Annotated in this window: 57 protein-coding genes and 7 pseudogenes (1 of these 64 running past the window's edge); 36 read left to right on the plus strand and 28 right to left on the minus strand. The window is 49.6% G+C overall.

Features of this window, described 5'->3' with window-relative positions; translation table 11 throughout:
- The 3 genes from GC087_RS23775 to GC087_RS23785 all read left to right on the plus strand — a co-directional run bounded on the left by GC087_RS23775 (position 1) and on the right by GC087_RS23785 (position 2223).
- Entirely contained in the window at positions 1–705 is a 705-nt protein-coding gene (locus GC087_RS23775; protein ID WP_210523066.1) for an IS6 family transposase, read from the plus strand.
- Between the two features lie 524 nt (positions 706–1229).
- Entirely contained in the window at positions 1230–1613 is a 384-nt protein-coding gene (locus GC087_RS23780; protein ID WP_324030769.1) for a resolvase, read from the plus strand.
- A gap of 391 nt (positions 1614–2004) precedes the next feature.
- Positions 2005–2223 (plus strand): hypothetical protein, encoded by a 219-nt coding sequence (locus tag GC087_RS23785; RefSeq protein ID WP_205954714.1) that lies wholly within the window; start codon positions 2005–2007, stop codon positions 2221–2223.
- A gap of 649 nt (positions 2224–2872) precedes the next feature.
- Here the strand turns inward: GC087_RS23785 and GC087_RS23790 are convergent.
- The 6 genes and pseudogenes from GC087_RS23790 to GC087_RS23815 form a co-directional block, all read right to left on the minus strand.
- Positions 2873–4428 (minus strand): annotated as a pseudogene (locus tag GC087_RS23790) (ATP-dependent nuclease).
- 581 nt (positions 4429–5009) lie between these two features.
- Positions 5010–5999, minus strand: coding sequence for a ParB family protein (locus tag GC087_RS23795; protein WP_205954712.1), 990 nt, complete (start codon positions 5997–5999; stop codon positions 5010–5012).
- The gene (locus tag GC087_RS23800) at positions 5996–7204 is read right to left on the minus strand and encodes an AAA family ATPase (RefSeq protein WP_205954711.1); all 1209 of its coding nucleotides are present in this window, start codon (positions 7202–7204) and stop codon (positions 5996–5998) included. Before GC087_RS23800 ends, GC087_RS23795 begins: the two co-directional genes overlap by 4 nt.
- A 1249-nt stretch (positions 7205–8453) precedes the next feature.
- Positions 8454–9320: a RepB family plasmid replication initiator protein gene (locus tag GC087_RS23805; protein WP_205957591.1), complete on the minus strand. Its 867-nt coding sequence runs from the start codon at positions 9318–9320 to the stop codon at positions 8454–8456.
- Positions 9321–9697: 377 nt separating this feature from the next.
- On the minus strand, positions 9698–9901 hold the full coding sequence (locus tag GC087_RS23810; protein WP_058708755.1) for an Hha/YmoA family nucleoid-associated regulatory protein: 204 nt from the start codon (positions 9899–9901) through the stop codon (positions 9698–9700).
- A 51-nt stretch (positions 9902–9952) separates the two neighbouring features.
- A pseudogene (locus GC087_RS23815) lies at positions 9953–10545 on the minus strand (SOS response-associated peptidase family protein).
- A 60-nt stretch (positions 10546–10605) separates the two neighbouring features.
- Between GC087_RS23815 and GC087_RS23820 the strand changes: the two are divergent.
- Positions 10606–10847, plus strand: a pseudogene (locus GC087_RS23820) (DNA polymerase III subunit theta).
- Positions 10848–10903: 56 nt separating this feature from the next.
- Entirely contained in the window at positions 10904–11719 is an 816-nt protein-coding gene (locus GC087_RS23825; protein WP_324030770.1) for a DUF4225 domain-containing protein, read from the plus strand.
- Here GC087_RS23825 and GC087_RS23830 read toward each other — a convergent pair.
- A complete protein-coding gene (locus GC087_RS23830; protein ID WP_205954709.1) occupies positions 11716–12030 on the minus strand; it encodes a hypothetical protein in 315 nt (104 codons plus the stop codon). The genes GC087_RS23825 and GC087_RS23830 overlap by 4 nt on opposite strands.
- A gap of 96 nt (positions 12031–12126) precedes the next feature.
- On the minus strand, positions 12127–12747 hold the full coding sequence (locus GC087_RS23835; protein WP_205954708.1) for a hypothetical protein: 621 nt from the start codon (positions 12745–12747) through the stop codon (positions 12127–12129).
- Positions 12748–12908: 161 nt separating this feature from the next.
- Between GC087_RS23835 and GC087_RS23840 the strand changes: the two genes are divergently transcribed.
- Both GC087_RS23840 and GC087_RS23845 read left to right on the plus strand, forming a co-directional pair.
- Positions 12909–13433, plus strand: a complete 525-nt coding sequence (locus tag GC087_RS23840) for a phospholipase D family nuclease (RefSeq protein ID WP_324030771.1) — start codon at positions 12909–12911, stop codon at positions 13431–13433.
- A 54-nt stretch (positions 13434–13487) separates the two neighbouring features.
- On the plus strand, positions 13488–14786 hold the full coding sequence (locus tag GC087_RS23845) for a DUF1173 family protein (protein ID WP_205954706.1): 1299 nt from the start codon (positions 13488–13490) through the stop codon (positions 14784–14786).
- Positions 14787–14907: 121 nt separating this feature from the next.
- Here the strand turns inward: GC087_RS23845 and GC087_RS23850 are convergent, their stop codons facing one another.
- From GC087_RS23850 to GC087_RS23870, 5 genes and pseudogenes are all read right to left on the minus strand, one after another.
- Complete coding sequence (locus tag GC087_RS23850; protein ID WP_205954705.1) at positions 14908–15393, minus strand: hypothetical protein; 486 nt, start codon at positions 15391–15393, stop codon at positions 14908–14910.
- Between the two features lie 35 nt (positions 15394–15428).
- A complete protein-coding gene (locus tag GC087_RS23855; RefSeq protein WP_205954704.1) occupies positions 15429–15977 on the minus strand; it encodes a hypothetical protein in 549 nt (182 codons plus the stop codon).
- Positions 15978–16017: 40 nt separating this feature from the next.
- Positions 16018–16633: pseudogene (locus GC087_RS23860) on the minus strand (recombinase family protein).
- Between the two features lie 21 nt (positions 16634–16654).
- Positions 16655–17002 carry a hypothetical protein gene (locus GC087_RS23865; protein WP_205954702.1) on the minus strand — a complete coding sequence of 116 codons (348 nt, stop codon included), beginning with the start codon at positions 17000–17002 and terminating at the stop codon, positions 16655–16657.
- Between the two features lie 39 nt (positions 17003–17041).
- Positions 17042–17299: a hypothetical protein gene (locus GC087_RS23870; RefSeq protein WP_205954701.1), complete on the minus strand. Its 258-nt coding sequence runs from the start codon at positions 17297–17299 to the stop codon at positions 17042–17044.
- A 509-nt stretch (positions 17300–17808) separates the two neighbouring features.
- On the opposite strand from GC087_RS23870, the gene GC087_RS23875 reads away from it, so the two are divergent.
- From GC087_RS23875 to GC087_RS23885, 3 genes are read left to right on the plus strand one after another with little or no spacing between them, the layout of a single operon-like run.
- Positions 17809–18942 carry an NAD(P)/FAD-dependent oxidoreductase gene (locus tag GC087_RS23875; protein ID WP_205954700.1) on the plus strand — a complete coding sequence of 378 codons (1134 nt, stop codon included), beginning with the start codon at positions 17809–17811 and terminating at the stop codon, positions 18940–18942.
- Positions 18942–19559: a hypothetical protein gene (locus tag GC087_RS23880; protein WP_226374881.1), complete on the plus strand. Its 618-nt coding sequence runs from the start codon at positions 18942–18944 to the stop codon at positions 19557–19559. The genes GC087_RS23875 and GC087_RS23880 overlap by 1 nt, the downstream gene beginning before the upstream one ends.
- A gap of 22 nt (positions 19560–19581) precedes the next feature.
- Entirely contained in the window at positions 19582–20469 is an 888-nt protein-coding gene (locus tag GC087_RS23885) for an EamA family transporter (RefSeq protein ID WP_205954698.1), read from the plus strand.
- 160 nt (positions 20470–20629) lie between these two features.
- Here GC087_RS23885 and GC087_RS23890 read toward each other — a convergent pair whose 3' ends face one another.
- Positions 20630–20803, minus strand: a complete 174-nt coding sequence (locus GC087_RS23890; RefSeq protein WP_155683843.1) for a hypothetical protein — start codon at positions 20801–20803, stop codon at positions 20630–20632.
- A gap of 413 nt (positions 20804–21216) precedes the next feature.
- Here GC087_RS23890 and GC087_RS23895 point away from each other — a divergent pair, with 413 nt between their 5' ends.
- The 6 genes from GC087_RS23895 (at position 21217) to GC087_RS23920 (ending at position 28627) form a co-directional block, all read left to right on the plus strand.
- Positions 21217–22326 carry an arginase family protein gene (locus tag GC087_RS23895; protein WP_324030772.1) on the plus strand — a complete coding sequence of 370 codons (1110 nt, stop codon included), beginning with the start codon at positions 21217–21219 and terminating at the stop codon, positions 22324–22326.
- A 17-nt stretch (positions 22327–22343) separates the two neighbouring features.
- A complete protein-coding gene (locus GC087_RS23900) occupies positions 22344–23513 on the plus strand; it encodes a JmjC domain-containing protein (protein ID WP_205954696.1) in 1170 nt (389 codons plus the stop codon).
- Complete coding sequence (locus tag GC087_RS23905) at positions 23510–24439, plus strand: JmjC domain-containing protein (RefSeq protein WP_205954695.1); 930 nt, start codon at positions 23510–23512, stop codon at positions 24437–24439. The genes GC087_RS23900 and GC087_RS23905 overlap by 4 nt, the downstream gene beginning before the upstream one ends.
- Entirely contained in the window at positions 24439–25341 is a 903-nt protein-coding gene (locus GC087_RS23910) for a GNAT family N-acetyltransferase (protein WP_205954694.1), read from the plus strand. The genes GC087_RS23905 and GC087_RS23910 overlap by 1 nt, the downstream gene beginning before the upstream one ends.
- Complete coding sequence (locus tag GC087_RS23915; protein ID WP_205954693.1) at positions 25334–26578, plus strand: MFS transporter; 1245 nt, start codon at positions 25334–25336, stop codon at positions 26576–26578. The genes GC087_RS23910 and GC087_RS23915 overlap by 8 nt, the downstream gene beginning before the upstream one ends.
- A 477-nt stretch (positions 26579–27055) precedes the next feature.
- A complete protein-coding gene (locus tag GC087_RS23920; protein WP_205954692.1) occupies positions 27056–28627 on the plus strand; it encodes an AAA family ATPase in 1572 nt (523 codons plus the stop codon).
- Positions 28628–28737: 110 nt separating this feature from the next.
- On the opposite strand, the gene GC087_RS23925 is transcribed toward GC087_RS23920, so the two are convergent.
- Both GC087_RS23925 and vapB read right to left on the minus strand, forming a co-directional pair.
- Positions 28738–29154, minus strand: a complete 417-nt coding sequence (locus tag GC087_RS23925; protein ID WP_205954691.1) for a type II toxin-antitoxin system VapC family toxin — start codon at positions 29152–29154, stop codon at positions 28738–28740.
- The gene (gene vapB / locus GC087_RS23930) at positions 29151–29381 is read right to left on the minus strand and encodes a type II toxin-antitoxin system VapB family antitoxin (RefSeq protein ID WP_172912747.1); all 231 of its coding nucleotides are present in this window, start codon (positions 29379–29381) and stop codon (positions 29151–29153) included. Before vapB ends, GC087_RS23925 begins: the two co-directional genes overlap by 4 nt.
- 812 nt (positions 29382–30193) lie before the next feature.
- Here vapB and GC087_RS25890 point away from each other — a divergent pair.
- The 3 genes and pseudogenes from GC087_RS25890 to GC087_RS23945 form a co-directional block, all read left to right on the plus strand.
- Positions 30194–30304 (plus strand): annotated as a pseudogene (locus tag GC087_RS25890) (hypothetical protein); the annotation flags it as partial.
- 285 nt (positions 30305–30589) lie between these two features.
- Positions 30590–31045, plus strand: coding sequence for a hypothetical protein (locus tag GC087_RS23940; protein WP_324030773.1), 456 nt, complete (start codon positions 30590–30592; stop codon positions 31043–31045).
- A 23-nt stretch (positions 31046–31068) separates the two neighbouring features.
- Positions 31069–31836 (plus strand): site-specific integrase, encoded by a 768-nt coding sequence (locus GC087_RS23945; protein ID WP_205954689.1) that lies wholly within the window; start codon positions 31069–31071, stop codon positions 31834–31836.
- Between the two features lie 324 nt (positions 31837–32160).
- Here the strand turns inward: GC087_RS23945 and GC087_RS23950 are convergent, their stop codons facing one another.
- Positions 32161–32706 (minus strand): P-loop NTPase family protein, encoded by a 546-nt coding sequence (locus tag GC087_RS23950; RefSeq protein ID WP_205949911.1) that lies wholly within the window; start codon positions 32704–32706, stop codon positions 32161–32163.
- Between the two features lie 730 nt (positions 32707–33436).
- On the opposite strand from GC087_RS23950, the gene GC087_RS23955 reads away from it, so the two are divergent.
- The 5 genes from GC087_RS23955 to GC087_RS23975 all read left to right on the plus strand — a co-directional run bounded on the left by GC087_RS23955 (position 33437) and on the right by GC087_RS23975 (position 36673).
- Positions 33437–34123 (plus strand): NYN domain-containing protein, encoded by a 687-nt coding sequence (locus GC087_RS23955; RefSeq protein WP_109707139.1) that lies wholly within the window; start codon positions 33437–33439, stop codon positions 34121–34123.
- Between the two features lie 255 nt (positions 34124–34378).
- Positions 34379–35035: an AAA family ATPase gene (locus GC087_RS23960; protein ID WP_028722244.1), complete on the plus strand. Its 657-nt coding sequence runs from the start codon at positions 34379–34381 to the stop codon at positions 35033–35035.
- Between the two features lie 43 nt (positions 35036–35078).
- Positions 35079–35348, plus strand: a complete 270-nt coding sequence (locus tag GC087_RS23965) for a ribbon-helix-helix domain-containing protein (RefSeq protein ID WP_205954688.1) — start codon at positions 35079–35081, stop codon at positions 35346–35348.
- Positions 35349–35624: 276 nt separating this feature from the next.
- A complete protein-coding gene (locus GC087_RS23970; protein ID WP_205954687.1) occupies positions 35625–35867 on the plus strand; it encodes a hypothetical protein in 243 nt (80 codons plus the stop codon).
- 77 nt (positions 35868–35944) lie between these two features.
- A complete protein-coding gene (locus GC087_RS23975) occupies positions 35945–36673 on the plus strand; it encodes a hypothetical protein (RefSeq protein WP_205954686.1) in 729 nt (242 codons plus the stop codon).
- A 32-nt stretch (positions 36674–36705) separates the two neighbouring features.
- On the opposite strand, the gene umuC is transcribed toward GC087_RS23975, so the two are convergent.
- Together umuC and umuD are read right to left on the minus strand one after the other, a co-directional pair.
- On the minus strand, positions 36706–37980 hold the full coding sequence (gene umuC / locus GC087_RS23980; protein ID WP_205957594.1) for a translesion error-prone DNA polymerase V subunit UmuC: 1275 nt from the start codon (positions 37978–37980) through the stop codon (positions 36706–36708).
- An 8-nt stretch (positions 37981–37988) separates the two neighbouring features.
- Positions 37989–38438: a translesion error-prone DNA polymerase V autoproteolytic subunit gene (gene umuD, locus GC087_RS23985; RefSeq protein ID WP_205954685.1), complete on the minus strand. Its 450-nt coding sequence runs from the start codon at positions 38436–38438 to the stop codon at positions 37989–37991.
- Between the two features lie 424 nt (positions 38439–38862).
- On the opposite strand from umuD, the gene GC087_RS23990 reads away from it, so the two are divergent.
- Entirely contained in the window at positions 38863–39105 is a 243-nt protein-coding gene (locus GC087_RS23990; RefSeq protein ID WP_205954684.1) for an XRE family transcriptional regulator, read from the plus strand.
- Positions 39106–39443: 338 nt separating this feature from the next.
- On the opposite strand, the gene GC087_RS23995 is transcribed toward GC087_RS23990, so the two are convergent.
- Positions 39444–39626 (minus strand): hypothetical protein, encoded by a 183-nt coding sequence (locus GC087_RS23995; protein WP_226374879.1) that lies wholly within the window; start codon positions 39624–39626, stop codon positions 39444–39446.
- Positions 39627–40314: 688 nt separating this feature from the next.
- On the opposite strand from GC087_RS23995, the gene GC087_RS24000 reads away from it, so the two are divergent.
- Both GC087_RS24000 and GC087_RS24005 read left to right on the plus strand, forming a co-directional pair.
- Positions 40315–40521, plus strand: coding sequence for a hypothetical protein (locus GC087_RS24000; RefSeq protein ID WP_205954727.1), 207 nt, complete (start codon positions 40315–40317; stop codon positions 40519–40521).
- Positions 40518–40856, plus strand: a complete 339-nt coding sequence (locus tag GC087_RS24005) for a hypothetical protein (RefSeq protein WP_205954683.1) — start codon at positions 40518–40520, stop codon at positions 40854–40856. The genes GC087_RS24000 and GC087_RS24005 overlap by 4 nt, the downstream gene beginning before the upstream one ends.
- Here the strand turns inward: GC087_RS24005 and GC087_RS24010 are convergent.
- Positions 40844–41014 (minus strand): hypothetical protein, encoded by a 171-nt coding sequence (locus tag GC087_RS24010; RefSeq protein ID WP_205954682.1) that lies wholly within the window; start codon positions 41012–41014, stop codon positions 40844–40846. The two genes, GC087_RS24005 and GC087_RS24010, sit on opposite strands and share 13 nt — an antisense overlap.
- A 168-nt stretch (positions 41015–41182) precedes the next feature.
- Here GC087_RS24010 and GC087_RS24015 point away from each other — a divergent pair, with 168 nt between their 5' ends.
- Both GC087_RS24015 and GC087_RS24020 read left to right on the plus strand, forming a co-directional pair.
- Positions 41183–41827 carry a DNA methyltransferase gene (locus tag GC087_RS24015; RefSeq protein WP_088900889.1) on the plus strand — a complete coding sequence of 215 codons (645 nt, stop codon included), beginning with the start codon at positions 41183–41185 and terminating at the stop codon, positions 41825–41827.
- A gap of 34 nt (positions 41828–41861) precedes the next feature.
- Entirely contained in the window at positions 41862–42092 is a 231-nt protein-coding gene (locus tag GC087_RS24020) for a YubE family protein (RefSeq protein ID WP_205954681.1), read from the plus strand.
- A gap of 286 nt (positions 42093–42378) precedes the next feature.
- Here GC087_RS24020 and GC087_RS24025 read toward each other — a convergent pair whose 3' ends face one another.
- Together GC087_RS24025 and GC087_RS24030 are read right to left on the minus strand one after the other, a co-directional pair.
- A complete protein-coding gene (locus GC087_RS24025; RefSeq protein WP_110268035.1) occupies positions 42379–42819 on the minus strand; it encodes a bifunctional diaminohydroxyphosphoribosylaminopyrimidine deaminase/5-amino-6-(5-phosphoribosylamino)uracil reductase RibD in 441 nt (146 codons plus the stop codon).
- A 388-nt stretch (positions 42820–43207) separates the two neighbouring features.
- Positions 43208–44328, minus strand: a protein-coding gene (locus GC087_RS24030; protein ID WP_205957588.1) for an IS3 family transposase whose coding sequence is annotated in 2 segments (ribosomal slippage) — positions 43208–44070 and positions 44070–44328 — 1122 coding nt in all. Because the reading frame shifts where the segments join, the coding sequence is not laid out codon by codon here.
- A 371-nt stretch (positions 44329–44699) separates the two neighbouring features.
- Here GC087_RS24030 and GC087_RS24035 point away from each other — a divergent pair.
- Together GC087_RS24035 and GC087_RS24040 are read left to right on the plus strand one after the other, a co-directional pair.
- Entirely contained in the window at positions 44700–45908 is a 1209-nt protein-coding gene (locus GC087_RS24035; RefSeq protein ID WP_064352199.1) for an AAA family ATPase, read from the plus strand.
- Positions 45905–46894 carry a ParB family protein gene (locus GC087_RS24040; protein ID WP_324030774.1) on the plus strand — a complete coding sequence of 330 codons (990 nt, stop codon included), beginning with the start codon at positions 45905–45907 and terminating at the stop codon, positions 46892–46894. Before GC087_RS24035 ends, GC087_RS24040 begins: the two co-directional genes overlap by 4 nt.
- A 1201-nt stretch (positions 46895–48095) precedes the next feature.
- Here GC087_RS24040 and GC087_RS24045 read toward each other — a convergent pair.
- Positions 48096–48452 (minus strand): hypothetical protein, encoded by a 357-nt coding sequence (locus GC087_RS24045; RefSeq protein WP_166504050.1) that lies wholly within the window; start codon positions 48450–48452, stop codon positions 48096–48098.
- An 886-nt stretch (positions 48453–49338) separates the two neighbouring features.
- Between GC087_RS24045 and GC087_RS24050 the strand changes: the two genes are divergently transcribed.
- The gene (locus GC087_RS24050) at positions 49339–50475 is read left to right on the plus strand and encodes an MFS transporter (protein WP_205957586.1); all 1137 of its coding nucleotides are present in this window, start codon (positions 49339–49341) and stop codon (positions 50473–50475) included.
- A gap of 50 nt (positions 50476–50525) precedes the next feature.
- Here GC087_RS24050 and GC087_RS24055 read toward each other — a convergent pair whose 3' ends face one another.
- Entirely contained in the window at positions 50526–51818 is a 1293-nt protein-coding gene (locus tag GC087_RS24055; RefSeq protein ID WP_324030775.1) for an MFS transporter, read from the minus strand.
- 29 nt (positions 51819–51847) lie between these two features.
- Entirely contained in the window at positions 51848–53071 is a 1224-nt protein-coding gene (locus GC087_RS24060) for an MASE1 domain-containing protein (RefSeq protein ID WP_324030776.1), read from the minus strand.
- 672 nt (positions 53072–53743) lie between these two features.
- Between GC087_RS24060 and GC087_RS24065 the strand changes: the two genes are divergently transcribed.
- Both GC087_RS24065 and GC087_RS24070 read left to right on the plus strand, forming a co-directional pair.
- Positions 53744–53998: a hypothetical protein gene (locus GC087_RS24065; protein ID WP_205957579.1), complete on the plus strand. Its 255-nt coding sequence runs from the start codon at positions 53744–53746 to the stop codon at positions 53996–53998.
- A 391-nt stretch (positions 53999–54389) separates the two neighbouring features.
- Positions 54390–54743, plus strand: a complete 354-nt coding sequence (locus GC087_RS24070) for a hypothetical protein (protein ID WP_166504051.1) — start codon at positions 54390–54392, stop codon at positions 54741–54743.
- A 378-nt stretch (positions 54744–55121) separates the two neighbouring features.
- Here GC087_RS24070 and GC087_RS24075 read toward each other — a convergent pair whose 3' ends face one another.
- Entirely contained in the window at positions 55122–56030 is a 909-nt protein-coding gene (locus GC087_RS24075; protein WP_064352205.1) for a DMT family transporter, read from the minus strand.
- 245 nt (positions 56031–56275) lie between these two features.
- On the opposite strand from GC087_RS24075, the pseudogene GC087_RS24080 reads away from it, so the two are divergent.
- Positions 56276–56638, plus strand: a pseudogene (locus tag GC087_RS24080) (baseplate J/gp47 family protein).
- Here GC087_RS24080 and GC087_RS24085 read toward each other — a convergent pair.
- Positions 56592–56857, minus strand: a pseudogene (locus tag GC087_RS24085) (IS3 family transposase); the annotation flags it as partial. The pseudogenes GC087_RS24080 and GC087_RS24085 overlap by 47 nt on opposite strands.
- A 309-nt stretch (positions 56858–57166) precedes the next feature.
- On the opposite strand from GC087_RS24085, the gene GC087_RS24090 reads away from it, so the two are divergent.
- Positions 57167–57671, plus strand: partial view of an ISNCY family transposase gene (locus GC087_RS24090; protein WP_324030623.1) — the 5' portion only. The gene runs 842 nt beyond the window's last position; only the first 505 of its 1347 coding nucleotides appear in the window; the start codon lies at positions 57167–57169; the stop codon falls past the right edge of the window.

Raw genomic sequence — 57671 nt, forward strand, 5'->3', positions numbered from 1 at the left:
ATGTCCCCATTCAAAGGCCGGCATTTTCAGCGTTACATCATCCTGTGGGCGGTTCGCTGGTACTGCAAATACGGCATCAGCTACCGTGAACTGCAGGAGATGCTGGCTGAACGCGGTGTCAGTGTTGACCACACCACGATTTACCGATGGGTACAACGTTTCGCGCCTGAAATGGAAAAGCGGCTGCGGTGGTACTGGCGCAACCCTTCCGATCTCTGCCCGTGGCACATTGATGAAACGTATGTGAAGGTCAATGGTCGTTGGGCGTATCTGTACAGGGCCGTCGACAGCAGGAGCAGAACGATTGATTTTTACCTCTCGCCACGCCGTAACAGTAAAGCCGCATACCGGTTTCTGGGAAAGATATTAAACAACGTGAAGAAGTGGCAGGTCCCGCGGATTATCAACACTGACAAGGCCCCGACATACGGACGGGCGCTGACCCAGTTAAAGCGTGAAGGAAAATGTCCGCCATATGTTGAGCATCGTCAGATAAAGCACCACAACAACGTTATTGAATGTGACCACGGCAAGCTGAAAAGGATAATCAGCGCCACGCTGGGGTTCAAATCAATGAAGACGGCTTACGCCACGATAAAGGGAATCGAAGTCATGCGTGCGCTGCGCAAAGGTCAGGCAGAATCATTTTATTTCGGCCATCCCCTGGGCGAGATGCGTCTGGTGAGCAGAGTCTTTGAAATGTAAGGGCCTTTCAGTAACACCAAAGGCTACCTTATCGCGAATTTTGCAACAGTGCCCTCTTTCCTAGACACAGCCCCCTTAATGATGATGCACTACTCTACTCCCTTAATTCTTTACACAGTTAAAATCAGTAATGGCATGAATGCTGCCTAATATCTTTCGCCCTCTACACAATCTTCCCACTTCCATGGAAGCTAATAAAAGCCGGACATATAAATATTGTTTCTCACCAGGCATTCAACCAAGAGTGCCTGGACGCCCCCGCCCTGCCCGCCTTTTTCACTTTCCCCTTTAGCGACAGAGGGTTAACCTCGCTGACGGTGCGCGAAACGGCGCGGAGGACCGGCTTTTTATTTGCTGCCCACCAGGTTATTCTCCGTATAGAGGAGAAAAGCCGGAAAACCGATCCGGCGAGGATCCTGTTTGGATCGATTTATTCTCATCGAAAACCCTTTACAGATAAGCGAAAATACGTTCCACACCCGCAGACAACGGAGATTAAAAGTTTGGGCACTTTACCCCGCTAAATGACACAGATTTTACACAGCGACGCCAGTGGTCATAATGTGAACAGCTCAGGCGCTGCACGCTATTTTGACTATGAAAGTGCGGTCGCACTGCGAAACCTTGCGGCCGCCTACGGCACCGGTATGCCGCGTTATCTGCTCGCCCCTGAGGTGACCGTGCTGCTGTCAAAGGTGACCGATCTCCGCAAACGCCTGTTTATCGATACGCAGTGGAACACCGGCGGCCGGCTCAATGAAATATTGCCGCTGACCCAGGGGGATTTTGTATTGGACGATCCGCTGAGCGCGGCTCCGCTCGTCTCGCCGTTTGTGGTGCTACGCACGCTCAAGCAGCGCAAGCTGGAGGAATCTGTCAGCAGCCTGTCCCGTCGCCGCGGGCCGTGACGCTCACCGATCCGGCCTTCTTTCAGCGGCTCAGGGAATAGTTTGCGACCGTTCAACCTAACGCGGCGCAAGGTTCTGGGATATCCGGGCAGAAGGTCATTCAGACCCTGATGGGCCATAAGGATACGAAGTCGACCGAATGGTATATGCGGGTCTTTGCGCTGGACGTGACGCGGCAGCTCGATGTGCGGTTCACCATGGATGCCTATGAGGCCGGTCGGCTGTTAATACGGTTATGATCGGTGGCAGGCAAATCTTACTCTCTGAATGACCGGAAAAGCTTTTACGGTACAAATCAGATATTGCCACGAGCGCGCGAGCAGGTGATATACAGTTTGTTTCGCGTTGACGGCGGCAGGTCACTCAGACAGTTGCGGGTGAGAAACGGCCAGTGCGTGCGGCCCAGCACAATACAGACATCATTAAAATTGTTGAGGGCTTTACCGGCCCCCCAGTTTATTGGAAAACAGCCGTAGCGGTGATGCTCACGGTAAAACAGTTTGATGATGCCATTATCGGCGAAAAGCGCAGCATCCTACTCATGATCAATCACGGTATCAATCCGGGTCTGACGGGATACGTGTGCTTCGACAGGTATATGCAGCTCTAATGAGATAAACTCACATACCGTTAGTGAGCAGCGCAACGTTTTGCTGAAGGTTTCCCTGTCTGGCAAAATAACTGCCTCTTTGAAACGGCTTTCGTAACGGGTGATGTTATCATGTAATGTGGCGTTAATATTCCCGTCCCGGCTGGTGTCAAATATGTGCTGATAGTAATCTCCGGCCAGCGGTACGGAAATACCGGCGCTGCATAATTCAAGAAAAAGTTAAAATCGTGACCGGCGAAGTCCTGTACTTCATCGATTAACAGCAGGTCAAAGTACCGTTTCAGCCGTGCCCGGATGTCTGCCATCATTATCCTGTGCATCAGTAGCAGGGACAGACGTCGGTGGCAGACTCGTCCGGCAGCATCCTGAAAATGTAGCCGGTGCGAACGCAATACCCTGAGTAAAAGAGTAGCAAAGCTGAGACCGCGAATCTGCATCTTATGCTGCAGCAGGGAGCGGCAGCAGAAACCATGAAGAAACTAGAACCACGTCATCACACCGATCCCGTCCGGGATGAAACCAAAACGCTGAATGACTCTGGCACGCAGGTGCAATTCGTTATTTCGTGTGTGTCTGGAGAAGAGCCCACTGTCTTCACGCAGACTTTCTGTGAGAAGCGGGGTTTTACCCGAACCCGCAACCGCGAAGACTACGCGTTTATCCCCGCAATCGCCTCTGATATATATGCAGGTATGGTCATACGTGCTCTCGCCTCCAGCTGCCAAAAAGCGGCCACGGCTTTATTGGCGAGCATGTATTCCTGGACGCTCAGCCGACGCCGGGTACCAACGAAAAGCCGTTCGCACAGTTCAGTATTATCGCGGTACACACAGCTTTCAAAGGTGGATCGCGAGGCATCTTCATCCCCGTATACTCTCCTCTCCGGACTGGTCATGTCGTTAAAACGCTCAACACAGCTCTGTTGATAGTCGCCGTCATTGTCACTCAGCGCAGCAACGCGGTTGCCCTGAATACGCGCCAGCTCAAGGTAGTGGCGGAAACTTGTCGCGCCGATAGCGATTATTTGCACCCCAGCGTCTTCTGTCGTTATGCCCGTAAGATTGCGGTAAAACGCGTCGGTCAGAATGAATTCGTCATCACCTTCAACCTGAATGTCCCGCCGCGCCAGCGCGAATTCCAGCACATTATTATCTGGGGCCTTCATGAAAAAACGTGCCGTATCTTGGGAAAGGTCCCGCTGATCCACTGGCTGTCGCTCTCCCAGCAAAATGGCACTTCTAAGATCGAGGCGCGATGGATATGGCTGCTGTGCGTGGCCACAAAAAGCTGCATCTGCCGATCGGGTACCAGCGTGTTCACGAGCTTTTTCATGTTCACGTGACTGAGGTGATTCTCCGGTTCCTCTAACAAAAGGGCATCAAGCGCTCTGTGCTGTTCGCGTCGGCGTAGGCCAAACACCGTTTTAATTAAGCACTGTTTGCCTTTACCGAGATTGCGAACAGGAATACCGTCTTCTGTAATATCCAGACTAGCTTCGAGACGCGAATGCGGGCCTGAACGGATGCCGAACTGGCAGGTTTCGAGACCCTCATTAATGGCGGAAAGTTGCTCTTTATGAAGAAGGTTTTCTGCTGACGCCAAGTATTCTCCAGCCTGTATCTCTCAGCCACAGGAACGTTAACGCTGTAGAGCGTACCGGTATACTCCTGTGCGGCAGGATCGCTGTCAATTCGGGCGCTGTCCAGCAGCATATGATGAACGTACTGGCTGAAGCCGGTATAGGGCGATCTGAGAATGTCATTAATTTCACAGCATAATATTCAAACGGGAATTTGTCGTGTCCTGATCCAGAATGTGCATTATGTCCTGACCATACTCATCCAGCATTGGCGCAATATGCATTCTCAGTCCGTCTTCATCTCTCTGTATAAGGTTCTGCCGTCCGTTAAGAACTGGATTACCTGTATCGCTGAGGAAAACATCTGCAATTAGTTCGGGCAGTAAATCCGCGCGATGCACACCGGCCTGAAACGCCAGTACAGCCTGACTGGAAATCAGTGATTCCACGCCCAGTCATTCTACCCGGTGTCTGCTTCAACTCCGGTCAAGATCCAGCGCAAGCAGAACCGAGCTTTTACCCGACTCATTGTCACCAATCAGCAAGTTTTTGCCACGCTGGAAATTCAGCTGAAGAGAGTGAAATTTCCTGAAGTTCCTTATCATAAGATGAGTGATCACGGGTATCATTTCTCCTGCAAACCAGTCAGAACGTTATTATATGCAACCCTCAGAACATCTGTACTCCACCGATAGTGGATCAGGCCCGTTAGCTTCTGTTGCTTTCTGTCATCACTGAGGCTTTTACTGTGCATTCGGGATGAACCGGGTTCAATTCTTATCGCCTTTCTTAATACACCTGATTTCAATAATTTGATGCTCAGCCGGGTTTGATATGTACTGTACAGAGCTGAAGGAAATAAAGAAATGGATGAGATGCTGGCCTGTATTCGGTTCTGAATGAGCAGGGAGATTCAGCCTGTGTGTCTTAAATCAGCGACAATAACCGTTTCTTCAGCACCTCAGGCGAGCTGGGATAGTATCCACATCATAATGTACTTTTGCCTGTTGATAACCCCGGCTATCTGGTAGCTGGCAGAGAGCCGACTAAATGTCGGCATTACCACATAGAACTTGATGGGAATTTCAGGCTGAAATAAATGTAACTTATTTATTAAAATCAATTACTTAAAATAAAATTATTCTGGGTAGCACATTACTGTGAATTCCTGATGTTTTCTCACAGAGGCATCAACAGCAGAGTCCGATCACTGGTCGTTCACAGACTTAATCATCATGCGATCAATAACGCTCCGGACGGCGGCATCAAGCTCAGCTTGGCAGGCAGCAGATAGACGGGAAAACTCGTAAGTGACAAGACGTTTATCAGCGTCCGTTTTTTTTCGGGCGAACTGCTTTTTATCAGTAAACTCTGCCAGCTTCTCTGTCACGATTTTTTTGCTGCCCGCTGTTTTACGAGGACCTTCACTTTCAGCACGAAAATAGCTGATTATCCGGTTTTTATAAGCGGGATCATCAATATCATGAGAAGCTTCCTCTTCCATCCGGCTGCGGACGCAACTAACTAAGGTGTCAGTTGTGATATGTCTTGCTCGTGCTTTATCACTCACTTCCAGCAGAGCCCGATAGTCACTGATGGAAAGCTCGCTGACAGAGGGAAAAACCGCGATAATTTCATCAGGCACAGCGGCAGCCTGAAAAGCCCGGGTTACCTTGGCGGCAGACAGCCCTTCTGCAGCGGCTATCTCTGACTGATTCATATCTTCCGGATACATGAGTCTGAGACGTTTTCCGAGTTCACGCAGCGTATGCTCTTTTGCTGTCTGAATGTCCACGGCCAGTTGTCTGGCATCGGAAAGAGACAAGGCATCACGCGTCACCAGCACCTCAAATGCGGTTCCGTTGTAAATGCAAGCAGCACGACGTCGTGAACCATCCAGTATCTCTGTTCGACCATTAACCTCACGTCCGATGGCTGGAAAGAACTGCTGGAGCCGGATGGTCCGGGAAATATCACTGACCGATTCGCGCGTCAGAAATGCCTGGTCACGGCCGTTTACCGCGGCATCAACGAACGTCTGTGTTTCGATTTCGTCATGCAGTATCTTGGTCAGGACAAACCGGGCCTGAGCACCGGACTTGAGGGTAAATACACGCTCGCTGTCTGACTCGTTCATCATTTTTGAAAAACTGGAATTACCCAGTTGCCGGCCCAGTTTGACCATTTCCTTTTTCATTTCACACCTCTGATGAATTCAATCCTTTTAAATACGGCCTGAGTGAAACGCTCCGCCTCACGCTTCGCTTTTTTGAGCGCCTCGGCACTTCCCGGATAGGAACTGGGATCAGCACTCACAATGGTGTCGAAGCTTTCGCCGCAGCGTTCAAACCCGTCAAGCCTGGGCAATGTCGCATCAAGAATGTAAGAGGTAAAAACATCACGGGCGAGGCCGTGTGTCATTTCATGATCCCGCTTCGAGGTCATTTTTGACATGAAGCCAATATTTCCCTTTATCCGCGGCGTGATGCCCTCTTCCTCAAGCTGCTCAATCATTTCAGGCAGCCTCGTGAGGTACTTAAGGGTGGAGTGAAAATCGACCTGCGCGGGCGGTGTGGGCGTGAGCAGCAGATCGCTCGCGGCGAGTGCATTTAACATGAAGGCATCGAGGTGAGGACCTGTATCAATAAAGATGAAATCGTAATCAGAACCGATACGATCAATAATCGTTCGGCGCAACACTTCAGAGGGAAGCCTGTCAGGCAAATGCTCTCTGACGAGATCATTCCACTGACTTGCAATAAAACCATCGTCAATAGAAGCTGGAATGACATCAACACCGGGGATAATGGTGGGTTTAATGATGTCCTCTCTGAGCTGGCCAGCATCCAGATCGTTAAGCATTGCTTGTGCAGCTGTTTCCATTATGGAACCAATGCTGTTTTCCTGGCTGAGAAACATGGTACTAGAGGCCTGAGGATCGAGATCAACAACCAGAATACGAAGATCGTGCTGAAGAAGATCCTGATGGACCCGCAGGCCATGCGCCAGAGTCACCGTACTGACGGTTTTTGATACCCCGCCTTTCAGGTTCACAACAAAAATAACAAAAGGCCCACCCCCCGCGTGCACATCACGATATTTAGGCACTTTACGGTGAGCATAGATATCGACAACGTCCTGGATGGTCAGAGCATAATGCCGTGTGTTACCGGCATCTTTTTTGCCAAAGACGTGTCCCTGCGATTCCATTTCTTCAATGGCCTGCTCAACGGCACGGCGGCTGAGTTTGGGAAGATTAGCTACGGAATTGCGTGTGAACGTCTGATAGTACTGATCAAGACCAAACTCATTCCTTCTGACTGAAATATCGTCGCTCATGCTGCGCAGCATCGCGCTCGCTCTGCGGGCCGTCTCGTCCACGCCACCGTAATGACTTTTCATTTAACCGTTCCGTTGTCAATTTTGAAACTGATTGTACATCTGAAAAACGTCAGATCAACTTATTTCGTAAAATCATAAAAATGTTGTACAAACGGAAAATATGCCAACTGACAGTTTTCTTTAGTCTGTCATTCAAAAATCATCCAGGTAAGGAAAAAATCTAAAAAGCTTTAATCCGTTGAATGCAAGCTGAGAAGCACCTACCCTGACTTGATTGTGGCTTACTTTATTGATTTTAAATGTTTTTATTATTATATTTCAGATTGAAATTCCCATGTGTGTTGTCTGTGAAGCCCAGTGGAAGGCGTATGCTATGTCATTTATCAGACCTGCGTTCACGTGATTAAAATTACGTTCATTACACCGTCCGCAATAAACGTTAACTTCATTACCTGACTCAGGTCTGATGAATTTATGAAAAAGATACCATACGGCTGAAAATCTGATTCAAAATCCCATGAGTCTTCGAAGGCTTGTTGGCTGTTACGTTAACCTGTCAGATGAAGATGTGTGCTGAAGGGATGTTATATTCCCCCCCCCCCCGAAAATGTTCGCCGGAGGGGAGATGGATAAGTAATAAACAAATGTGTGTCCTGGCGGGAGACCTTTTTGTACACATGAGCAGGCGGAATGACCAGCATCCTTTCTTTTAGCGGCATCGGCACAGCCAGACATTACCTGGCAGGACAATAACTATATGCCGGGCAAACCATTTCTTAACAAATCAGCTAAATATGTGTGCTGGAGGGACGGTTCCGCTCTCTGCTCAGAAATACGCGGCTGCAGAATCAACGGAATTGAAACTGAAAGTGTGCGCTGACGGGCGACAGGCGAAGTAATCCAATGCTCGGTGTGTGCTGACGGGTTTAGGACAGAAAAATGTGTGTGCTAGCGGGTGTAAATAACGCCCTGAGATGCCATTGTGTGTGCTGGCGGGTACCTCACATGCATTTTAAACACGAGTACATGTGTGCTGGCGGGCTACAGAACCATCAAGTTGCCCGGGTGAAAGATAAAAATAAAGCAACCGGTACTGATGTGTGTGCTGACGGGTAACAATTCTGTGCGTAAAGTGCGAAAATGTGTGCTGGCAGGTGCTAACTAACCATAAGGAAATGAACATGTGTGGTGACAGGCGGGTATTCACAAAAACCGCTGAGTATGTGTGCTGGCGGGTTCATCGGCCGGGACGTTTCTTCAGTGCAGGACACAACCTTGACGAACACGTATTTATCCCAACAGCACACACTTAAATGTCGGAAGGTTTCAGCTTGGGGTTACGTTTATGAATAATAACAAAGTTTTCGCGGGCTTTACGAACGAGCGAAAACTCCAGATAACCGATGTTCTGTAACTGCTCAAGCGCCTTTTTAATCGTACGGTTCTGTTCACTGACAGAACTGCTAAGAGAAAGGCGCTCGCGCAGTCTTGAGAAGCTGACAGGAATCGGGTTGGCAGGAAGACTTTCAATAAAAGTATAGATCGCCTGAGCGGCTTCCTTCTTTGGAAGTGCTTTGATGGCGTGGTGCTGCAAAAGGACTCTGTAGTCTAACTGGAACAACTCCCATAGTTTTTCATCAGCCTCCAGCTGAACAATATCTCTTTCAGCATCAAAATAACCCGTCTTCAGAAGGCCTGTCTGATAACTTCCCCTCGCATCACTGCCGCGCTTAAAAGAGATTGATTTATTACGTAATTTTCCCAAGGACTCGTGAATGGTAAGCCGTAGACGGGCGTCAATTCGTTTAGCAGAAAATCCACACCCTTTGGCAAACTCAGTAAACTTCAGTTCGATCTTGTTTGATGCCAGACCATATTTACTGAATGCATAAATAACCCCAATCCAGGCCTTAAAATCGCTGTCCATATTAAGACGTGGCCCAGAAATGTTAATGTGATCGTATCCCTCGGCCCGTGCTATCTCTAACTGAGAGAATAATTCAGATGCATCCACAACATTGTTTTCGCCCTGAGACTTCGTGGGTTTGGGTACAAAAACACCGAGGCGCATAAGTGCTACAGGCTGAACGGTGTTATTGGAATTAACTGTGAGTTGTTTGTCTTTACTGACCATGTCACTGTAAAGTGCATCACCGATAAATGACTCATCTTTCATATAATTATCTCACTTACTAGTCACAGGATCTTACTGTGAGTAAAGATCATCTCTATCCCAACAGCACACACATTACATCCCAACAGCACACATTACCAGCCCACCAGCACACATGTTTATCCCGCCAGCACACATGTTTATCCCACCAGCACACATCTAGAATTGGCTTGAAGTCAGTCACCACAAGGCCTGAGAGATAGCGGGATCTATTTGGAGCTATAAGGATCTTACTGGAATATTTATTGGATCGAGCCTGTGCACATGTGGATAAACGATCGTCTCTACTAACGCGCCTCCGGCTTGTTCAACTGGCTCAACGAACACAAAAAATTTGTATTCGTTGAGCCAGTTTCTGTTGAAAAGCATCTATGGCGGGATCACTCAACGAATTTCCAGACATGGGCGGGAACACGATCATAGAGCTTCCCGGTTGCCAGTTCAGCCTTACGGTGATCATAGGCACGGGTGATTTCATATTGTTCGTCAGTGTGGTCTGAATACATCAAATGTTCATACACTGTTTCAAGCGTCTCCGCTGAACGGCAGCGGCGAAATTTCATGAGCCAGTCAGTTTTATTCATTTTTACCCAGTAAATTGATCAAAGTTACTGCCGGTATGTATACACAACCATTCATACCAGCTCTGTCAGCACCTTTCCCTGGTTATGTGTGTTTCCTACTGCATTATCCACTTTGTACCATTCAAAGTCGTCTTCTGGCAGAGCACACTCATACGCTATTTCGCTAGCTCTTTCTGCACTGGTGTATTCGCTCAGCCATTCCCTGATTACTTTCGGCCGTCACGATGACAAATCCCTCATGGCCATTATCCTGACCAAAGGGCGCTTTGCCGATCGCCGCGAAGAAAAGCGGCTACCGTGAGCGGTGATAAATAATATACGGCTGCTAGCCGTCATCCGTCCGGGCCCATTCATACCAGCCATTCGTCGGCACGACTGCCCTGCCGTTCCGTGCTGCCACAGCGGCTTAAACATTCTGCCGAAGGCGGTCGTTTCCCCTCTGGCGACAAGTCCGGCCTGTAGCCCCAGAATACCGGCTCAAAATGAAGCTGCCCTTCCCGCTAATTCAGCAGCATCTCGCGCGTTCCCGGCGCAATGTTGTACCGCCCCAAGGGTTCACTGTCGAAAGGCAGTTCTTCCGGTAAGATGCCTGCGGCTTCAAAATACTCGTCTCTACAGCTGTACTGCGCAAAAAGTCCACACATAATGACCTCCGTCGTTATTAATAAGGACATTGCGGTATACTGATGTCAGGAGGAGTTACCATGTCACATAATCTGGCCGCCCGAGAAAGGACCGAACGGGAAAAGTTAATGTGAACTTGGCCGCGTCAGGGGGCGCTTACCGGGAGAGACTCAACCTGCCTGTCATTCCTGCCCGGGTTGAGCATCAGCAGCCTGAAGACCTGAGAGACTACTTCAGAGAGAGGCTGGCGTATTACCGTCATCTTTCGCTGAAGCTGCCGGGTGGAAACGATCCTATTTATCAGAAAGAGCCAAAGGATTAATCTGTATATTTGGGATTCAGTTCTTGGATATTTTCTGTTAGCCCCGGAGAAATAAAATGGATGCAGCCCTTCTTTCAATGATGCGCTCAGGCGGCCGGAATCAGGCCTGGGCAGAGACGATGGTTAACCTCGAAGCCAGGAGGCTTGCCGACACGGCTAATATTGTCGCTGCCAGCCATCTGAAACACGGGCTCTCCCGCATTCAGTTCGTTCAGGAAATCAGAGACGTTATCGAAGCTCAGTTCGCCCTAGCCCGTCAGGCAAAAACCGATGAAGAATGCATGGCCTGTTTCAAAAATCTTCGGGCAGAGAACGACAGCCTTCTGTATCAGGCCAGAATGCTGCGCACTCAGGCCGCGAAGCTTTATGCAAAAGTGGAGTTTATCAGGGAGAATAACAGGATCGTGGGCTATGCCGTGTCTGCCGTCAATCTGGTACTGAACGGCCTGACGGTTTACGGCGGCTTTGTTCTGCTGGCCACTATGACACCTGTTGCTGTTGTAGCTGGCGCGATCATCATGATTGATGGGTTTAACAGCATATCTAAAGAGATTATTAACCATACGTCCTACGGCCCTTCCGAAGGCATCATTGCTGATGCCTCAACTGATATAGCCAGTTTTATGGGATTCAGACCCGAATACGGTCTGGCGGCCTATAATGCTGTTTCACTGACGGCCAATATTTATGGCCTGGTAGGACTGACGAGGAAACCAGAGTCCTGGCGGCTTTTTCGCTGGTTAAGAAGTGATTTCAGAAACAAGCTGGAGTCAATGAGCCGGCCAAAACTGGCGCTTAAAATTGTCAGCTACGGGGTCAGAGGCAAAGTTGTTGTTGATCTCGTTGAAACAGCCAGGTCCCAGGATAATTAACGACGGTAAGCTCTCCGGTGACGCCAGCATTTCCAGGCAAGCGTTACGGGCTGAGCAGAGAGCACTATTGCAATCACGATCAGAAATGACACCCCACCTGCAATAATTTTGACGGGGGAGCTGAATACTAGCAGGGCCGCCATCACCAGCAGGCTGAACGTGATAACCCATGTCAGAGCCCGGAAGCGGTTTGCAAGGCTTTCTACAGCTTCCTCCAGCGTGCCCCCGTGTACCGACACGTTGTGTTTTATTCTGCTTAAATCTGCCTGGCTGATACCCGATTTCAGCAGGGCTTCATCGCTGACATTCATTTCCTGAATCCTGACATTAGTCTGACTGACTGATGTATATAACAGATTATGACAGCATCTGTAACCCGGCAATCCTTGCCGGGTGACGACGGCATATCATCCGGCCTTCTTTTCCGATTTCTCCTGCGCATGCTTTATCAGGTCGCTGATATTATCACTCATCTGACGGCTTCTGCCCTGCCGGTAGTCCGGCCAGGGCAGGAAAGGATGCGAGGATTCGCCCATCAGCACTATACCGGTGGGACAGCGCCAGTCAGACGGCGCATCCGGGTGATAGCGAACGAGTACGGCCGGCGCGTCGCAGTCTTCCTCACCCTCTCCCAGCAGCACGGGCGACGCGATGGCGGCGTCTTTCTGTGACACAAACCACAGACTGTTGGAGAATATAAACGCCAGCAGCGCCGAGGCAATGAAAGCACCGGTGTACCAGAAACGCCTGCCGGCGCGCCGGGCCAGCATGAAATACAGGCCGCTCAGGAACGCCGCCCCGGCCACGCCCGTCCACTGGGCCGTTATGGCCACCTCGTCCAGGGTGTGCTGTGTGATGTCATTTCCGGCCGCCCAGAACCCTGCCAGAACCGGTGCAGCCAGCGTCAGGGGAAGCAGAATGATGGCGGATGCCAGGAGAACGGTGCCGGCATTTACTTCTGTGGCGGCGTTACGGAGGCAGAAGAGTTCATGCAGGCTCATCACCAGCAGGAAAAGACACAACGTCATGTATAACACGGCCACCCCTTTTACGTTCTGACGCAGAATGAATCTCAGAGCGAGAATGCCTGCTGTATTAAAATAATATTTACGGTGTCTGTGCGCTGTTATTCCGCGACTGAACGGGGGCATAATACCATTCTGATTTCCTGTCAGGAAAATAATAAATAATGAAACTTAAGCGGGGAAGTTTATTTATTTTGTCTGTCGTATTCAGCGTTTCTGCGTCCGCAGGAGACAACATTGCCGTGGGTTTCTCGCCGGTCGGAAGCGCGCAGCGCCTTATCCTGAATGTCATCGCTGGGGCAGGGAAAACGCTGGACGTCGCGGCCTACGAATTTACCAGCCGGCCCGTCGCAGATGCGCTGATAAGCCAGTCGCAGCGCGGCGTGGCGGTCCGGCTGGTTGCGGATGAAAAGGTCAGCCACGACCGCCATTCGCTGGTCTCCCTGCTGGCCTGCAGCGGGGTGCCGGTCCGCACGGACGACCGCTACAGCATCATGCACAACAAGTTTATTGTGGCCGACGGAGTGAATACGGAAACCGGATCGTTTAATTACACCTCATCGGCTGAAAAGCGCAATGCGGAAAATGCGCTGGCAGTTTTTGATAATAAAGCAGTTGCTGCTGAATATAACGCAGAATTCGAAAGACTGTGGAATGAATCCACGCCGGTGACGTGTCAGGATAAATAAATGCGTGATGTCCGGTGCGGCTGCGAAACGTAATTCCGGACGGGGGGAACGGGCATGGCCAGAAAGAAAACCTACGCGGTGCATTTCCGTGGACAGCGCGGTGAGCGGGACGCCAGTGAAGCCTTCCAGCAGGAGGAAACCGGGACCTGGCAGCGCTGGCTGAAGCACGCCCGCGACAACAAGAAAACCACGGTGGTTACCTGCAGCTGCCTGCCGGCAGAGACTGACCCTGTAAAGCGCCGTCTGAAGGTGCATTATTCTCAGGAGACTGAACGCTGCTGGCTCTCTTCATATGCCTTTACAGGTAACGAACACAAGCCGGACTGCCGGTTTTATTCGGTGTGGTCAGACGAACGCCAGGCGGAGATTTATCAGGGCGATGCGGTCCGCACCACAGCCGACGGCACCATCGTGGTCAGGCTGCCCACCGGCCTGCAGAAAAAGGCCCCGTCAGAGGTCAAACCGGCTGAGAACGAGCCCGGTGATGAACCTGTGAAGCGTAAACGCCGCCCCTCGATGCGCCTGCTGGGGCTGCTTCACCTGCTGTGGGAACAGTCCGGCATCAACGTCTGGCACCCCGCCTTCGACAAAAAGAAGCGCACACCCGGCTGGGTGAGCTGGCGCCTGCAGCAGACTGCAGGCCGGATACGGGTCGGCCGCGTGCCACTGGAGGAGTCGCTGCTGCTCATGGCCATGAAGGGAACGCCGCAGGTCGTGGCCAACCGGGAACACCTGAGAGCGGCCGGAAAGAACAAAAGGCGGCTCATCTTGGTATCCGTGCTGGCCTGCTGGAATGAGGCTGCTGAAGCCCGTCTGCAGACCACGCTGCCTCTGGGGCTTTTTTTCGGCTTCCCTGACCTGATTCTGCCGGAGGACGTGCGCCTGCGCCTGGAGAGGAGCTTTGGCCGCGAGCTGGGCGACTGGAGACGGGGCATGAAGGTCGTCGTCATCGCGGAGACAGAGCCGCCTGAAACGACGTTCAGGCACACAGACGGGCGCAACCGGCCGTTCAGCTGCAGCACCGTCATCGACGTGGCGCTGATGACGGTCAGCCCCCGCTTTATTCCGCTGGATTCGGGCTATGAGGGAATGGTCGAAGACCGGCTGTGGCAGGAAAAGCGCGCCTTCATCAAGCCGCTGCGCTACGACGGCGAGGAAGACGTGTTTCCGGACTTTGTGCTGAAGGACGTTTCCGGCGTGGACGCGCTGCCCATGGAGGTCTTCGGGATGAACACGCCTGAGTACCTGCAGCGTAAGCAGGTGAAAACGGCCCATTACGACAGGGAATACGGACCGGGTAACTGGTGGTACTGGAATGCTGCTGACAGGTCAGACATGCCGGCATTTCCGTAACACTGACAACGCAGCTGTGGTTTCCCGGGATATGAAGGCGCTCGGGTGCGTCCTAATCCACGAAACGGAACAGTATACGCACCTCATCTTTCGCACTCAGTGCCTTCAGCGCATCGAGGTGCTAAAAATACCGTTCACCCAGAAACGCACGGTAGGTGGTTTCATGCGGCGGTGTGGTGCGCTGATCGATAAAGCGCTGGCCATAATCAAATGTCGTCAGCTCAGCTGCGCTCAGCCAGGAAGAGCCGTAGCATGACGCTTCCGAACGGGCGATCCGTTCGGCAACGCTGGCCGGTGGTGGTTCACCCCAGCCCCAGCCGCTTTCCAGTTGCCATACTTCGGGCACCAGATGCCGCAGGGCTTCCTCAGAAATATCATCCGGGAAACCCCGGGGTTCAGCAAGCACCTGACACTGGCTGTAGTTCCTCACATCGGCAAACAGGCCAAACATGCGATAATCCTGATACATGAATGGCTCGCTGTATGCAGGGGCTTCATGGTCGTCACTGTCATCGTGCCGGGCAGCAGGGGGAAAAGCGCCGTAGCCTACGGGCTGCCACCCGTCAGTGGTGCGTGTTTCAGCGCAGGTGCGAATATAAGTACCCATCGTGATGTCCTTGTTAAGTGCCAATGTCTGAACAGTCAGACGCGCTGCCTGACGGTAAAGCAGTCAGTAAACCGTCCGCGCTTGACGGGCCCGGTCTGCCTGATGCTTGTATTTCGGGCCTCGATGCCCTTTGACCGTAGCGCTGCTGCGACACGTTCTGCCTGCTCACGACTGGCCACGGGGAAGCTGACGGGATGTGACTCAAACCAGATCATCACAGAATGAGTCATATACAGTGAGGCATAAAGCGGGCGAGGTTCAGTCACAGGCGTTACCGCATTACTGTCGTTGAGTTCAGGTACTGCGCCAAAAATGCCTGAAAGGTAATCATCCAGGCGTTCAATGAAGGCTGGACGTATTGTTAACAGTTCGGGGTTGTCTTCTGAACTGTTCCACTGGTTCGCCTGCCGCCTCAGACTGTCCAGAAGTGATAACGATTCATAAGGAATTTTTTTCCCGGTACTTTCACCCCGAATAGCGGACTCCAGCTGGTTTATTCTGGAAGACTGTTGCCTGATTTTCCGCATCATATAAATACAGATAATCAGCATGGCCACAAACGCACTGCCTGGCAAAATGGTCATTTCTGTCCCCTCTCTGCAATGCAACCTGATTTATGTTTAACTACTGACCGGACTTATCTGCCTTGTATATCGACCAGATGCGTTTTACCTGGCTTATGCTGCAGCCTGCCAGGGTGGCGGTCCGTTCAATCGTCATGCCGGATTCACGAAGCGCAATAATGCGCTCATGCGTTTTATTGTCTGGCCTTCGCCCTTGGTACTTACCTGACGCCTTTGCCAGCTCAACGCCCTGCCGCTGTCGTTCCCTTCGGGTTTCGTAGTCGTCACGCGCCGTCTGAAGTGCGACCTTAAGCAGCATGTCCTGGACGGACTCAAGCACGATTCTGGCCACGCCGTCCTGGCTTATGGCCAGCTCGGATAAATCCACTATGCCGGGGATGGCCAGCTTTGCCCCCTTAGCCTTTATCGAGCCAATCAGCTGCTCGGCTTCCGTAAGCGGAAGACGGCTGATGCGGTCAATCTTCTCAGCCACGACCACCTCCCCGGGCTGCAGGTCGGCAATCATGCGCTGGAGTTCAGGCCGGTCTGCCCTGGCACCTGAAGCCTTCTCTTTATAGACGCCGGCCCCTGCCCCGTGCATCCTCAATAATGCTGTTCTGCCGTGTCAGTTCCTGTTCATCGGTGCTGACGCGAAGATAAATGCGTGCAATCTGCATGGGTTTAACGGTCCGTTCCTCTTAACGTAAATAATCGCTGAGCGCTTCGCGGCCGCCGTTGTCTTCAGGCATGACGCTCACAATGCGCCTCAGCGCGGCTTTGTGTGAGGGCGTACTGTTCACGAGCGCCATCAGCTTCCGCTGCGCCTCTGCCGCCGAACAGCAGGCTGACGAGTATTTACGGGGCCTGGACAGACGGTCCCATAAGCTGATGTTTATCAGGCGGCTTGTCAGAACGTACATGGCTGTAAGCGCATGACGCACCTCTTTCTCCTCTTCAGGGAGTTCACCTTCCGTGTAGGTTTCCCCCGGAGGACTGAGATAGGTTTCATCCAGTGGATGGTTTACTAAAAGGCTGAAGGGCTTCACTGTGACCTCCGGGAATGTTTTCAGTGCAGGCAAACAATGTTAACTGAGGAAGTGAAATTCCCTGTACGTCGTCCCCTGGATATTTATGTCATCGCGTACCCTGATTTCAACGTGGGCATCCGGGCTGAGAAATGCGATTTTTTCAGCGTGTTTAATCTCAGTCGTGCAGATGCGCAACCATTCCGGCTCCCCTGAAAGCAGAACCCCGTACAGCATCAGGTTAACCCCATTGACAGTGACCACATGTACAACGCGTTCGACCCTTCCCGAAAAAGTTTTCGTTTTTCTCACCGGCATGCATCACCCCTTTTTTATTAAGGTCTTGTGACGGTCAGTTTGAGTATACCTGTGATGGCCTTTTTTTTATCAAAGCTGTATCTGAAATCCTGCTGGCGATGAAATTAAATAGATTTGACGGACTGAAAATCTGCAGAAGCTTTTTCTTCCGCTTTTCAGGGTTGACATCAATTTTAGGGTTTTTCTGGCGCTCATATTTCCAGAAAATTAATTATTTCAATTTATTTGGTCTTGAAATGTCAGGTTCTGTAAGCATGGCGATCTGATATTATGAGTTAACTCAGACTAAACTTTTATTTTTTTGTTAATGTTTCATTATTGTTTAATTTTAATGAATATTTAATTGCAATGTGTTTTTTATTATTTTTCATTTTAATCATAAGGTTAGGTTTTTTTCGTTTGCTTGCTAATTTCTGAAAGTGATTTTTTTTAAAGTCTGTTAAAAATTAAATAGAAAAATAACAATATGTTCATAAAAATAGCGCTTCACCAAAAAAGGATAAAATAAAATGAACAGTTACGATGTTGTTCTTATCGGCGGGGGTATTGCCGGACTGATGTCTGCCTATAAGCTCTGTAATATTGGCCTATCTGTGGCGCTGGTTGAAAACAAACCTGTGTTCGCAGCAGGCCCGTCCACACGCAATGAAGGCTGGCTCCATAAGGGGACTTATCACGCGACCTCGATTAAAAACAGGCAGGAGGCTGTGCAGGTGGCTAAGCGATGTATTTATGGACACGAATACATACGTGAGTTTGCCCCGGAAGCCCTGGAGGATATTGACAAGCGGCCTCTCGCGTTATTAAAGGACGAATCACGAGTGGATGAGGTTATTTCCCGCTGGAATGAAGCCGGCGTGTCCTTTACCCCGCTGACGTTGTCAAAAGCGCGCAGCCTGGTTCCTGAAGCCGATTTTACTGAGACGAAAGCTATTTTTGCGGTCGACGACGTCAGCCTGAACACCCGCTTACTCTACAGAAAGCTGATCAGTGCTGCTCAGAAAGCAGGATGCGTATTCTATCTGGGGCATGAGATTACCGCGATTGAGGGCCAGACACTTCACCTCGAAAGTCTTTCGGGTGACAAAGCCACAATAGCTGGTCAGCGCATCGTTTACTCTTCCGGTACCGGGGCCAGGGATTTATTTACCAGACATCATGACCTCGCCATTCCTATCAGGTACTGGAAAAGTCATCTCATCATCACACCAAGGCTCTGTGCAGAAGGCGTTTTTTATCTGGACCCGCATCAGGCTGCGATGATGCATCACGGCGACCACAGCATTGTGGGTTTCAATGAAGACGCTTTACTGTCGCCATGTGCAGATTATGAGGTGATTCATGAAAGAGCTGAAAATATAAAAAGGGGCATCGCTTCAATATTTCCCGGCTGGGACAGTCGGAATTCTGTAAGTATAGCCTGCGTCAAAGTGGATCTGCAGACATCCCTGAACTGCAACCGTTCACTTAACGTTGCCATCGCAGAGCCGGTGCCAGGCCATATACTCGCCTTACCCGGAAAAATGACGGAAGCCCCGTTTTTAACTGACAAGCTGGTCGCCTATCTTCATGGCGCAATAGATAACGCTTCTGTTGCTATGCGTCCCTGTGATGAGTTTCGTGTGCTGGAGAAAATTGCGTGATGGACATTACTATTTTTAACCGTATGAGAAAAGACAGTGGATTTCTGACGCTCGACGAACTCGGTGGATTGTGTGAAGCCGGGAATATTATTTACGATCCCTTCTCGACACTTATATACAAGGACATAAAAATCGGGAAGGGAAACATTTTCTTCCCTAACGTAATTCTTGCTGGCAAAAACGGAAATACCCTTGAGATAGGAGATTCCAACACCTTCTACAGCAATACATCGATCGATGCCTCGGCCGGACCGGTTTTCATTGGGTCAGAAAACCAGTTTGGTGAAGGTGGCTTCACCGTTAAGGCTAACAGAACCGGTGCCGTTGTAAAAATAGGTAACCACGGCCGTTATCAGGGGGGCGCGTCAGTTTTTGGCGTCTCCGACCTTCAGTCCGGAAGTCAGATTCTGGGGCAGATTACCGTTGACAGCTGCACACTCGAAAGCGGCGGTGACTGGCATGAGCCTTCACCTGATGAAAGAGCCGGGCTGCTGAAGGGATATGGTACAGCCCGAAACCTTAACATACCCCGAGGCCGCGTCATCAACGGCGCCGGACGCTTTGAAGAGAGCGGAATTGAACTGCAGTCAGTTTATCACCCAGTGAAAAAGGCCTGACAGGCTGAAGGACCGATCGAACATGTGGATTTATTACGGTGTTTCAGCCGGCGTTATTCTGGGTTTTTATGATTTCTGGACAAAAAAGGCCATGTCAGGGAATGGTCTGTTTCAGGTAGTTTTCTACAGTTCTTTTTTTGGCGCTCTGCTGTGGCTGCCCGTATTTTTGCCTCAGGTACAGGCGTTGAGCCCGCAGCTGAAAATAGGTCCTGTTCGTTTTGCAGAACAGTGGCCTATTCTGGTAAAGAGTCTGATGATGACCCTGTCTTGGGTTTTCGCTTATTTCTCTGTAAGAGAGTTGCCGATGTCCTTTTCAGGTTCCGTCAGGGCCTCAGGGCCGTTATGGACGCTTGCGGGCGGCAGCGTGGTTTTCGGCGAGTTCCTGTCCCCCCTGCAGTTCACAGCGGTACTCGTTTCCGTGCTCTGTTATTACGGGTTATCACAGACAGGCAAAAAGGAAGGGATCAACACGCTACGCAGTCTCCCCGTGGCCATGATGCTTCTTGCAACCATACTTTCCTCATTAACAACCGTTTTTGACAAATATATCGTTCATAATCTCGATATATCGGCTTATACCATTCAGGCTTATTCTTCACTTTACCGGTTTATCTTCGCTGCAGCGTTTCTCTTTGCGTTTATCCGGCTTGGGCGGAGCAGCCTGCGTTGCATGTGGAGCCTGTACATTCCCCTGGTTGGTTTTTCATGGGTTATTGCGGAACTCATCTATTTTTTTGCAATCACAGACCCCGATGCTAATGTGACATATCTTTCGGTATTCAGGAGAATGAGCCTTGTGGTGGGTTTCATTCTGTCCGCATTATTCATCGGAGAGAAGAATTTCCGGAGAAAACTGGTTATCATCTCTCTTATAGTGATGTCTACCCTGTTACTGATAGTGAAAATTTGAAACTATGCAAAGAATCTTGTCACAGACAGGAGGAGCAATTTTTCCGGGTGCTGTAAGTGAATTTCCTGAGCGGGTATCAGTAATGGTAATTTTCTGAACTAAGCCAGCAAAGCCTTGTGAATCAGTAAAGGAGCAGCCGACAGGCTGCTCCTCTTTTTCATCAGTGACCGGTATCGCGGCGATCACGCCCTAATCCACCACCACCGATGTCGATGTGATTGTTACTGTCTTTTTTCACTTCCACAATGACATCATCGTGGCTGAAAGCTGACAGCTCAGCCGCGATCTTATCCAGATTATCTTTTTGTGACTCACCATATTTATTCAAGGACATACATACCTCCAATATTTAAAGTTGGTCAAACTGCCAGCAATGCCTGGCAGAAGAATTCTTGTATTGGGCCAGAATGAAAGTCAACTCATAAAGTTATGAAAAAAACTTATTTAACAGCGTAAACAAAGTGCGCAAGGATAAATTTCTTTTATCTTCAGTTGAATAGTATAAAAATGAAGTTTAAAAAAAATTTTCCTTTTATTATTAATAATAAAACCAATTTAACCTGAACAAAATTGATAGATATAAACTATTAAGTTGGGATAGCTATGTTTTTTTTCAGATGTAATTTAATAAGATAATCATGAGGTTATTGATTATTTTTTTTGAGAAAAGTTGAATCGTCTGGAAAAGGATATTGAAATTACCTGAATATGAGGTAATTATTTTTTATTCATGGCGGGGGGTGAAATATGCATGAAGATGATATCGTTATTAACAGAAATACGGTTATTAACGAAGAAGGTGATAAGGTTGAGCTCACGCTTAATGAGAGAAGAGTCAGTGTGACGGTCAGTGGTAAGCTGTATCAGCTTTTAAGGAAAATAACAGAACAGAACATAAACTTTAAAGACCTGCTTTCAACGGACAATGTGCAGCTTAAGGAAATTACTTCACTTTTGTACTTTAACGATATATTGATCTCCCGGAAGGACGATGAGTTACTAAAAGACGGCATTTTGTATAACCCTGCGCGAATGCAAAAGACGGCATTATCCATACCTGACACCATGCAGGATCAGTGGTGCTTTTTTGGTGCCCCGGCAGATTTTGCATTAGATCCCCCCAGATCGCCGGCGCATGGCCCCTACATTTACCGTAAATTAGGACGGAACCACGCTGAAATGAGGGATGTTGGCGACGTCGCTTACAGTACAACTGATAATATATACAGTTTCGGGGAGAAAATTCAGCATGTTGTCGCCAAAATCAGAGCGAAAAACAATAAAGCGATGATGTTCGGTGGCGATCACTCGCTGACTTATTTTTCAGTGGCAGAAACCGCGCGGTTTATCCCTGAACTCGTGCTGATACAACTGGATGCACATTCCGATATCAATACCAGCACGGATAAGTCAAACGCGCCTCTTTACCATGCAAATTTTGTTTCAAAACTCATTGCTGATAACGCAATCAGGTCAGTGATACAGATTGGTATCAGAGAGAAAAAAATCAGATATTCAATGGATTATCTTAAGTCTTCATCCATTACTCAGTTCAGTGCAGTGATGAGCACCGACGATAAAATAAGGCTTGCGTCGTTAATCGAGGGGAAAAATGTCTATATAAGTTTTGATGCAGACGTGATGGATCCTGATGTTTTTCCGCACGTCACGACGCCATTGGATGAGGGGATGAACGAGGAAAATATAACGGATGTTCTGAGCCTGATTAAGAATTCATGCCTTTCCGTCGTGGGTGCCGATATCATGGAATTCACCTGTGGTTTTGATAAGAAAGGAAATCCGTTTAACCATGAAATGACCTTGCTGGATAAAATAATTTCTCTCATTATCAGCTGATAAATCAGGAGGTAAAGATGTGTGTAAGCATGTTAACCGGTCACCTGACAGAATTTAATATCAATGAATTCTACCATCAGTCGGGAGTTCTGACGGATCCTGGCGCGCTGCTTGCCGATATAGAGCATATTATCCGTAAAAGAAGAAGTATTTCAGAAAGCCTGCTCAATGCCCGTGTCTTTATTAATAATGGCACCCGTGATGACTTTGGTTACAGTGTGTCAAATCATCCCCCTCGCGAAGACGAGAGCCTCAGTGAATGGCTTGCGCGAATAACCGGTGCCTCCAGCTTTTGTGCCGTTATTAACGGGCTTAACGGATGGTCCGACTCTCTGGCACAGAAGATTAACCGGGATTTTAATAAAGAATGGGTTGAGAAATACGGTATTCCGAGCCAGGGGATTGATGTTTACAGCTTTATGGGGCGATACAGCCTGACACCATTTGGTATTCACAAAGATCAGGAGCATACATTTCTTTACCACCTCGGCCCCGGAATCAAAAAAGCATGGGTGTGGGATCCGGCCATAAAAGACATTGCGCCGGTGGTGAAGTCTGACTCCTTTAATCTGAAGGAAACCCTCTCATGGGCGACGGAGGTCACTCTGCGCCCGGGGGATGCACTGTTTATTCCTCAGAACTGGTATCATGTTCTGGAAAATCCCGAATTTTCCGTCACGCTGGGTATTGCTCCTTATGAAATGAAAAGATCACAATTACTGACGTCTTTTTTGTCAGATTTCCTGGCTGTCCATAATACCGAGGATCCGTATATCACTCTGCCTCTGAGGGCCGAGGCTGACGTTAAGGATGTTATTACAGCCGTTATCCCTCCTGACTCTGGAAAAAACAGCCTTGATGGTATTGCATACAAAGGTCTGGCACGGCTATTAAACCGGCTTAAAAGTAACAGTTATTTCAAATATACTTCACCCGACCGAATGACCGGTAAAAGGACTTATCAATATCATGGTGACATCGTCTTCGGGGAAACGGAAGGCGGCTCAACGCGGATATACCTCCGTGGAAAAGATTTTTTAGTCAGAAATGAAGTGGCGGACAAGCTGTTTGATCTTAAAAATGAGATGGCCAGACCTGGCTTCAGCTATGAATTCCGTGATACTGACGCGGAAGGTGTTTTCAATAAGGTTATCACGCAACTGATCCGCACCGGAGTGCTGGTATGATTACCTTTCCTGTGAATGAGCTGACGGCTCTGCTGACAGACACTGAACCTTTTAAAAAGGACTACGTATTGTCAGAGGGAAATGCCTCCTTCTCGGAGGCTTTATTTAATTACTCACTTCACCATCTTTTTCGCGGGATCCGCCATCCTGAAAAAGACATCAAATTGCTCTGCTGTGGTGATGTCTACTATCCTGCCAGTGAGACGTGTACTGACGGAATACTGGGATTTTACACGATGGCCCTTATGCTGCTTCGTAAGCGGACCATCGTATTCAACCACCTCGAGAAAAGGATGCCGGAATACTTTTCTCTGTACACTTATCTGGCTGATAAAAAAGGGATCCTTTCACACTACAATATTTACTGGTCGCCCGCTGACAGCACCGGTGCCGGTGCCCACACTGATGACCATGATGTGGTCATCGTGCAGCTCGCGGGTAAGAAAAAATGGAGGTTTGAACACGAAGACATCACGCTAAAAGCAGGCGATATTCTCTTCGTCCGTAAAGGGACGCTTCATGACCCGGTAACGGAAGACGGGCACCAGTCGCTGCACCTGACGGTGGGCCTCGTTTACGGGGTGTCCTCTTTCCCTGCTTTCCCCGAACCCGCGTCTGCAGGAGATCACCCTGGCGATGTCTCAGCGGTGACATTTTTCCGGAGTATGGGCAATCTGCTCGGGGGGGCTGAACCGGCACTGCATACGGGGCAGGATGTTTTATTGGATGAGGAGGATTCTTACATCCGGTTCACTTACAGGGAAAATGTCCTTGAATTAACGAAAGAAGTCTTTCATCACATCTTTGAACGCCGGAGCCTCAGCAGTTTCTCTTCACGCCCCGGAGCTGACAGAAAAGACGTCATCAACCTCATTCTTTCTTTCTATAAAACAGGCATCCCCGTGGAAATAAAAGGAACAAGTTAATGCTTGATTACATGGTTGAGCAGTTCAGCAGGCTGCCTGTTGACTCCGGGTTACTCAGGAACGGCATGAAAGACTATATTGATGAACAGCTGCTCTGGTGTGAGGACAGCAATTTTTCATCAAACTTTCCTTTCCTTGAGACCGGCCTGCCTCAGGATTTTTTTCTTCAGAAAATCGTTTCCTGCGACGGTAATGACTACCTCACCGGACCACGATACAGAGGCGGCGATTTGAAGAAGCCGTTCATTGATCTGGTCGCCAGCTCTGCTCCTCTGACCCGGCGGGCAATGGCCTCAATACTGGACGTATGGCATCCCATGGGCGCACTTTCAGTCCGCCTTCTCCGGCCCGTGTCTGAGGATACGCGTGGTTGTGCCGATCAGTTTTTCTATGTCGGCGAAAGCATGCATGAAAGAAATGAAGCGGTTATCAGCGGCCAGACTGTCAGCATTGAGCGTGCCTGCCCACAGTCAGCTGAGTGGTGCCTTCAGGCTCTGGAACTTGCCTATGCAGGGACGTATTCCCGCTATCCTTTCCTTAAAGATAAGGTGTTTCCTGCAGATGAAGAAGACATTCGCGACGCCATTAAGGATGGAAGCCTGTTCATCATAGTTTATGAAGGGACGCATGCCGGTTTTATCATCTGTGAGAACGGACGCAGGGCGTTTATATCAGGACTGTGGATCACCGAAGAGATCGTCATTCCGCGCTTTCGCGGAAAGCACGTTGCGGGTTCTGCACAACAGGCCTTACTTTCTTTTCTCAGCACGCCCCGCACACCGGCATCGCTATGGGGAACCATTGAAAGCAGTAACCATCCTTCAATACGCGCCGCTGAGCGTGCCGGGAGAAAGCGGGTGATGGAGTATGCTTTTCTGGGTAGGGAAGATGTGCATGATTAAGAGCTTCCGGCAGCTTACGCTGTGTCTTTTCATACTGTTGTCCACACTCGGCTTCTGCCTTTATCTGGGTTTTTTTTCCTTTTATCTGGTTAAAATCAAAACCGACCCCCTTTTTATTTCAGTACTGATAGGTTCAACTGCGCTCTCAAGCCTGGCGTGGGGGCCTCTGGCCGGGCGGCTCATCGACAGGAGCCGTCACCGGTTCTTCTGGCTGATGACTGCGCAGGTGTGTTGTGGCTTTCTGGTTTTCGCTTTCGGAAACCAGTCGCATTTCAGTCTCGTAGTCACACCTGTACTGGTTATATCCCTTTCTCTCACCATAAATTTTGCGACGATTATCGTTAATCAGTATCTGCTGCCTGAACTTCACAGGGATTATGAAACGAGTGTGGCCGTGGCGTCATATATCAGCGGGATCGCCGTTTTCGTCACCGGACTGGTGCTTGCCGCCCTTTATGACCGCTATTCACCCTCCCTGTTTTTCAGTGTGGCCGCCGGCTGTTTCCTCCTTTCGGCCCTTACTCTTCTTCCCCTGATCCGCGGTAAGAGCTGCGCCGGTCCGGAGGAGGCTGTCCCTGATACGGAAAAAAAAGATTTCTCCGGTATCTATCGTCAGGCTTTCCGGTGCCTGAAACGAAACTGGTTTCTTGCGCTGGCTATGTGCATGATGGCGTTTACGGAGACGTCGTTTAATACCAATTTTGACGTGATTGCATTTTCATTAGGTACCACACCTTTCGCTGCTGTTTTTATTCTGGGCGCGATCAGCGGCGTTCTTGACAGCCTGGCTTCGTGGTTTTATCCCCGCTCGGTGGGGAAAACTACGGTTAACTTCCGGTGGCGTTTTTTTCTGTGCACCTTTTTAGTTATTTTTTCGGGAGCGGTCTTACTTACTTTCTGGGACTACGACAAAAAGCCGTGGTTTCTTCCCTCTCTTGCCCTCTGTCTTGAACTCACGGGAGTATGGTGGTCAATTTTTATTGCCGGTCAGGTCAGGGCTGCAAGTCATGAAGGTGAATATGGCCAGACCATGGCCGCATTCCGCGTTCCGCGTTCAGTGGTGACATTCTTCGGGATGACCACTATAGGTACAGCGTTGCAGTCCGGTGAAATTGCCTGGGTTTTATCTGCTGATACCGTCCTGCTTTTTCTTCTGCTTGCCCTTAATATTTATCTTTACTTGAAAAAAAATGCAGCCCGTTGCGAAATGGAGAATTCCGCTGCGCCGATGGATTAAAGCCGGGAAGGCCCTGCACCGGGATTACCGGGCCTTTACACTGTGCAGAGCCCGTCAACGGGCTGACAGAGAGAATTCATTGAGCACAGGAGTACTGATTCTTTTCTGCCGGGATTGGTGTTATCGGTGTGCAATATCACGGGCGGTTTTCGTATGTAAACGCTGGTTCCCTGCTCCCTTTCCGTCGACGACTAACGGGTTGTTATCGGTACCAAAGCTCACCGCTCAGTTCCTTATATTAAGGCTTCATCAAAATGGCGCGCCTGATGGGGAAGTCTTGGTTCATCCAGTCCCTTAAACTGAATGAATTCCTTTAGTTCATCTCTGTTAAACCCCGCAGATGCAAATTGAGTGAAATTCTGATCAACCAATGCAACCGAACTAGGACCTTTCATTTGGATGTCGGAATTTTTTCATAAAATGGTGTAATCTGCTTAAGTTTAATCTGTCTGTTAACATACGAAGGAATCGTTCAGAATGTCTGCTAGGCAAAATATCCCAGCGCAATTACGCTTGAAGGAAATACATATTCAGAGCCTAAAAGGTATTTCTGATTGTACTATAACATTTCCGGCTGATAAAAAAGTCACTGCCATCATGGGCATGAACGGCTCTGGGAAGTCGACGATCATCCATGCTCTTGCCTGCTGCTATAAACCGCATAACGCAACCTCTAAAGAAAACAACCGATTTTCTGATTTCTTTACTCCTCACGATGATAATAACTGGCGTGACAGTGGCTTTACAGCATCTTTTTTGGCAGGAACTCTTAGCAATCAGGGGAACAGGATTATGTTTGTTCCCACACTGCCACCTAATGACACATTTACCCAGCTATATTCTAAAGTTAGCCGCTGGCAGCCTGTATATGCACGTCGGCCCGTCAAGGAGTCCTTATATCTCGGGCTACAGACGCTCGGAACGTTATCAGATGACCTCGCTGCGTCCCGTCATGCGAAATATGCAAGCCAAGTGTTTGGCCCCGCACAGCTCAAACAAAAAATACTGGATTCAATGTGTCGTGTTCTGGAGGCCAATTACTCTGATTTGATGATCTGTACCACGCAGAAAGGATTCACTTTTTATAAGTTTACAAAAAATGGAATCTCCTATACTGAGCATACTATGGGGGCGGGAGAAAAGCGTGTATTTGAAGTGCTTAAAGCCGCGCATGATCCTTCCATTCTCCCAAATGGACTTCTTCTGATTGACGAGCTTGATGTCCTTCTCCATGAGAAGGCCTTTAAAAAACTTGTTAGTGAATTAATCGAAATAGCAGAGAATTCTCTTCTTGAAATCGTTTTTTCAACACATCGAGAATCCATCGTTCATTTTAAGAGAACGATCAATATTGTTAGTATTTTTAATATGGGCACAGGGATTCAAGCCTTTCCTGGAGTATCAGCTGATGCGCTGCGTCAGTTGACCGACATTCAGCCCGAAATGGTCAGTGTTTTTGTTGAAGATGAACTAGCACGGACGGCTATCAATGTGCTTCTGGAACGAGAGGCGTTGACTGATAAGGTCGATGTTCAAATTTTCGGTGCTTCGGAAAACTCTGCAGTTGTACTTGCAGGGCTTTTGCTTTCCGGCAAAGACCTTGGGAAGGTTATGTGCCTGCTAGACGGTGATGTGCATCGTACAGTACAGGAAAAACTGAAAATCATACAGAAGTGCCTGACAGGGACGGATAGTGTAAAAAAACAACAACGCCGTGATGTATTGGGCAGGATGTTTGAGTTTAGCCTTCAGGTGCTTACCCAAAAAGGATCGCCGGAATATAATCATAAATGCTGGTTCGAGTCGATTGATCCTGCATTAATTTCGGCGGAAGAGTCTGCTGAATACCTCAAGCTAAGGCAGTTTTCCATGTCAATTAACGGGCTTGTTGACTGGCATGATTACTATGACAGGCTCAATCATTTGGCGCGAAAAACTAACATAGAGCATACCGTCCTGAGCTATATCAGTAAATATTCCCCGGCTTGGGGTAACTATGTTTTAGCGTTTCGTCAGGAAATTATTGACCGGGCTGCCGAACTAGGATGAGGGTGTGCAGGTCACGGAGTTTGACAGGCTCTACACCCTTAAAGACAAAATACCCGGCACGCCGAGATAACCTGCCGGGTCATTCAGGATATTACCCTCAAGAGAGGGGCTTACTTCACCCAGTCTTCCAAAGTCAGGCCCGGTACCCGCTCAAACTCCCGTGTATTATTCGTCACCAGCAGGGCGCCGGCCGCAATGGCGTGCCCGGCAATCGCTGTGTCATTCGGCCCAATCGGCGTCCCGGCCAGACGCAGCGCGACCTTAATCTCAGTGGTGGCGTCCACCGCGGCACGGTCCCAGGGCAGGACGGCATCGAGCCTGGCGCAGAACTCCTCGACCAGCTGCACGTGACGCGGCGAGGCCTTCGGGCCGGTGGCGCCGAAGCGCATTTCAGAATAAGTAATGGCCGAGACCACGATGCGGTGGCTGCGCAACACCGCCTGCTCCAGGCGCTTCAGTACGGCTTCCGGTTGCTCGCGCATGATGAACGAGCAGATACAGGTGTCCAGCATATACGTTTTGTTCACAGGTCAAATCGTCCTTCGTCAGTGACAACGTCCTCTCGCTCTGCCATAAAGTCCGGATCGGCTTTTTCGAGCTCCAGAAATGAGCCCCAGGTCGGCCGGACGGGGCGCAGGATGATGCTGTCTCCTTCCCGGACGATCTCCAGCTCGCTCACCCCCTCAAAATCCAGATCGCGGGGAAGGCGGATGGCGCGATTATTGCCATTTTTGAAAATAGATACGGTTCTCATAATTAACTCCCGAATATTTGGGATATGCGCGGCATATCTGATGTGAGGTTTTTGCACCGGATGCGGGCATATGTCCAGTATAGGCAGATGTTGTACATATGTATATATATAACATATGCAGATGATGAGTATATGCGTATGCCACACCTATGCAGATGCCTGACATATGGATATGTAAAACCTATACACTGTTCTCTCTTTTTCCGCTGAGATCCGAAAAAAGGTGAAACCGGATCTTCGCCTCTTCGGTGGCGGTTTTCTGCGCAGCACACCACATGTTGTGGCTACCTTGGCTGCATCTGACACAACATAGGGGATGCGTCAGCGGAAACCCGACCGGAAAACCCCGCTTCCGCCCGCCCCGCCGCCGTGCTACCCTTCCGGTTACTGCCCGATAAGGAAAAAGTCGGATCCGGTGAAAACAAGCTTCCGGCAATTGCTGGGCGGGAATATACGCAGGCTAACAGATGATTACATGATGTTAAGCAGGGTAATGTTTTACAGGGTGATATTAAGAAACCTTAATATCACCATTAGTGAAGGCCAGCACAGTGATGATGCCGTTAGTGAGATTACCAGGTGGTGACAGTTCATCACAGTAAGGAGTAAGCATGGGCATGTTCGACACGGTGACGTTCCGCTAACGGATGCCGGACGGTGAGACCGGTCCGGACTACCAGACCATTGAGCTTGAAGGCGAGTGCGCCGGCTATCAGATCTCCGCTGACGGGCGTCTGCTCAAATGGCAGACGGACGTGGGAGGATTTGCGGACACCGGGTTTGACGGCGCGTTTACCCTCACCGGCCGTGCGGGTTACCGGCTGTACTTTGAGCGGGGGACCCTGACATGGATAGAAGTGTACTCGCAGGACGACAGGCGCTGGCCGTTTGAGCCGGCCCGTTACATGACAGAACCGGGCTGACGGAGCCGGAGATGCCGATCTAGAGCTAGTACCTGCAGACGGTGCATCAAGGATTTGTGACGCAGGCCCTTAAGCTGGCCACCGCGTACCGGGTGTGAAGGAAGAATAAGGAAAATACATGAAGCCGTTTGAATCTGATGAGGGTACGTTCGTGATCACTGGTGAAGAACAGTATGTCGGTAAGCACTGGGCTTGTGAACCGCTTCGGCCGGCACATGCATGGGAGTCTGTGCGATGAGCGGCGACGTGTCATCCTGGGTACCTGTGGTCACGGCGCTTGCAGGTATGGGCGGTGCACTCGGCAGTCAGTGGCTCACGCACCTGTTTACGGTGAAACGCGAAAAAGCGGCTGCAAAGCTAAAGTTAGCATCAGAAAGAGTGTTTATTGGTAGCCAGCTAATCATAATGCTCGCGAGTTACCGGGAGATTTGCCATGCATATTCTAAATCACCGGTCAAAGACGAGCATATCCGCAGCCGTCCGGATGTGCCCGATTTCAGCGTTGTGAAAGGCGACTGGACCGTATTAAGTGGGCTGCTTCAGCTAAGAATTCACAAACTCGCATTCACCCGGCGGCTGAACGAGGCAGAACTGAGCGAGGTGTTTGAACATCTAGGGCCTGACGAATTTGATGACAGTGCCTCTCATTTATATAAGGAGGTGGTCAGTGAGTGTGACCGTATCATTGAGGAACTCAGGACTCTCTGCGATCTTCCTTCGCCCTGGGCTCTTGATGAATGAATTGTTTGCCGACAGGAAAAGGTATGACACAGCTAGTTAACTTTGATTCGCCGCCAGCGCAACTGCCGGTAGCTATCGATTACCCGGCGGCGCTGGCGCTGCGACAGATGGCTGCGCTGATTGACGACTTACCCAAATACCTGCTGGCGCCGGAGGTCAGCGCCCTTCTGCACTATGTGCCGGACCTACACCGGAAGATGCTGCTGACAACCATGTGGAACACAGGCGCGCGCATCAACGAGGCGCTGGCCCTGACGCGGGCCGACTTCACCCTGACGCCGCCTCATCCGTTTGTGCAGCTGGCCACGCTCAAGCAGCGCGGTGAGAAAGCCACCCGCGGCCCCGGTCGCGCGCCGTCCGGCGTGGTGCCGCACCGGCTGGTTCCGCTGTCCGATCCGCAGTACATCGCCCAGCTGGAGATGATGGTGGCCACGCTTCGCATTCCGGTTGAGCGGCGCAATCCCGAGACCGGCCGTACGGAAAAGGTGCGACTGTGGACGGTAACCGACCGCACCGTCAGAACCTGGATCAACGAAGCAGTAGCGGCCGCTGCAGCCGACGGTGTGACGTTCTCGGTCCCGGTGACGCCGCACACCTTCCGGCACAGCTACGCCATGCACATGCTTTACGCGGGTATTCCGCTGAAGGCGCTGCAGAGCCTGATGGGCCACAAGAGCCTGAAGTCAACGGAGGTGTACACGAAGGTGTTTGCGCTGGACGTGGCGGCACGTCACCGGGTGCAGTTTCACATGCCCGGAACCGACGCAGTGGCTATTCTTAAAAAAACCTGACAGCCAATACCCCGCGTCTCAGGATGTGCTTCTCTGCGCGGTAGTTTCGGTACGCTGTGCAGAAAAGGCTGCCGAGTAAAATTCTAATCCAGTGAAAGTCGTCCCGCACGGGATTCACTGGAAGTGACCGGACGGCGCAGTTGCAGAACAACGTCCCGGGGGAAAATGTCACGCACCGTCCGGCTCAACATGAAATACCACGGCCGGCGTAAAAAGTCACCGGATGCCGGTGAAGCACAGAAATGGTGTACTGTTGCTGCCGTGTACTTACATCGTTTTAACCGGGGGCCTGCAAAAGACGAGGCGTACTGCTGTGTATTACTTTCAGCGGAGTAATTCCAGCCCCCATTGCTGACAGCAGGCACTGATATCACGGGATGACTTCAGCATCACTTTGGGAAGAGTGCTGTTGCAGAAAAGCTCTCTGTGACGGAGCTGGTTTTTAGGCGCAGTCAGCGTGATGTATTTGAGCATTTCCCAGGTCACGCTGTCCTTTCCAGTATAAAGACCACCGATTCTGGGACTCGACGAATAGCACCGCTTTATATATCGCAGCAGTGCCAGAGGCATCGAAACATCCAGCAGTATCAGCCCGGTGGCACGCGCAAGTCGCTGTTGTAAGCACTTCGTGTAATTACCATCCATCACCCATTTTTCCGTGTTCACGGCTTCGGCATGTAATCGATGAAAATCTTCTGATTTTCTGGGGATCCATTTTGTACCCGGCTGGTGATGGAGCTGGTCCAGATGGATTAAAGGCAGAGATGTTTTGGCTGCTATCGCGCTGGCCAGCGTGGATTTACCGCTGTTGGAGGGGCCCAAAATACAGATGCGATGGCCGAGTTCTTCCAGTGACACTGATATATCCATAAATCACCCCGATCACTCGTGTCCCATGTAAACCCGGCTATCTTAACATATCTATCTTATCTGCCCTCTCCTGAGACACTGGCAAACGGGGCCTGAGCGGCTGAGGCTGACCGGAAACGTCAGGGATGAATTGTGGTTTATAAGCTGAGTAAAGAAAGCGTATTTACCCCTAAATAAAGGCTGCAGTTATCCTGCCCGGAGGCCCAGCCTGCAAAATGTCATAGTACTGTCGTGAATGGTGCCAGGGGGGAAGATTCAGGAGGTATACTTAAAAGGGCCTGTTGGTTTTTACAGGCCAATAATAGCAGTTAGCGGCTTAAATTGGCTATATATTTATTGGCTATTCTAATTGGCTGATTTTGTAATTAACCATAATTATACTGTGGTTATTTGGCCAGCTACTGAGGTTGTTAGTCTGGAAATAATAACTTCAGGTTAAGAGTGCATTGCAATTTATGTTTGCATTAATTGATAGTGAGCAATTTAATCTTGCACAAGAAAAATGCATCTAAAACGATTCAAACTTACCCCTTAGGTTCATTCGAAATTTTAGTGCTTCGTCTAATGCTACGTCCAAAGTTTGACTTTGATTAAAGGGTTGACGTATCCGTCAAAGCTTCGTACTATGAATCTACTACTCAACCCTGAACGCAGAGATTAAGTTCTCTGGCCGTTAGGGTGAAAAAACCGGCCTTGAGCCGGTTTTTTCGTTTCTGAAGGACGAGAATTCGTGCGAACAGCTTATTTCGTTGACGGGTATAATCTTTTTTACGGGTTGCTAGCAGGGACGCCTCATAAATGGCTTAATCTACCTGCCTTGTTGGCTTACATCACAAATATCCAAAACCCTGAGTCGTTCACCGATCAGGTCAACTATTTCACTTCACCAGTCCTACCCGCTCTAGCAACCAGGGGCGTTGCATCCAAAGAAGCTCAAGATACATACATTCGAGCTCTCAAAGCTAATGGAGTAGCTGTCCATTTAGGGAGACACCGCCTCGAGCATGGAAGAGCACCATCGTATACTCCAGGCGAACCACCTTCACGGCTAAACAAAGTAGACATTTGGGATTTAGAAGAGAAAGAAACAGATGTAAGTATAGCAATTGCTATGTATCGTCTTCTCTCCCTTCAGCATAGAAACAACATTGATCAAGCGGTTCAGCAGATCGTTCTGGTTTCAGCTGACACTGATATGACGCCAGCCCTAAAAGCTATAAAGGATGATTTTCCAGAAGTCACTGTCGGCATAATCTTACCCCACAGAGAAGGAATTGATCGCGGAGTTCCGGGGTCACTCAAAAATTACAGCCACTGGATAAGACGTAACGTAAAGACTGAAGAACTTCAGTCTCATCAGTTTCCACCTCGCGTTCCTACTAACAAAAAACCTGCTGATAAACCTAACTATTGGTAGTTTCACCTATCTTAGTAACTAACTGGTTTCGCTCGTTTAATTACTTATGTGCACGGGGACTATCAGTCCCCGTGCACCCCCCTTCCCCTCTATCATACTGAAAGTAACCATATCAAAGTGATATTGTTTTAATATTAAAATGATGTTTTTATGATGTGATTTCGATTGTTTTTGTATCTGCAATAGTCTAACATTGCTACATCATTTGCATATCTTAATGATATTATTTTAATATTAAAATGGAGTTGTAAGGATATGATTTTAACTATTGCTAATACAAAGGGTGGTGTCGGTAAATCTACTCTTGCTGTCAACCTTGCAGTTGCCCGGGCCATGCAGGGCAAGAAAGTCTGGCTGGTAGACGGTGACAAACAGGGGTCTTCGCAAACTGCTATTTTGATTCGTTCAGAAGCAGATATTCAGCCCGGAATTGCCTGTTCACACTATCCTGATGGGCCTGTATTGAGGACGCAGGTTTTACAGCAAAAAGATAATTACGATGATGTGATCATTGAATGTGGTGGCCGCGATTCTACTGCAATGAGGGCTGCGCTGACACTCACTGACTATCTGCTTGTTCCTTTCGTCCCTGGAAGCTTTGAAGCATGGGCGATGGAGGATGTCGTAAACATGCTCAGGGATGCCAGAAGTATTCGTGATGATTTTCCGGCATTTTCAATTCTCAACAGAGCCGATGTTAATCCGCGTACCAAAGACAATCAGGAAATGCATGAAGCCATGTCTGAATATGCTGCTGACCTTCCTGTGCTTGAGCACATTCTCTTTACAAGGAAAGCCTTTGCAAATGCTGCAGGAAGTGGCCGCTCAGTTGTTGAGATGAAACTGAAGCCCCATGAACGGCCAGCTAAAGCAGAACTGGAAAAACTTATTTCAATCGTATTTCCAGATTGATATGATGTTGTTTTAATATTAAATAGATATTGAAAGGACATCTATGGCGATTACACCTAAACCTAAAGCGCCTGGCGGGACTTCAGCGGAACAGGCTCAGATTGATGAATTTATCAACAAAGCGCCAGATGGCAACAAATCTGAAAAGCGGGGCGTCAAAAAAGGCCAGCGTGAACAAATTACCGTAACCTTCGACAGTGCGATACTTACCCAGCTCGATGAGTTGGCTTTACACGAAGGGTTGTCACGTGCTGCCCTGATACGAATGGCTGTTCGTCAGTTACTTGATAAGGGCGCTCAGGTAGGTGGTTAGTCACACTGAATTAAATCTGTTTAATTGTGAAGTGATAATATTTTAATATTAAATTAATATCCTTTTGGATGGAATTGGTTACAGTGTTTTTTCAGGCTAATCGTTCGATTTGTATCTGGCCTGTGTACCAGAAAGATCTGCGCTCCTCTCATTTTAATATTAATATGGTTTTTTTTAATATTAAAATAATATTTATTTGATTGTAGATTGCAGTACTGGATGACTGATTAAGATTAAGGGTGATGTTAATCTGAAGCGAATCACGTTGAGGATCTTATGAATAGAATTTTATTGCTGATCTCAGGATTCATGGGGTTTAGAAAACTCACCGGCAAAGACAGGAAAAGTGCAGGGGAGTGGGGCTTCCTGATCAGTATGCTGTTTATCGTTCCGCTGCTGTTCTGGGAGCACCCCGGTGTCATCGTCTCTGTCGTTCTGCAGTTGCTGTGGGCGGCTGTGGGGACACGCTCCGCTTTTCTGGCCAGCGAAACGTGGAAAAAAAACAAACAAAAACCCTGAATCTCTCAGTAACCGATTTGCAAAAATAAGCGCTTAACGTCACCGCATACTTAAACGTAACCATTAAGGCAGGTACCATGGGCAGCTTCAGCGATATCCGGCCGGTTAATATCACCCACGAAGAGTTTGACCGCAGCCACAACGGCCAGTATTTCCAGACCAAAGACCTGGATATGGAATACGGCATGGCCGAATACAGTATCTTTAACGCGCAGCTTTACAGAAATGTCAGTGATGCCGGGGCAGGGGAGGCGGCGGCAGTGCCTGTGCCGCATACGGGCACAGTTGATATCTACACGTCAGTTAAAGAGTGCAATCAAAAACTGATTTACTGGGTGGAATACCGGCTCGGGTTTGAAGCAGGCAAATTGATGAACGTCGAACTGACGGACAAGACGCTGCAGGAAGACCTGCGCGACCTGTCTAAATTGCGCCCGGCCAAACCGGCCAACCGGGTGGAAGTCACGATCAGCGTGAACGGGCTGAGCGGTGAAAGACAACGGGCATTTGCGGCCTCGCTGACGGACGATAAGCTGTCACGCATCCGCGAGATCCTCGGCGAGCCTACGGCATCCATTTTCTTTCCCGCTGCACCCGTAGTGAAGGGGAATAATGATCCGTTTTTACGCTTCCCGTCAGTCATGACAGTGGCCTCTGTGGTTCAGGGCATGGAAGACTTACGCGGCGCAACTGACGAAAATCTTCATGTCGTCTCTCCCACAGGCGACAGGATTGTGTTGATTGATGAGCTGCATTCAAAATACGAAGCCCACCGGTTCAGTCCGGATGACAGACAGGCTGAATGACATTCGCACTGTCACCCGTTGAGGGCGCTGGTTCAGATTACCCGGGCAACCGGTATATCGCTCCAGCGCGTGGTCCACGCCGGTGACAGCATGTCCCGCTTCATCTTCCACTCGGTATCAATTCCCTGACCCGCAAACCATACCCGCCCCAGACCTGACTGGTTGATGCCGTCCAGCACCTGCATCAGCTGCGCGCTGTTTGCCCGCGGCCGGTTGTCGTCAAACAGGTTAAGCTGGCTGACGCCATGAGGCGTGAAGTCATCAAGCATGACGCCGGCCTTCATGTACCGGTGGCCATCCAGCCAGATGCGGTCCAGCGCGCGCATGGCCACGCCGATGATGTCCCGCGTGTCCTGGGTGGGCAGGGTAAGTTTTTCCCCGGCCGTGTTGCCGTAGAACGTCTCGCCGACCGCATGGGGCGAGGTCCGGACAAACACGCTGATGTGCCGGCAGTACTGGCGTTCGCCCCGCAGCTTCTCCGCGGCGCGCGTGGCGTACTGGCAAAGTGCCTGCTGCATGGCCACTTTGGTGGTAATGCGTGAACCGAAACTGCGGCTGCAGACAATCTGCTGCTTTGCCGGCGGCATCTCCTCAAGCGGTATGCACGCCTCACCGTTCAGCTCGCGCACCGTCCTTTCCAGCACCACCGAAAAGTTCTTCCGGATGAAGGCGGGGTGCGTGCGTGCCAGCTCGAGCGCGTTAGTGATGCCGAGCAGGTTCAGCTTTTTGCCGATGCGCCGGCCTACCCCCCAGATTTCCTCGACCGGCTGGCGCATCAGCAGCGCCTCGGTCCGCTTAGGGTTTCCGGGCGTCAGCGCCAGTACGCCTCTGAACTGTGGCCACTCTTTCGAGGCCCACTGCGCTGATTTGGCCAGCGTTTTGGTCGGGCCGATGCCGGCGCCAATCGTCAGTCCGGTTCTGGCCAGAACGTGGGCACGCAGCCGGTGCCCAAAGTGCTCAAAGTCTTCGCAACCATCAATGCCGGTCAGGTCGAGGAAACATTCATCGATTGAGTACTGTTCTGCGCGGGGGACCATTTCCTCAAGAGTTGACATGGTCCTGACCGATAACGAATGATAAAGGGCGTAGTTTGAGCTGAAAATATGCACCTTTTCGGGGAAATCCAGCGCTTTTAACTGAAACCACGGCACCCCCATTTTTATGCCCAGGGCGCGGGCAGCTTTGCTACGGGCAATGACGCAGCCATCGTTGTTCGAAAGGACCACAACGGGTTTTCCCCGCAAGTCAGGCCGGAAAAGGGCCTCACAGGACGCATAAAAGCTGTTGACGTCAGCCAGACCAAACATCGGCATGGTTACCTCCGGCGCGCCTCGGTATTGTGGAAGAACCAGGTGACCACGCCCAGCAGGTGCAGCTCCTCCGGATAAATCACCGGATAGGCCGGATTCATGGGCCGCAGGGCAATCTGTGGGTGCAGCTGCAGGCGCTTGACGGTGAATTCCCCGCCGACCTCCGCAATGACGATGTCACCGTGCGTGGCTGTTTTCGCGCGGTCGACGACCATCACGTCGCCGTCGTACAGGCCCAGGTCTTCCATGCTGCTGCCGCTGGCGCGCACGAAAAACGTGGCGGCCCGGTGGGTGATGCAGAGTTCGTTCAGGTCCAGTTCGCTTTCGACATAGTCGGTGGCAGGGGAGGGGAAGCCGGCGGCGCAGCGCTCCACAAACAGCGGGATGCGCATCACGGGACGGATATCGGCAGGCCTGAATAGCGTCAGTCCGCCCTGAGAAGATGTCGCTTTCATGGTACCGCTCTCCGGACTGCATGGCCTGAAGCGGGTGCGGCAGTGAATGAATCTGGCATGGTTAATTTCCTCCCTAAATAACACTGTATATAAAAACAGTATTATTGGGCCGGAGACGCATGGCAAGAGGAACGAAACGGTACTCTGTTAAAGGGATGCCTATCTTACTGAGCAGACTAATTATTTTTTTGTCAGGCAGTTTCATTCAGGAGCGCGCGTAAGCAGTCGTTGCTGACATAAGTGAAATGACGCTTCCTCGTCCCGGCTGTTCGTTCCTCGCTCCGCTGCGGTACGCCTCAGCCTGGCCTGCGGCGAGCGTGGCCACCTCACGTTTTAAGGGCAGAATTACCGGACTGTGTAAACGTTGAACGGGCGGGGTGCTTATTTTATGCTCAGGTGAAATTTACGGCTGAAGGAAAGCCAGATGGAAGAGCAGGATTCAGTGGGCCGTTTTCTGGCGTCTCTGCTGGCCGAATACGGCATGAACACGGACGGGCTCTGCCGGCGTTCCGGTCTGCGGGAGAGTGAGGTCAGCCTTATTCTGCGCGACATACTGGTCGTGACGCCGGCCGTGGCGGAAAAGCTGGGGCGTGCGTTCTACTCACCCGGCTTCTGGCTGGTCCGCCAGGCCATGTCTGAACGGAGAATGCTCAGTCATCACAGATAAAAAGGGCCCGGCGTGCCGGGCTAAGTAAATCAAAAAAATACCATCTTCAGACTGACACGTCTGTGTGCAGCAGCAAGCCTGGCCGCGTTCAGCAGTATTGTTGTAAGCAAAACAATTCCGTGTGTGACCGGGCGTGAATCCTCAGCATAATCAGTGTCCGGACAGGAGAGAGTTTCACCCGTTTAAGCAAAAAGGTTACCGCTTACGCTTGCAGGTATGCTCCCGGGCGGCCAGGCTGAGGGTTCCGCAAGTTAAGCAACCTTCTGAATGCCTGATTGTTCAGCCGCCCGGTACCGGGCGGTTTTTTAATTTCATCTCAGTTGAAGGCCTGCAGGTATTCAGAAAAAAATCACCGACGAAAAGCGCACGGCAAATATTGCGCTCAGAATGAAGTGCGCCAGAAAAATGGCAAAAGCCACGCCCCCGGGCACGACTCCCGGAATGGTGTGCTTCTCTTTCAGGATGAACGTCAGTCCGGAGAGCACCGCGAGTGAAAGCAGGGCCTGCAGTACGTGACTCACCGGCAGCAGCCAGTACTGGCCAGAACCGGACTGAGACAAGACAGGCAGAAGGTGCTGCCGCTGGCGCTGACCACGCCTGAACTCCAGCGGGGCAGGGTCTGACGGGCGCGAGGGTGCAAAAAAAGAACCCGGCCACAGGTGGAGTCAGGCCGGGTAAGTGCGCTGAGGCGCGCAGTTCATCATTGATAGTGTGTGTAGCATCAGAATATTACCATGCCGGACGTGACATAAGCGTGACGTCACTGGCAGCCTTCAGACGTCCTCTGCATCAAAGCCAGTCTCACCGGAGGCTTAACGACCCCGCTGCCGTCACCGCTTTGCGGTCCCGGATTGCCCCCGCTGTTTCAGCTCAAAGCAGACCACCGTCTGGCGGCTTCTTTTCGTCTGAAGCCTGAAGGCCGTCGCCGCGCTCCGCTTTTCACCGGCGTGGCGGCTTCGCCTGACGCCGGACTTCACCGTTTCCCTCTGATGCATTTCTCTCTCTTTCTCTTTTTTCAGGGCCAGCACCGTGCCTTCACGTTAGCCGGGCCGCTGCGCAGTCAAGTGCCGCTGGCGCTCGCTCGCTCACCCGTTCTCCGCCGCGCGCGGGACATTCAGTCCGCTCCGGCGGCGCATGCGGCTTGCGCGTCCGCCCCTGACTGCTCCGCTTTTCGCCCGGCTGCTGTGGCGGCACGGCGCAGGTGAGGCCGTGCAACCACTGACTGAGGAGCAAATCATGCCGAACTGGTGTGCAAACAGGCTGCGTGTGACCGGCCTGGCGGAGAACGTGAGTAAGGTGCGGGCGCGTATGGAGGGAGAGGTGCGTCCTCTCTACGCGCGGGCAGAAGGGCAGGGGTTCAACTGGCGGCATCTGGAATGGGCCATCGGCGAAATGAAACAGGGTGGTGACGTATGAATACCTGGCTTGTCAGCTGGCAGGAAGAGGTGGGCAGCACCTCGCACGAGTATCACATGCTGCTCAGGGGAAGCGACTTCCGGCTGGCGGAGGCGGCGTGCGAGCGGATGGGTGAAAACTGGTGGCCACCGGAGCGGCCCGTCTGCTCGCAGGGCTGTTACTGGCAGTTTGATCGGGGCAGCGTCTGGCTCAAAAGCATCGTCCTGCTTGATGAACGGGAGGCCGACACCCTGACCGGCCTGCGGTTCCTCGATGAGTGGGGGGTGAGCGGGACGCCGGATGCGCCCGTCATCTGTGACCGCAGCGACTGCCGGTGGGAAGATTACCGGCCCTGACCTTTCACCCCGATGCCGCCCCGACCGGCGGCATCGCCTTCAGAAAGCCATAAGTAAGTCGCTCCGCTCCGCTTTACTGCCGCTTCCCGTCCGCTGGCCGGAAACCGGCGACGGCAACGTGCCGTGCCCTCACGGTAGCCGGGCTGCTTCTCAGACAAGCGAAGCTTCGCCGGGCTGCTCACCCGTTCCCCGCCGTGCGCGGCACATTCAGTCCGCTCCGGCGGCGCGTGCGGCTTCGCGCCCGCCCTTGTCTGCTCAGCCGGTCGCCCGGCTGTGTGGCGGTCACGGCACCACAGGGGTGCCCTCTGACAGTGAGGAGCAAAGTTATGTCCCGATTCATGCGTGGCGACAGCGTACAGATCATGTCTGGCTTTCCGGATGCGAGTATTGATTTCATCCTGACCGACCCGCCATACCTCGTCGGCTTTAAGGACCGGTCCGGCCGTTCGATTGCGGGCGACGTTAACGACGAGTGGGTGCTGCCGGCGAGCCGGCAGATGTTCCGGGTGCTGAAAAACAACAGCCTGGCGGTGAGCTTCTACGGCTGGAACCGCATTGACGTCTTCATGCAGGCCTGGAAGGCGGCGGGCTTCCGCGTCGTCGGGCACCTCGTTTTCACCAAATCCTACGCCTCGAAATCGGCCTTTGTCGGGTATCAGCACGAAAATGCCTACGTGCTGGCCAAAGGCCGTCCGCCGCTGCCGGCAAACCCGCTGCCCGACGTCATCCCCTGGCAGTACACGGGCAACCGCCACCACCCGACCGAAAAGCCGGTGAGTGTGCTGCGGCCGCTTATCGAGTCCTTCACGAAGCCCGGCGACCTGGTTCTGGACCCTTTCGCGGGAAGCGGTTCGACCTGCGTCGCCGCGGACCAGTGCGGCCGGCGCTGGATTGGGATCGAACTGCTGGAGCAGTACCACGCAGCCGGTCTTAAGCGCATCGGCGAACTGCGCGCCGCCCGGGCCGCCTGATATTTCCCCTTAACCCGACCAGAAGGACAGCACCATGACAGACCAGACCCTGAATGCAGAACTGACCCGGCTCACCGACGACGTGAACGACCTGGAGGAATCGCTTTACGAGTTTCACCTGCGGCTGCGGGACATGATAAAGCGCAACCTGTACCGCGGCGCCTCGCCGGCGCAGAAAATGGCGGGCGTCCTGATTGAGGACATGGATTTGCAGCTCCTTGAGCTTTACCGGCGCGCCGCCCTGATGCGCAGCCACATGAATTAAGATGCCGGAGTGGTCATTTAGTGACCACTCCTTTCTACTTCGCGGATACTGCCGCCGCTGTGCTTTTATCCACAGGGTTCCGGCCGGTTTATTCACCGTGCTGTGGACAAACGGGAACAAGGACGTTGGTAAGCGTCGCATATTGACCGTGTTGACACTTGCATGGAGGTGAATCAGCTCAGACTTAAGCTGATAGGTTTTGTTGATTTAGCACAATCAATCAGAGAGGGTCTGCTTTGAGCGAAAAGCGGACGTAAATTTTATGGCCAGAACAGTTTTGTTGTATTCACACTGCCTGGGATTTCACCAGATAAGGCGATAGAAACTTCTCTACTTCTCGTTTTCCAATTCCTAGCGTAAAGCTGACCCCTGCATTTTTTAAAATTCTGAGTCCTTCACCACTGTTTCTAGGATGCGGGTCTTCAATGGCTACATAAACATGGCGTGGTTTTAGCTCAGCAAGTGTCAAAGCACATGAGGGGGTTCTTCCTTGAAAGGAGCAGGGTTCCAGTGTGACAAAGATTTCACATTCACCTATTGGAACCGCTAGTTTTGAAATGGCGTCTATCTCTGCGTGATGATGACCTGGATGTTGAGTGAAGCCGTAGGAAACCACCTGTCCTTTATGGACAATCACGCACCCTACGGGTGGATTTGGTCTGCAGCCTGGGAGCGCTTGACGTGATTTTTCAAGCGCTAAGAGCATGAATTCTAAATTTTGGCTCATCTACTTTTATGTCCCAATAAGTTAATCATAGACTTACGATTTGTAATCATCCGGCATAAATGTCCATTATTTAGATTAATCACTAAAAAGCGATGACCAATCTTTCGTTGATTGACTTGTACTGATCCTTCGTCACTTCCGCTTCTGGCACTAGGCGGACATAGCTAACAGCATTCAGTGTGATTCAAAGGGGAGCAGGTTAAAAGCTGTCTATATATCCAGGTATATGCACAATCATTTATCCGCAGTAATATATTAACATCATTAAATAGAATAATTGTCCCGGTATCTGGTGCAGATGGCTACGCCCCTGAACATCTGACTCTGATGTGGGGACTCCATTATCTTTATAGGACAGTTGACCTGCCCCCCGGATTAAATACAAAACTCAGTTAGTAATGTCGGATCCTTCACTCTCAGAATTACCCTTTCTCCAGCTCGCTGCAAATTCAGACGGCGTCTGATAATTCAGCGTGGAGTGCGGACGACATTCGTTATAATCCTGACGCCATTCGCTGATGGTTTTCCTGGCATGACTGACGTCGCTGAACCAGTTTTCATTCAGGCATTCATCGCGAAAGCGTCCGTTAAAACTCTCAATAAATCCGTTCTGTGTCGGCTTGCCGGGCTGGATAAGTCGCAGCTCCACTCCATGCTCAAAGGCCCACTGATCGAGCGCGCGGCAGGTAAACTCCGGGCCCTGATCGGTTCTTATCGTAGCCGGATAGCCGCGAAACAGCGCAATGCTGTCCAGAATACGCGTGACCTGCACGCCTGAAATCCCGAAGGCAACAGTGACCGTCAGGCATTCCTTTGTGAAGTCATCGACGCAGGTAAAGCACTTGATCCTGCGACCAGTAGCCAGCGCATCCATGACGAAATCCATCGACCAGGTCATGTTGGGCGCCGCCGGGCGGAGCAGCGGCAGACGTTCTGTTGCAAGCCCTTTACGACGACGTCTGCGTTTAACGCCCAGCCCGTTCAGATGATAAAGGCGGTACACGCGCTTGTGATTAACCAGAAGCCCTTCACGGCGCAGTAACTGCCATATGCGGCGGTAGCCAAAACGCCTGCGCTCCAGTGCCAGCTCAGTGATGCGCCCTGATAAATGCGCATCAGCCGCCGGGCGCTGAGCCTCATAGCGGCAGGTCGACAGAGACAAACCTTTAAGCCTGCAGGCACGACGTTGCGACAGACCGGTCGCATCACACATAAACTCAACAGCTTCCCGCTTCTGGTCTGTCGTCAGTACTTTCGCCCCAGAGCCACCTGAAGTGCCTCCTTATCCAGCATGGCTTCGGCGAGCAGCTTCCTGAGTCTGGCATTCTCTTCCTCAAGTGACTTCAGGCGCTTAACCTCAGGCACCTCCATGCCGCCATACTTCTTACGCCAGGTATAAAACGTGGCGTCGGAAATGGCGTGCTTACGGCAGAGTTCCCGGGCAGAAACGCCGGCTTCAGCCTCGCGGAGAATACTGATGATCTGTTCGTCGGAAAAACGCTTCTTCATGGGGATGTCCTCATGTGGCTTATGAAGACATTACTGACATCGCGGTGTATTAATCAACGGGGAGCAGGTCAAACTGAGCCTCGCAGACAATACATATGGGAATTTCAATCTGAAATAAAATTATAAAAATTTTTAAAATCAATAAGATAAATAATAATTAAGTCAGGGTAGGTGCTTGTCAGCTCACATTCATTGGATGAAAGCTGTCTAAATTTTCGCCATACCTGGATGACTTTTGAATGACAGACTAAAGAAAACTGTCAGTTGGCATATTTTACGTTTGTACAACATTTTTATGATTTTACGAAATAAGTTGATCTGACGTTTTTCAGATGTACAATCAGTTTCAAAATTGACAACGGAACGGTTAAATGAAAAGTCATTACGGTGGCGTGGACGAGACGGCCCGCAGAGCGAGCGCGATGCTGCGCAGCATGAGCGACGATATTTCAGTCAGAAGAAACGAGTTCGGCCTTGATCAGTACTATCAGACGTTCACGCGCAATTCCGTAGCTAACCTTCCTAAACTCAGCCGCCGTGCCGTTGAGCAAGCTATTGAAGAAATGGAATCGCAGGGGCATGTCTTTGGCAAAAAAGATGCCGGTAACACCCGGCATTACGCCCTGACCATCCAGGACGTTGTCGATATCTATGCTCACCGTAAAGTGCCAAAATATCGTGAAGTGCACGCGGGGGATGGGCCTTTTGTTATTTTTGTTGTGAACCTGAAAGGCGGGGTATCGAAAACCGTCAGTACGGTGACTCTGGCGCATGGCCTCCGGGTTCATCAGGATCTTCTTCAGTACGATCTTCGTATTCTGGTTATTGATCTTGATCCCCAAGCCTCAAGTACCATGTTTCTCAGTCAGGAAAACAGTATTGGGTCCATAATGGAAACAGCTGCACAGGCAATGCTTAACGATCTGGATGCTGACCAGCTCAGAGAGGACATCATTAAATCCACCATAATCCCCGGTGTTGATGTTATTCCTGCGTCTATTGACGATGGTTTTATCGCAAGCCAATGGAATGATCTCGTCAAAGAGCATTTGCCTGACAGGCTTCCCTCTGAAGTTTTACGCCGGACGATTATTGATCGTGTCGGTTCTGATTACGATTTTATCTTTATTGATACTGGTCCTCACCTTGATGCCTTTATGTTGAATGCACTTGCCGCGAGCGACTTGCTGCTCACGCCCACACCGCCTGCACAGGTCGATTTTCATTCTACCCTTAAGTACCTTACGCGGCTCCCTGAGATGATTGAGCAGCTTGAGGAAGAGGGTATCACGCCGCGGATAAAGGGAAATATTGGCTTCATGTCGAAAATGACCTCGAAGCGCGATCATGAAATGACACACGGCCTCGCCCGTGATGTTTTTACCTCTTACATTCTCGACGCGACATTGCCCAGGCTTGACGGGTTTGAACGCTGCGGCGAAAGCTTCGACACCATTGTGAGTGCCGATCCCAGTTCTTATCCTGGAAGCGCCGAGGCGCTCAAGAAAGCGAAGCGTGAGGCGGAGCGTTTCACTCAGGCCGTGTTTAAAAGGATTGAATTCATCAGAGGTGTGAAATGAAAAAGGAAATGGTCAAGCTGGGTCGTCAACTGGGTAATTCCAGTTTTTCAAAAAAGATGAACGAGTCAGACAGCGAGCGGGTATTTACTCTCAAGTCAGGAGCTCAGGCCAGATTTGTCCTGACCAAGATACTGCATGACGACATCGAAACGCAGACGTTCGTTGATGCCACGGTAAACGGCCGTGACCAGGCATTTCTGACACGCGAATCAGTCAGTGATATTTCCCGGACCATACGGCTCCAGCAGTTCTTTCCTGCCATCGGACGTGAGGTCAATGGTCGAACTGAGATACTGGATGGTTCACGACGTCGTGCCGCATGCATTTACAACGGAACCGCATTTGAGGTGCTGGTGACGCGTGATGCCTTATCTCTCTCTGATGCCAGACAACTGGCCGTGGACATACAGACAGCAAAAGAGCATACACTGCGTGAACTCGGAAAACGCCTCAGGCTGATGTATCCGGAAGACATGAATCAGTCAGATATAGCCGCTGCAGAAGGGCTGTCTGCCGCCAAGGTAACCCGGGCTTTTCAGGCTGCCGCGGTGCCTGACGAAATCATCGCGGTTTTCCCATCTGTCAGCGAGCTTTCCATCAGTGACTACCGGGCTCTGCTGGAGGTGACGGATAAAGCTCGGGCAAGACTTATCGCCACTAATGCCTTAGCTGATTGCGTCCGCAGCCGGATGGAAGAGGATCCTTCTCATAATATTGCCGAGCCCGCTTATAAGAACCGGATAATCAGCTATTTTCGTGCTGAAAGCGAAGGACCCCGCAAAGCTGCGGGCAGCAAAAAAATCGTTACTGAAAAGCTGGCGGAGTTTACTGATAAAAAGCAGTTCGCCCGAAAAAAAACTGATGCTGATAAACGTCTTGTCACTTACGAATTTTCCCGTCTTTCAGCTGCCTGTCAGGTTGAGATTGATGCCGCAGTCCGGAGCATTATCGATAGAATGGTTACTAAATCTTTAAACGACCAATGATTTGTCTGATAAAAATGTGACTCTAAAGAAGTTTTATAATTAAAGGGTAGGTTAATACTACCCGCAAAAATAATCCATTAAGTTATTGATTTTAAATTATAAATTATGTTTATTTCAAGCTGAAATTCCCGATTAAATTGAAAAATTTGAGTCGGCAAACAGCTTGTATCTATGTTGGCAAGTTTTCCAATAAATATTAGGGCTAAAAATAATGCTTAGGGGGAAGATTATAATTTTACTGGTTTGAACAATATCGAGGAGCCATTGCTTTTTCAGGCATTCATCTCTCAATCGTCGGTTAGAACTCTTACAGTCCTTAATCGGTTCTTATTGACGCCGGATATCCACGAACAGCGCAATACTATCCCGAATAAACACGGCCTGAACATATGAATTACCAAAAAGAGAGGTGATATCAAGACGCTTCTCGAGCACAAACACTTCATGCACTAAATTCTGCGGAGGCTAAGATGTTCATACAAGATAAAATTCATCGACAATAAAGATATGGTACATTCGGACTAAGGGGCTGACGTAGATTCGCACGTAAAAGCTTATGGACTTGCCTGCGCTTCACTAATAGTCCATAAAGATTTCAATGCGGTATACCAGCTTATTGTTGACGCGCATTCCATCTAGACTCAGTAACTGTCAGAAACGCCAATAGCAAAAGACTATAGGCGGCTATCAGTATTGATATTTTCGCTATTAAGGCACCACTATATTTTATTGCCTTGGATGATTGCGGAAAGCTTTAAAGATAGTTAATTGATTCGATATTTGATGTCTTTAAAAATTAATAACACTAAATTCTTAAGAAGAAAATATCAAAGCAAACAAGCAAACAAGCAAGCAAGCAATTAATTAAACTATTAAGAGTTTAATAAACATTTTATAAAATTAGAGTGGTATTTTTACTCAAACTTGCCACATTAAGTACCAAAAGATTATTATCGGTATAATTATCGCAAGATATTGAATTTTCCAAATCGCTATTTTTCCCTCTCTTAGAAACTTATAATTTGGAAGGATGGTGAATATAAATATCAAATACAATAATACTGAGAACAATAAAATAAACAGTTTCATAATCTCGTTAATGCAAGCGTTATTAAAATGTTATGGAATCAAAAAGAAAACCTAAAATTATCTTATGATTCATTAATTTGCGTATTCATTCACATCTGATAGTCTTTTATTGTTAGTTAATTTTTTTATTCAATAAATCCCATGGTATAAAATAAATAGCTCCACCTGGTGCCTGCAGTTTAGCTATCTTTGCATTTGATTCTGCATCTTGCTCCATAACGAAAAAAGTAATACCTGATAGATTTTCAGCCGAGTATTTCTTATTTTCAGAAGTAGATATTTCTAAGTTTCCTGAAACTTTCCCCTTTATCCGTACCGATGTTCCCGGAGGGCAAATGGAACGATTGCAGTTGGTTTCAAAATTATTTACTAGGTGCGGAGTGTTATCGGGTGCTTTATAATATTTGTCATAGAAATAGGGGATGAGAACAAACATTGTAAATACTACCCATAACCAATTTTTCTTCAAAATAACCCCTCCAAAAAATTTTTTTTATTCTAAACCAAATATGTTATCAAATGTAGATGTTATCATCTCCAGTGAGTAGATGGTATACGAAGCATTTAACTTATCATTTAAGTTAGAAGGGGGGGAGAGACATCTTAATGTACAGTCCACTTAAGTATCTTCAAATACCTTTTATAAAATTTAGCCTGAATCATTTTTTAACAAATATCTAAAAATTTTTACCTATGGTACTCATAACAGCCGCTAAGATGTATAGCGCTTGGCCTCCGCCCCGGTGATCGATAGCTCATGATTAGTGCAATTCCCTAATAAACAATATGAGAATATTCCAGTATAGAATAGTTAATCTTACCAACAGCACATCATTGGTTTTCTAGATTATATACTGTTGTTTGGGCAGGGTAATGTTTCAAAGGCACTCTGTTTAAGAGACTATTTTACATTAAGTGTAAGAGGTGTGGCGGCATCGAGCTCTCCGGAGTTAAATGGCTTACGTCCTAAAAAAGAGTGAATACCATGTCATGCCCAACATTTGAAAATGATATAGTTGTAGTAGCATTTTGAGTCTAGAGCAACTCATACCTGAATTGAAGTCGCATGAAAAATGAAATTCCGAATGCAGCGATAAACTATAAGCATCTGACGTAGCTGGTGCTGCCGGGCAAATCTAAGACAAAGTTTATTACAAAGAAACTTTCGTTGCATCCACGTGAAGAAAAAAGGAAGTCGCCAGTCCTTTCCAAAGCAGTGTAAGATTTTTATACTCATGCCAATAAGGTCTCATAATAATTCAAACTATCAATAATTTACCGAGGAAGGCTTTAACCTCGAAAAGGCTACAAGATTTGATTTTCTCAAAAGATGCAGTGGCTGGGGTGGATGCATAATGAAGAACAAAGAACTCGTGAGTGTCGTTATTTGTGTGGCAATCTTTGGCCTGACTTACGGCCTTAGCGCACCGTTGATCGCCACACGATTGCAGGACAATGGCTTCAGCGAAAGCTATATCGGATTTAATGCCGCGATGCAGGCTATCGGCGTTTTTGCTGTCGCACCTTTTATTCCTCGTCTCTTTCAGCGCTTCCGTCCAAGGCTGCTGTTGAGTACCTCGCTTGCCGCCGTGGCCGTCATTATGTTGCTTTTTACCTGTCTGCCTTTTTTGTACTGGTTCGGACTCCGGCTTGCTTTGGGCATTTTCAGTGAGATTATAATGGTGCTCACAGAAACCTGGATCAATGACGCGACCGTTGAGCAGGCAAGAGCGAGAACTATGGCATGGTACACCGCCGGCATCTCAACAGGATTTGCCTGTGGCCCGTTAATACTGACCCTCAGCGCAAGCCAGAGCAATTTTCCTTTCTTTACCGGCACGGCCATTGTTCTCCTTGCGTTGATGCTGGTTAAGCTGCTGGGCATGGCGCGGCATCACCCGTCAACCAGCCACGCTATTGGCTTTCTGAAAAGCATCCGTATCGCCTTTTTAATGATCGTTGCTACGGGGTTAAATGCTGCCGTCGAAGTGGCCGGACTTAATTTTTTACCGCTTTATGCCGAGTCTCATGGCTGGAGCCGACAACATGCCGTTGGATTAATTTCGGTTCTGATGTTGGGGGCCATTCTCTTACAGCCTGTGGTTGGCATGATTGCTGACAGCGTTGACCGCCGACGACTCATCGTCATACTGGCGCTGTTGTCCACAGTAGGTGCGGCCATCTGGCCATGGTTATTATCCTGGCCGGTTGTGGCTTATCTCATCCTCTTTGTTTGGGGTGGGCTGTTCGTGGGGATCTACACCGTCGCAATAACCTGGGCAGGCGCGACGTTCAGCGGAGCAGAGCTCGCAGGCGTATATGCCGCCGCCTCGGTGGCATGGGGCGCAGGGGCTCTACTGGGGCCGCTGCTGTGTGGCCTTGTCATGTCAGCAACGCAGAATGGCTTGCCGCTGATGGTCGGTGCGCTCTGCGGCCTCTTCTGTTTAATGGCCGCAGTGGATCTGCGTCTTCATGGCCCCGGACGAGCCTGATAAGCCGTTACCGCCTCTGTCCTGAACGATTTGCGGACAGGGCTGGCAGGTTATTTTTCCAGGGCACGGCGCCATGGCAGACGGTGATACCAGGGACGAGGAACGGGATGCACCAGCGCATTCAGTGCCCGGCTGTAATCCATTACCAGGCCGGGCGTCCAGGCCATGATCTGCGCGCGTTTACGCACCTGCGCAGCGATCCATAGCTCCGGCACCAGCAGGTCGCTCAGTTTTCGCTCATGTGCCAGCGCACCATCCAGGGCGGCTTCAAGAGCATAGGCAACACTACTTGAGCAGTTACGATAAGTCAGGTTGTAGGTGTTATTGCGGCGATAAGATTCCCAGAAGTGGTTCAGTTTCCGCAGGCTGAATTTTTTAAACACGATTTGACGTACGGAATGGCACCATTCTGAGGATTCTGTGGCGTAGTCTGGCAGAAAGCGCCCTGCCACATCATTATCACGGGTGGCCTTAAGTGTGCGCAAAAACTCCGAAGGAGACCGATCAATCTCCTCGGCAGGATAAAGGCTGATGTAAAGATAATCAGCCACTTCAAGCGCCGCGTGGCCGGTTGAGATAACACCATTTTCGTCCACGGCGGCGATATAACGGTTAATGACAGGGCGCGAAACAGGCCTGGCTTCGGTGGTTTCTTCGGGCGTCCATACGTGCACAATCAGTGCGCGCGCTGCAGCAGACGTCGGCACCGGATGGGGGGCGGTCAGTTCCTGTTCCTGGATCAAAGGGGAGCTACTCAGCAGTACGTCGCCGGGTTGAATCAGCTGAAAAATAGACGTACCTCTTTTCATCCGCATCGCCTTCCTGGCGATGCCAAGGGTACTTAACCCACTGGTGATCATCTGAAAACCAATAAAGAATGATACAGTCGCATCATGGTGACTGAGCAGGAAGAACGAAAAGGAAATTAATCCCAGACCATAAATAAGCGTCAGCTTCCAGCGGGGAAAGCGCACAATAAAAGAGGAAAAGCTGGTGAAGAAGCCGATGATAAAAAAAGTAAAACCAAAAATGACAGCCAGCAGGACATTACTGTATTCCTGATTAACGATGATAATCAGTGATACGAATAAAAATATGCCGCCTTTGAAAAAAAGAATGCTCTTTTTTGTTCCGACAGCGCTGGTCGCAACACAAAGTGTAAGCATGCTTTCCAGCAGCAGAATATAGCCAAAGATCTGTAATGGGAAGTACGAGTGAAGGTCAAGACCATCGATGAAAAGTAATATACCTGTGATAAACCACAGTGTTGCGGCAACCGAAAGGTATCGGGCATTTCGCTTAATATATGCCGTACCCAGTAGCAACATGGCTATCTGTATCAATCTGTCCCTCTCCTAAATGCGCTGAAAAGTCAGGTGGAAACCGACCAGTTACCCAGTATGAACAGGGATCCCTGACGCTCGAACATCAGGGCTCCGCTATCGGTAACGTGCAGCCATTGCCCATTTCCGTATTGCAATCTGAATTGAATCGCAGGAAGCGTCTGCTGACGTGGAATGGCCTGCCAGTGTCCGGCGAGGCGCTGTTTATCCTCTGGATGCAATTGCGCCAGTATTGCCTCTTTCTTTTCAAGAATCCCGCGGGGAAGCGCAGCAAGTTCACCAGAAAGGTTTTCCCAGCAGAGCGTGCCCTCTGTCAGGTTTAGCTGATAAATGGCCTGTAAATTGAGCCGCGCGTCGGTTTCTGAATTGAAGCGGTAAATATTTCGCGTCACCACCCGTAAAAAGACCAGCAGCAACGCACTGGCGCATAAATAGCACTGCACAAGGAGCAGGGGTTCGCCGGTATGTAATCCCCTGAGAAAGAACGGCCCCACGCCCTTATCGGCATAATAGATAACGCAACCTGACAATGTTAATAATGCTATCGATCCACCACGATTGCCCCAGAAGAGCGTTAAAAAAGCGGCAAGAATAATCGGGAGGCAACTGAAAGCGAAAATCAGGCTTTCATCGTGGGTGATCGTATTGGCGATACTAAATTCTTTAACACCGCCACTGAATATCCACAACGACAGCGCCACGAGCGCGGCGAGCAGCGTTAAGCCTGACAGAAGTGTTTTGATGGAAATCTGAACGGCTGTGGAAAGGCGGCTGTTAGCAAAGCCCATAATAACGGTGGTGGCCAGGAAAATGCCGGTCATATCAGCAATAAAACCGGTCCAGAACAGATCGGAAAAGCTGTTTTTTCCTGCTAATGAGAGTCCGATACCGAAAAGCACGGCATCCAGAAAGCTGATGATAATGGTTGAGGCGAACCACAACATGATAATATTTAAATCATCACCGTGCCGGGAAAAACGTTTCACTATCCACGCAATTATCAGCGAAGAAGGCAGATCAAGAATGGCGTAAAACGTCTCGGTCGGCAGCCTGCTGAACGAAGGTTTATCCAGAATCACATCAAGCACAACAAACAGAACACAAAGTGCTGGCCAAAGTCGCCAGCGCGAATTCAAAAACGCCGCAGTGGCGACGCCAGCAGGAAACCATACGACAGATATGTGCAACTGAGGATCGTCAAATCGCAGCGACAGCACCCCAGACAGATAATAAACGACTGCCCAAATCGTCATTACTATAAAATTGGACATTCCCGCTGGGAAAGATTTTAGCATAGACTTATAATATATCCTGAGTGAAAACAAGTTTTCGGATTGGCATGCGAAAAGGGTTCTTAAGTAAAACTTTATCATAATTATCTTCTTAAACCAATATTAGAAACTCTTTTAGCATTCTCAAACTTATTTTCTGTTGGTTGACAAGCCATAAGCGATTACCAGAGCATCAGCATCCTATGCGAAATGGAAGGCCGGCTAATGGTTGCGGTTTCGGCTGAATGTAGTCATTTCTAATGCACATTTTATACCAAGAGAAAGTGTGCAGGAGCGATGATGTTACCCTTTGCGAGGCACAGCTAGCCATTTGAGGAGAAAATGCCCGTCTAATCGCGTAACCGCTGTATAGTAAATGCCGTATCAGAAGAGTCAAAAGGTTATTACTATTATTCTGCTAGTGTAAGACGCAACTTGTGGCCAATAATGCGAATTTACCTGACCTTCTCCCTATTAATTATTAGACCGCGATGTTAGTAATGTGTTTCATAAGTCACATGAGGGCTTCCCCATAAGGAAACGATTTTCCGTCAATACCTCAAAAAATCGATGCAGAAGCCCAATAGCTAAAGTCCGATGCCTTCAGAAGTAATCTCTGATGCGCTAAATAAGGATGGAGAAAAATGGAAAAAGATGAAGTTAACCATTGTTACGCTTGCGTATATCGCTGCAGGTGCTTCAACACCTGAACTTATGAACCCGTTGCGGCAGGAAAAAGAGGATTTGCACCTCAAGAATTACCAAAACAATGGTGGAATATTGCCCAAATTTGCAAGTATAACACGAATTGATGGCCAGCTTGTTGTAGAGGGTATGATGCTCACAGCCGAACAGTACCGCCGCATCGATAAAGCGGAGCAGGCAAAAGCACTGGTCTGGGAACATTAACCCCGGTAAATGGCTTTCCTTAACAGCTTCCTCAAACTAAACAGTGATGACAGCAAAGGGGTCTGTAGTGAGATAAAACGCTGGATTTTGATGGTGGTAAACACTTCCGCATCCGCTTTAACTTTTGTTACGGGCAGCCACTCTGTAAAGACCAGAAATCAGAAGTCGCATATTGGGTAATTGATAAATGACAAGGCGCACTGTGCCTGTTGGTGTCAATAGCGGCCGTAGAGCAGTCCCTGACAATACAGTTAAATTCCGCGCTCAGCGGGACTTACAAAAGTCACTGGAAAACCATCGTCAGTCGGTCATCAACGATATGCGGCGCCGCTAGCACAGTCTCGAACGTAGATTAGCGCTGGCGCTGGCTGAGATTCATCATGATCAGGTGGTGGAGTCCGATGAAAATCTCCTCTCTAGGCTGGCACGCATCCATAATGCCGTCAGCAATCCGTCGGGCGGCGGCTGGCTGTTTCTGGTTCAAGGGGCACGGGAGACGGTATTCGGCCAGCGCGCCGGTGCCGTCACTGTCTTTCCCTCAGAGGTGTCCCGCTGGTCATACAGCGAAGGGCAAAGGGGGAGCGCAACCGGAAAACCCACGGGAAAAAATGGCAGCAGCGGCGGCAAAATCGGAGTGCGGTACTTTGACGAGGCCGATGGCTGGACAAAGACGACAAACGTTGATCACTACAGCCCCTCTCTGGCCCATCGCTATACCCAGCCGGCAAAAACGACCCCTGAGTAGCAGGCAAAATCCCGAAAAACGCAGGCTAAGCTTAATGAGCAGAAAATGACGCTGAGCGGTCAGTGCCGGCCTCAGCATGTGTCAATCACGGCAGAATGCGGCGTGGCAACGTCAGGCTTTGGTGTGCGGGAGGACAGGGACTGCGTGATAGAACCGCTCGAGTTTTCACTGACGCCATCCGGTTTCAGTTACACGTGCAATCTGGTAACAGACTTTAAAAACAATAAAGTGTCTTCTCGAGATTAATTCCAGAGGTACTGATTATTTTAATTAATTGTTGAATTTAAATTATTACTTAATTCTACTTCCCGATTTATTCTTCAATTACCCATTCAGGCGTGCTTTATTTTACAATATAGAAGGACCGTGATTTTAAGTTCATTCGGTTGGTTGAGGTGTAGTTTCATTTTGCATTTTCTTACCAGAAATCAAAGTTAGCAGTATTCCAGCAGCAAGTGGTAGCATCAGCAATAGTGAACACTGAGAAAATCCGTGGCCGTAGATTATTTCTTCAAGAATTACTGCTACCACCGGGAAGATCAGAAAAACGAGTGAGGCGCTAAAAGCGCCAGCTTTCTTCTGAAGGCCAAAGTAACATAAAATTCCAAACACACCTGCAAATGAACCGAGATAAAATGTTGCCCACACAGAGCTTAATGAAAATGAGCTTACCAGTGGGGTTTCAAGCAGACTACCCAGAGTCAGAAGTAATACCCCTGCGGCCAGACATGGCAGTGCATTGAAGGTAATCACTGACACAGTGCAACTCCTTTGCTTGCACTTGGCATAGAGAATGGCATGCATGATGACCGCGACTATGAGTGCCGTAACACCCTGCCAGCTGCTGTTAATGTCAGATTCAGACTCGCTTATAAGAATCAATGCGAGAGATACTGTTGCTATGATAAGTCCTGCAATTTGTACAGCATTTGTTCTTGTCTTTAAAATCAGCAGGGATGTCAACATGACGGCTACAGGCATAAACGAAAAAATGACAGAAGCGAGGCCAGAGCTTACGAATTTTTCGCCATATATCATCAACGTAAATGGCACAGAAAAATAGAATAGAGTTATTGTCGCCTGAAACATTCTCTGACCTTTTGGGAAGAGAAGTGGAGTCTTACTGATTTTCGCAATGATAATCAGAAAAGGTGCTGCGAACAGGAACCGCATGCCTGTTGCGAACAAAGGTGGGATTGTGGTGACCGCAATTTGCATTGCCAGCCAGGTGGTGCTCCAGGTTAATGTGACAATAATAAATAATGTAATTACAGCAATTCTTTGCATATGCATCTCCTTTAAAAATAGGAGTTTATAAAATTAGAGGGGGGAAGAAATTGCATTTTCTTTATTAATTTTTCATACACGGAGAATGATTTTCTCTTTTTAAGAATTTTTTATTTTTTCCGGGTGAATATTGTACAAAGGATATATTTAATTTAATGGTTCAAATCGCCTTACAGGTAAGCATTTATATGGTGCAGCGCACCTGCGCCAGTCAGGCGGATGCGGTGCCGCCTGTTGAAACGGAAATGGAAAATGACGATGCTTTCTGCGAAAGAATTCAGCTTTCATGGACGCAGATGAAAACGGCCGGGGGACGTATCGCCTACCGTTTTCATGCCAAATCAACTGATCGAGATGTGTTAGATGCCGGTGCCTAAGGTCCAACGACGTACGGACGGGCCGGTAAGGTGGGTGTTTATGTGTTCTCCAGAACGGGAAACGGGCTGTCGGGACGGCTAATGCTGGATAAGGTGGCCAGCATGATGAGCGCAGATGAGGTACGCCCGCTGACGGATTTTGTCAGTATGCCGAGCATCGAAATCGCCGAGTACACCCTGACGGCGGACGCATCGACCAGCTTACAACGTTACGGGCGAAGATATCCATAACTGCCATATACAACCATTCCTGTCAGGTACGGATTTAATTGATATCTGTTACACATACCTAATTGGCCCGGACAACAGTAAGCTGCCGCTGCACTCGATTAGCGACAACCACCGAAGATCGGCTGGCGATAAGACGCGGAGCTTTATAGTCTCGTGCAGCTTTGATTCAGGTCAGTTGCATAATGCGGCACATCAGGATTTGCCGCAGGTTTCCTTGAGGTTGTCCAGATATACCGGAATGAAGGAATGAGCGTATATCTGGGCTTATAAACGCTCTGTGCCAATAGCCTTATTCCTGTGATAAAGGGATGCTGGCAGTAACATAGACGGACTATAAAAACTTAGGAAAAACGGCGTTGACGAATGATCACGCCATCAAACACTATATTTAACATAAGATGTATTATGAGCATTTTGATTGTGACACCAATATAGTAATGTCACTTTTTAACCATTTAGAAATGTCACTTTTTGCGGCATAAGGGATGAATCTTATGCTACAAAAAGGACATTCGAATGTTGGTGACTATGTCAGATAAGGAATTACACCGGGCCAGCGTCATTCAGGCCGTTGTTGAAAAACGTTTGCGCCGTCGCGATGCAGCCATTCAGCTGGATCTTACTGAACGCCAAGTTCAGCGCCTTATGAACTGCTACCGCGAGTCTGGTGCTGCGGGGCTGGTTCACGGGCACCGGGGAAATCAGGGCAACCACAATCTGCCGGAGTCGTTCAGATTGCGTGTGCTGGCTCTGCTGCATGAAAATTACAGTGATTTCGGGCCAACGCTGGCAGCAGAAAAGCTCAGAGAACGGCACGAGATTGTTGTTTCCGTTGAAACGCTACGCAAATGGATGATCGCGAGTGGCCTGTGGGTTCCTTACGTCAGGCGTAAACCTCGTGTATATCAGCCCCGCAACCGGCGTGACTGCCTTGGAGAACTAATCCAAATCGACGGATCACCTCATGACTGGTTTGAAGGACGCGCTCCGAAATGCTGTCTGCTCGTCTTTGTTGATGATGCAACCGGCCAGC

The sequence above is a fragment of the Pantoea sp. JZ2 genome, from assembly GCF_035191405.1.
GTDB classification, from domain to species: Bacteria; Pseudomonadota; Gammaproteobacteria; order Enterobacterales; family Enterobacteriaceae; genus Pantoea; species Pantoea stewartii.

Coding starts and splice junctions, on each gene's coding strand:
- GC087_RS23775 (WP_210523066.1), top strand. CDS start 1: ATGTCCCCATTCAAAGGCCGGCATTTTCAGCGTTACATCATCCTGTGG.
- GC087_RS23780 (WP_324030769.1), top strand. CDS start 1,230: ATGACACAGATTTTACACAGCGACGCCAGTGGTCATAATGTGAACAGC.
- GC087_RS23795 (WP_205954712.1), bottom strand. CDS start 5,999: ATGAAAAAGGAAATGGTCAAACTGGGCCGGCAACTGGGTAATTCCAGT.
- GC087_RS23800 (WP_205954711.1), bottom strand. CDS start 7,204: ATGAAAAGTCATTACGGTGGCGTGGACGAGACGGCCCGCAGAGCGAGC.
- GC087_RS23805 (WP_205957591.1), bottom strand. CDS start 9,320: ATGAAAGATGAGTCATTTATCGGTGATGCACTTTACAGTGACATGGTC.
- GC087_RS23810 (WP_058708755.1), bottom strand. CDS start 9,901: ATGAATAAAACTGACTGGCTCATGAAATTTCGCCGCTGCCGTTCAGCG.
- GC087_RS23825 (WP_324030770.1), top strand. CDS start 10,904: ATGGATGCAGCCCTTCTTTCAATGATGCGCTCAGGCGGCCGGAATCAG.
- GC087_RS23830 (WP_205954709.1), bottom strand. CDS start 12,030: ATGAATGTCAGCGATGAAGCCCTGCTGAAATCGGGTATCAGCCAGGCA.
- GC087_RS23835 (WP_205954708.1), bottom strand. CDS start 12,747: ATGACGTTGTGTCTTTTCCTGCTGGTGATGAGCCTGCATGAACTCTTC.
- GC087_RS23840 (WP_324030771.1), top strand. CDS start 12,909: ATGAAACTTAAGCGGGGAAGTTTATTTATTTTGTCTGTCGTATTCAGC.
- GC087_RS23845 (WP_205954706.1), top strand. CDS start 13,488: ATGGCCAGAAAGAAAACCTACGCGGTGCATTTCCGTGGACAGCGCGGT.
- GC087_RS23850 (WP_205954705.1), bottom strand. CDS start 15,393: ATGGGTACTTATATTCGCACCTGCGCTGAAACACGCACCACTGACGGG.
- GC087_RS23855 (WP_205954704.1), bottom strand. CDS start 15,977: ATGACCATTTTGCCAGGCAGTGCGTTTGTGGCCATGCTGATTATCTGT.
- GC087_RS23870 (WP_205954701.1), bottom strand. CDS start 17,299: ATGCCGGTGAGAAAAACGAAAACTTTTTCGGGAAGGGTCGAACGCGTT.
- GC087_RS23875 (WP_205954700.1), top strand. CDS start 17,809: ATGAACAGTTACGATGTTGTTCTTATCGGCGGGGGTATTGCCGGACTG.
- GC087_RS23880 (WP_226374881.1), top strand. CDS start 18,942: ATGGACATTACTATTTTTAACCGTATGAGAAAAGACAGTGGATTTCTG.
- GC087_RS23885 (WP_205954698.1), top strand. CDS start 19,582: ATGTGGATTTATTACGGTGTTTCAGCCGGCGTTATTCTGGGTTTTTAT.
- GC087_RS23890 (WP_155683843.1), bottom strand. CDS start 20,803: ATGTCCTTGAATAAATATGGTGAGTCACAAAAAGATAATCTGGATAAG.
- GC087_RS23895 (WP_324030772.1), top strand. CDS start 21,217: ATGCATGAAGATGATATCGTTATTAACAGAAATACGGTTATTAACGAA.
- GC087_RS23900 (WP_205954696.1), top strand. CDS start 22,344: ATGTGTGTAAGCATGTTAACCGGTCACCTGACAGAATTTAATATCAAT.
- GC087_RS23905 (WP_205954695.1), top strand. CDS start 23,510: ATGATTACCTTTCCTGTGAATGAGCTGACGGCTCTGCTGACAGACACT.
- GC087_RS23910 (WP_205954694.1), top strand. CDS start 24,439: ATGCTTGATTACATGGTTGAGCAGTTCAGCAGGCTGCCTGTTGACTCC.
- GC087_RS23915 (WP_205954693.1), top strand. CDS start 25,334: ATGATTAAGAGCTTCCGGCAGCTTACGCTGTGTCTTTTCATACTGTTG.
- GC087_RS23920 (WP_205954692.1), top strand. CDS start 27,056: ATGTCTGCTAGGCAAAATATCCCAGCGCAATTACGCTTGAAGGAAATA.
- vapB (WP_172912747.1), bottom strand. CDS start 29,381: ATGAGAACCGTATCTATTTTCAAAAATGGCAATAATCGCGCCATCCGC.
- GC087_RS23940 (WP_324030773.1), top strand. CDS start 30,590: ATGGGCGGTGCACTCGGCAGTCAGTGGCTCACGCACCTGTTTACGGTG.
- GC087_RS23945 (WP_205954689.1), top strand. CDS start 31,069: ATGACACAGCTAGTTAACTTTGATTCGCCGCCAGCGCAACTGCCGGTA.
- GC087_RS23950 (WP_205949911.1), bottom strand. CDS start 32,706: ATGGATATATCAGTGTCACTGGAAGAACTCGGCCATCGCATCTGTATT.
- GC087_RS23960 (WP_028722244.1), top strand. CDS start 34,379: ATGATTTTAACTATTGCTAATACAAAGGGTGGTGTCGGTAAATCTACT.
- GC087_RS23965 (WP_205954688.1), top strand. CDS start 35,079: ATGGCGATTACACCTAAACCTAAAGCGCCTGGCGGGACTTCAGCGGAA.
- GC087_RS23970 (WP_205954687.1), top strand. CDS start 35,625: ATGAATAGAATTTTATTGCTGATCTCAGGATTCATGGGGTTTAGAAAA.
- GC087_RS23975 (WP_205954686.1), top strand. CDS start 35,945: ATGGGCAGCTTCAGCGATATCCGGCCGGTTAATATCACCCACGAAGAG.
- umuC (WP_205957594.1), bottom strand. CDS start 37,980: ATGTTTGGTCTGGCTGACGTCAACAGCTTTTATGCGTCCTGTGAGGCC.
- umuD (WP_205954685.1), bottom strand. CDS start 38,438: ATGAAAGCGACATCTTCTCAGGGCGGACTGACGCTATTCAGGCCTGCC.
- GC087_RS23990 (WP_205954684.1), top strand. CDS start 38,863: ATGGAAGAGCAGGATTCAGTGGGCCGTTTTCTGGCGTCTCTGCTGGCC.
- GC087_RS24005 (WP_205954683.1), top strand. CDS start 40,518: ATGAATACCTGGCTTGTCAGCTGGCAGGAAGAGGTGGGCAGCACCTCG.
- GC087_RS24015 (WP_088900889.1), top strand. CDS start 41,183: ATGTCCCGATTCATGCGTGGCGACAGCGTACAGATCATGTCTGGCTTT.
- GC087_RS24020 (WP_205954681.1), top strand. CDS start 41,862: ATGACAGACCAGACCCTGAATGCAGAACTGACCCGGCTCACCGACGAC.
- GC087_RS24025 (WP_110268035.1), bottom strand. CDS start 42,819: ATGAGCCAAAATTTAGAATTCATGCTCTTAGCGCTTGAAAAATCACGT.
- GC087_RS24035 (WP_064352199.1), top strand. CDS start 44,700: ATGAAAAGTCATTACGGTGGCGTGGACGAGACGGCCCGCAGAGCGAGC.
- GC087_RS24040 (WP_324030774.1), top strand. CDS start 45,905: ATGAAAAAGGAAATGGTCAAGCTGGGTCGTCAACTGGGTAATTCCAGT.
- GC087_RS24050 (WP_205957586.1), top strand. CDS start 49,339: ATGAAGAACAAAGAACTCGTGAGTGTCGTTATTTGTGTGGCAATCTTT.
- GC087_RS24060 (WP_324030776.1), bottom strand. CDS start 53,071: ATGACGATTTGGGCAGTCGTTTATTATCTGTCTGGGGTGCTGTCGCTG.
- GC087_RS24065 (WP_205957579.1), top strand. CDS start 53,744: ATGAAGTTAACCATTGTTACGCTTGCGTATATCGCTGCAGGTGCTTCA.
- GC087_RS24075 (WP_064352205.1), bottom strand. CDS start 56,030: ATGCAAAGAATTGCTGTAATTACATTATTTATTATTGTCACATTAACC.